Here is a 57,063-nt window from a genome sequence, read left to right as displayed (position 1 = left end):
CCGTCACCCGCCAGGAAGTACCCCTGGCCGTCGACGCCCCGCCCGGCGAAGCGGCGCCAGTACGCGTCGAGGTAACGCTGCTCGTCACCCCAGACCGTGCGCGCCATGCCGGGCCACGGGCGGTCGACGACCAAGTAGCCGCCCGAGCCGAACGGCACCGGCTCGCCCTGGTCGTCCACCACCTTCGCGGAGATGCCCGGCAGCGGGCGGGTCGCCGAGCCCGGCTTGAGGGTTGTCGAGCCGGGCAGCGGCGCGATCATCGCCGCGCCCGTCTCGGACTGCCACCAGGTGTCGACGATCGGCGCGCGGCCACCGCCGACCTGCTCGTGGAACCACACCCACGCCTCGGGGTTGATGGCCTCGCCGACGGTGCCGAGCAGGCGGATGCTCGACAGGTCGTACGTGCCCGGCAGGCCGTCCGGGAACCACGTCATGAGCGTGCGCAGCAGCGTGGGGGCCGTGTAGTACGTCGTGACGCCGTAGCGCTCGATGACCTCGAGGTGGCGCTCGCGGTGCGGGGTGTCGGGCGTGCCCTCGTAGATGACCTGCGTGAGCCCGTTGGCCAGTGGGCCGTAGATCTCGTAGGTGTGCGCGGTGACCCAGGCCAGGTCGGCGGTGCACCAGTGCACGTCGTCGGGCTTGGCGTCGAAGTGCGCCCAGTGCGCCCAGGCGGCGTGCGTGAGGTAGCCGCCGGTGGTGTGCACCAGGCCCTTCGGCTTCCCGGTGGTGCCCGAGGTGTAGATGATGAACAGCGGGGTCTCGGAGTCGAAGGACTCGGCCTCGTGCACGTCCGGCACGGCGGCGATGGCGTCGTGCCACCACACGTCCCGGCCCGGCGTCCACGCGACGTCCTGGCCGGTGCGGCGCACCACGAGCACGTGCTCCACGTGGTCGATGCCCTCGACCGCGGCGTCGGCGGCGGACTTCACCTCGATGGCCTGGCCGCGGCGGAACTGCCCGTCGCTGGTGACCAGCACCTTGGCGCCGGTGTCCTGCACACGGAACCGGACGGCCTCCGCGGAGAACCCGCCGAAGACCAGCGAGTGCACCGCGCCGATCCGGGCGATGGCCAGGGTCACGACCACCGTCTCGGCGATGACGGGCAGGTAGACGACCACCCGGTCGCCCTTGCCGACGCCGAGCGCGGTCAGCGCGTGCGCGGCCTGCGCGACCTCGCGCTGGAGCTGGGCGTAGGTGATGGAGCGGCGGTCGCCCCGCTCGCCCTCGACGTGCAATGCGACCTTGTCGCCGCGCCCAGCGTCGACGTGCCGGTCCACGCAGTTCACGGCCGCGTTGAGCCGCCCGCCCACGAACCACTGCGCCTGCGGCACTGTCAGCTCGTCGGGCTCGCCGTTGGGGACGGGAACCGCGGGGGACCAGGTGTGCGCGGTGTGCCAGGGGGTGTCCCACTGCAGCCGGCGCGCGGCGTCCTCCCAGAAGGCGATCGGGTCGGCGGCGGCCGCGGCCAGGAGCCGGGCGTGCTCGGCCGGGCCGATGTTGGCCTGCGCGGCGAACTCGGCGGGCGCCGGGAAGGCGCGGTCCTCGATCTGCAGCGCGGAGATCGTCGGGTTGCCCACGTCGGTGCTCACGCCCACCTCCGCAGCAGCGACTTCTCGGCCACGCCGATCAGCGAGTCGGTGAGCTTCCCGAGCACGGCGAGCAGCACGATCGCGAGGATCATCCGGTCGATGCGGCCGTTCTGGCCGGAGTCGAGCAGCAGGAAGCCCAGGCCCATCGAGGAGTTCAGCAACTCCGCGGCCACCAGGAACAGCCACGACTGCGCGAGGGCGAGCCGCAGCCCGGAGATGACTGTGGGCACCACGGCGGGGAGCTGGACGCGGGCGAGCAATCGCGCGCCGGTCAGCCCGTACGCGCGGCCGGCCTCGACCAGGTGCGGGTCCACATGCCGCAGCGCGCCAGCGACGGTCGTGTAGACCGGGAAGAACGAGCCGATCGCGATGAGGATGAGCTTGGAGTCCTCGTTGATGCCGACCCACAGCAGCAGCAGCGGCACCCAGGCGAGGGACGGGACGGCGCGCACCGCGCCGAGCGTCGGGGCCAGCAGCACGTCGCTGACCCGGGACAGCCCGACCAGCGCGCCCACGGCGAGCCCGAGCAGCGCGCCCACCGCGAAGCCGATGAGCACGCGCTGCGTCGAGATGGCCACGTACTGGCCGAGCAGCCCGCGCTCGGCCAGGTCGATCGCCGCCAGCCAGACCGACTCGGGCGTCGGGAGCTGGTACGTGGGCACCCGCCCGGTGGTGGTGACCCACTGCCACAGCGCCAGTAGGAGCGCGGGCAGCGCCAGGCCCGCCAGGGCTCGCACTGCCCGACGCTCGGTGAGGGCACGCGGTCGCCGGCCCGGGGGCGTGTCATCCGACCGGTGCGGGCCGGAGGGCTCACGGCCCGCGGTGTCGAACGGGTTGAACGCGCGCACGGCGGGCAGCGTCCGGCCGGCGTCGTCCGTGACCGGGCCGTAACCGGGGATCCCGACGGGGACGGACATGAGTGCTCCTGAGGTGTGCGTGGTGCGGTTCCGCCGCGGGGGAGGCGACGGTGGCGCCCCTGGCCCGGCCGCGCGGGCCGGGCCAGGGGCTGTGGTGCGTCAGCCCGTGACGTTCGCGGGGTCGGCCTTCTTCACGTACGTGTCGTCGAGCAGCTTCGCGAGGGCGTCGTCGATGAGCTGCTGGCTGGCGACATCGCCGGACTCGACGAAGATCGGGCCGACGATCTCGAGCACCTTGCGCTGCGCCTCGCCCGGGGCCGGGTCGACCGCGAGGTTGGTGCGCTCGGTGATCACCGTCTTCGCGACGGCCGGGTCGATGCCCGCGACCTCGGCGAGGATCGCGACGACCTCGTCGGGGTTCTCCTGGGCCCAGGCGCGCGCCTTCTCATAGGCGTCCACCACGAGCTGCGCCAGGTCGGGGCTCTTCTCCAGGAACGTCTCCGTGGCGTTGAGGAACCCGTAGGTGTTGAAGTCGATGTTCCGGTAGACGAGCTTCGAGCCCGCGGTGGCCTCGCTGGCCGCCATCAGCGGGTCCAGCCCGGACCACGCGGCGACGGCGCCCGACTCGAGCGCTGCCTTGCCGTCGGCGTGCTGCAGGTTCTGCACCTCGACCTCGTCGAGGCCGACGCCGGCCTCCTCGAGCGCCTGCAGCAGGAAGAAGTACGGGTCGGTGCCCTTGGTGGCGGCCACCGACTTGCCCTTGAGGTCGGCCACCGACGTGATGTCCGAGCCCTGCGGGACGACGATCGCGGCCCACTCCGGCTGCGAGTAGATGTCGATGGCGACGATCGGCGAGCCGTTCGAGCGGGCGAGCAGCGCGGCCGATCCGGCTGTGGAGCCCACGTCGATGGCGCCCGCGCGGAGCGCCTCGTTGGCCTTGTTCGAGCCTGCCGACTGCACCCAGTTGACCGTCACGTCGTCGCCGAGCGTGGCCTCGAGCCAGCCCTGGTCCTTGATGACCAGGCTCAGCGGGTTGTACGTCGCGAAGTCGAGCGTGAGCGTGTCGGCGCTCCAGCCCTCGGCGGCGACCTCGGTGGCGTCGGGCTCGGGGGCCTTGTCGGTGACGCCACCCTCTCCGCTCACGCACCCGCTGAGCAGCAGGGCGGCGGCGAGCGTCGTCGCTGTCAGCGACAGGGCGGTACGGATCTGCATGGTCTCTCCAGGGGAGGGGGTGGGGGCAGGTCAGATGGAGTGGTGCTGATCAGGGTCCGGCTGGGGCCGGTGGTGGGTGTCGACGCCGAGTCCCTCGAGCAGGCTCGCGCGCAGCGCGGCGAGGGCCGCGTCGGCGCGGTCGCGGGGGCGTGCGCCCGGCACGTCGATGACGGACTGGATCGAGCTGTCCGCGGCGTGCTCGGCGGCGAGGGTGGTCAGCAGGATCACGCGGTCGGCGAGGTAGAGCGCCTCCTCCACGTCATGCGTCACGAGCAGCACGGTGGTGGGCTCGGCGGCGTGCACGTCGAGCAGCAGGTCCTGCATCTTCAGGCGCGTGAGGGCGTCGAGGGCGCCGAAGGGCTCGTCGAGCAGCAGCACGCCGGGGTTGCGGGCCAGGGCCCGTGCCAGTGACGCGCGCTGCGCCATGCCGCCGGACACCTGGCGCGGTCGCAGCCCGGCCGACGCGGTCAGGCCGACCAGCTCGAGCAGCTCGGCCACGCGCTGGCGGCCCTCTGGCTTCGGCGTCCCGCGGGGGAGCCCGAGCGCGACGTTCTGGCTGAGGGTCTGCCAGGGGAGCAGCCGGGGCTCCTGGAACGCGACGGCGGTGCGCCGGTCGATGCCGGTGACCGGGCCGCCGTCGATGAGGATCTGGCCGGCGTCGGGCGTGTCCAGGCCGGACACCTGGCGCAGCAGCGTCGACTTGCCGCAGCCCGAGGGCCCGAGGATCGCGACGATCTCCCCGGCGCGCAGCCGCAGGTCGACGCCGGAGAGGACGGTGCGGGGACCGGTGGGCGTGGTGAAGGTGCGGCGCACCCCGCTCAGGGCGACGTCGAGCGCCGAGCGCGTGCTGGTGGTCGTGATGGCCATGGCCGTCCTGGGGGGGTCAGGCGGGCACTGTCGGCTCAGGCGGGTTCACCGGGGCCGGGTGCCGCGCACACTGCGGGCGAGGTCGTGCACCGGCCCATGCGAGCCCGGCGGGGGACCGGGGTCGTGGTGCGCGTCGAGGCGTCAGACGCGGGGGCGGTGCGGCTGCGGACAACAACAGCAGCGGCGGGGCCGACAGCGGCTCTGGCGGTGGCGGGAGACGGGCATCGGGTGCGACATCGGCCGGCCTGCCTCTCCGCTCGTGAGGTGCGTCCATACTCTGAGACGCGGTGTTCACCTGGTGGGAACGGGATGAGAGTAGCGGTCAGAGGGTGGTGAGGCAACGAGTCGTCTCGACAGTCGGGCGCCCGGGCATGGCTCCGCCGCGGGCCCACTGCACAGCAGGCGCCCGCGGCGGCCGAGGGACTCAGGCGAGCAGGTCGGCGATCGCCGGCAGCATCCTCGGGTCCGTCTGCACGAGCATCGTCGTGATCGCGGTGTCCTTCCATGCGGGAAGCTGCGCGCGGATCGCCTCCGGCGGCCCCACCAGCGCGATGTCCTGCACGAGCTCGAGCGGCACCGCCGCCGCGGCCTCCGCCCGCCGGCCCTCCAGGTAGTGCGCCTGGATCTCGTCGCAGGCCTCGCCGTACCCGAGGCGGTCCAGCACGTCGCGGTGGAAGTTGGCGCCCTTCGCCCCCATGCCGCCCGCGTACAGCGCGATGAACGGCCGCACGGTGTCGGCCGCCTTCTCCACGTCGTCGCCGAGCACCACGGGGACGGTGGCCGTCACCTCGAAGTCCTCGACGGCGCTGGCCCCGGCGGGCCGCTTGGCGAAGCCGTCCGCGAGCAGCTCGCGGTACGTGGCGTCCATCCGCGGGGAGTAGAACATCGGCAGCCAGCCGTCACAGATCTCCGCGGCGAGGGCGATGTTCTTGGGGCCCTCCGCGGCAAGCAGGATCGGCAGGTCGGCGCGCAGCGGGTGCACCGTGGAGCGCAGCGCCTTGCCCAGCCCGGCGCCGCCCACATAGGGGAGCTGGTAGAAGTCGCCGTCATGCGTGACGGGCGCCTCGCGGGCCAGGACGTCGCGCACGATGGCGATGTACTCGCGCGTGCGGGCCAGCGGGCGCGGGTACGGCTGGCCGTACCAGCCCTCCACCACCTGCGGGCCGGACGCTCCGAGGCCGAGGGCGAACCGCCCGCCGGAGAGGTGGTCGAGCGTAAGGGCGGCCATCGCGGCGGCGGTCGGGGTGCGGGCGGAGAGCTGCGCGATCGCCGTGCCCAGACGGATCTGCGACGTGCGCGAACCCCACCAGGCAAGCGGCGTGAACGCGTCCGAGCCGTAGGCCTCAGCCGTCCACACCGAGTCCAGCCCGAGCCGGTCGGCGGCGATCACCGCCTCCTGCGCGCCGGGCGGGGGGCCCGCGGACCAGTAGCCGGTGTGATAGCCGAGTCGCATCGCCAAGCCTCATCTCGTCGTCGAGAGACCCCATCCTGCACGGTGGGCGGCCGTCTGTCCGCTGAGACGGCCGGCCGATGTCAGCGGGTGCGCGCGGTGAGGGTGTTCAGCAGGGCGGCGCCGGTGGCGGCGTCGTCCACGGTGACCACGTAGACCCGCCCGCCGGTGCGCGTCACCTGCAGCGCCGCGCCCTGGCGCACCACGATGCCGACCCGGCCGCTCGCGCCGACCCTGTAGCCCCAACCGCCGAACTCCCGCAGCGGTGACACCGACACCTCCTCGGCGTGCAGCACCTCGTCCGCCGGGACGGTCAGCCGGGGGAAGCCCAGCAGTGAGCGCACCCGCAGCCCGCGGCTGTCCACCGTCACGGTGAACTGCACATGCGCCAGCAGGACGACCAGCACCACGGCGAGCGGCGCCAACGCCACGGGACTGTCCGCGACCCGCGCGGTGATGACCGCCACGACCACCAGCGTCCCCGCGACGGCGATCATCGAGCGGCCGGTGACCCGCTGGACCCACGTCGCGCGCTCCTGGGGCGCCAGTGGCACCCGTGTCGCCGTCGGGGGCACCGGGTCGGTGGTGGGCTGCGGCCGGTCGCCGGGGGTGAGCAGCGCCGCGAGGGCCCCGCCGATGCCGCCGATGACGAGGCAGAGCAGGACGACCCCGCTGATGTCGCCAGCCTCCGCGGCGTCAGTGAGCCCGCGCTGCGCGTCGAGGGTTCCCAGCACCGTGGTGGCGAGGAGCAGCGAGCCGCCGACGGCGGCGCCGACGCCTGTCCGGCGTGCCGTGCTCGCGCGCCCGACCACGGCGGCAATGCCCCACCCGAGGACGGCGAGCAGCGCGCCGATCCCGACGCTGGTCCACACGAACGCGCGCAGCGAGCTGAACCCGTCGGGGCCGTCGGCGCCGAAGTGGGAGGCGACCGGATCGGGCAGGTCCGGAGCCCAGGACAACGCGACCACGGCGGTGGCGGCCAACACGAGTGCGGGGACCAGCAGGGTCAGCACCGACGTGAGCGTCCGGTGCGGCACGCGCGGGCGCGCCGAGGCGCCGTCGGTGGCGGGCGCGAGGGTGGGGGAGGACGTCATCGCAAGGCCTCTCGGAGCAGTGCTGTGGTGGTCTCGGGGGAGAGGCTGAGCTCGCGGGAGATCCTCACGACGGTCTCGATGGCCTCGTGCAGGGGGCGGTAGTCCTGCGCCGGGTGGGCGCTGACGACGGCGCCGCGGCCGCGCCGCAGCTCGATCGCGCCCTCGTCGCGCAGGTCCTGGTAGGCGCGGAGCACCGTGTGCAGGTTGATGTCGAGCGAGGCGGCGAGGTCGCGTGCGGAGGGCAGGCGCATGCCGGGGGTGAGCTCGCCGCGCACGATGCCAGCCCGGACCTGGTCGCCGATCTGGGCGAAGAGAGGTTCCGGGGACGACGGGTCGACGCGGAAGAGCATGAGTGCACTCTAGTTGTTAGCGCACAACTAGAACAAGTGGGCGACCCTCAGATGTAGATCGCGGGATCGTCGACCTCATGCGCGGAGGGCGAGGCCACCGGCCGCGTGCGCACCTGCGCCGGGACGCCGACGGCGACCGCGCCCGGGGGCACGTCGTCGAGCACCACCGCGTTCGCGCCGATCTGCGCGCCGTCGCCGATCCACACCGGCCCCAAGATCTTGGCCCCCGCGCCGACCACCACGCCGTCGCCGAGGGTCGGATGCCGTTTGCCCTTGCGCATGGCCTTGCCGCCCAGCGTCGCGCCGTGGAACAGCACCACGTCGTCGCCCACCACGGAGGTCTCGCCGATGACCACGCCCATGCCGTGGTCGATGAACAGCCGGTGGCCGATCTGCGCCCCGGGGTGGATCTCGATGCCGGTGGCGGCCCGCGTCGCCTGCGACAGCAGACGCGCGGGCAGCCGCAGGCCAGGCTCGCGCCACATCCGGTGGAACACCCGGTATGCCCATACGGCATGGACGCCGGGGTAGCCGAGTGCGACCTCGAGGTTCGAGCGCGCCGCCGGGTCACGGCGGCGCGCTGCCTCGAGGTCGTCGCGCAGCACGCGCACGAACCGGCTCAGCATGGAGAAGGGCACGTCAGTCCAGCAGGTCCGCGTAGAGGATCGACGTCAGGTAGCGCTCGCCGAAGGACGGGATGATCACGACGATGAGCTTGCCCGCGTTCTCCGGGCGGCCCGCGAGCTGGATCGCGGCGTCGAGCGCGGCGCCGGACGAGATGCCGACGAGCAGCCCCTCCTCCTTCGCGGCGCGGCGCGCGACCTCGACGGCAGTCTCGGCGTTCACGTCGATGATCTCGTCGTAGACCTTCTGGTCCAGCACCTCGGGGATGAAGTTCGCCCCGATGCCCTGGATCTTGTGCGGGCCGGGGGCGCCGCCGTTGAGGATGGCCGACTCGGCCGGCTCCACGCCGACGATCTGCACGCTCGGCTTGCGCTCCTTGAGCACCTGGCCGACACCCGTGATGGTGCCGCCCGTGCCGATGCCGGCGACGACGATGTCGACCTCGCCGTCCGTGTCCGCCCAGATCTCCTCGGCCGTGGTGCGGCGGTGGATCTCCGGGTTGGCCTCGTTCGCGAACTGGCGCGCGAGCACCGAGCCCGGACGCTCCTTCGCGATCTCCTCGGCCTTGTTGACGGCGCCCTTCATGCCCTCCGAGCCGGGCGTCAGCACCAGCTCGGCGCCGAACGCGCGCAGCAGGGCGCGCCGCTCCTTCGACATCGTCTCGGGCATGGTCAGCACCACGTCGTAGCCGCGCGCCGCGCCGACCATCGCCAGCGCGATGCCCGTGTTGCCGCTCGTGGCCTCCACGATGGTGCCGCCCGGGGGCAGCTCGCCCGACGCCTCGGCGGCGTCGACGATCGCGACGCCCAGGCGGTCCTTCACGGAGTTGGCCGGGTTGTAGAACTCGAGCTTCGCGACGACCGTCGCGCCGAGCCCCTCGGTCAGCCGGTTGATGCGCACGAGCGGGGTGTTGCCGATGAGCTTCGTCGCGTCGTCGTAGATGCGGGCCATGTCGTCCTCGTCTGAACGGGACCGCCGGGGGCGGCCAGGGGAGCGCCGGACGCGATCGCGCGCGGCGATGGTGCGAGGTGGGGCGAGCGCTGGCGCGGGGACAGATGCCCGGCGTCGGGCCTCCACCGTCAGAGGTGGAGCGGCCAGCGCTCTATCGACAGCAGTGCGTGCGACAGCACCGCGTGTGTGAACACTGCGTCGCGTCGCCGACGGCCGAACAGGAGGAGGCGGCGTGCGTGCGCGTGCGCATCGTGCTCACCCTCTTCCAGGTTGGCGGTCGCAGATGCCTATGACGCTATCCCGTCGCGCTGACGTGCGCAAAGGTCGTCCACCCAGAGCGGAACGGCGCCGTGGTCAGCGCACGCCCACCGCGTCGAGCCACGCCTGCGCGAGCAGCCCGTGCCCGGCCGCCGTCGGGTGCACGCCGTCGAAGCACCACTGCTCGGGGGAGGTGCGCACCGCGGCCGCGGCGAACAGCCCGTCCGCCGGCACGAGCGTCGCCCGGTGCTCGGCCGCCAGGCGTCGCACCACAGCGATGCGCGGGTCCAGGTCGGAGCGCCAGGCGTGCTGCTCGGGCTTGACCGGCGCGAGGAACGGCTCGATGAGCACGATCCGCGCGCCCAGGGCGTCCCGCGTCGCGTCGAGGATCGACCGGAGCGCGTCCTCGTACTCGTCGGTCGACGTGGGCGCCCCTCCGCCCTCGAAGCGCCGCCAGGTGTCGTTGACGCCGATGAGGATCGACACGACGGTGGGCTGCAGGTCGAGCGCGTCGCGCTGCCACCTGTCGCGCAGCATCGTGGAGGTGTCGCCGCCGACGCCCCGGTTGAGGAACGTCAACCCGAGGTCCGGGCGTCGGGCCCCGGCGAGCGACGCCACGACCATCGCGTACCCCGTGCCCAGGCTCGTCGGGTCGGAGCGGTCACGGCCCCAGTCGGTGATCGAGTCGCCCGTCAGCAGCACGCGGTCCTGGGGTAGGAGGAGGCTCATGCCGGTACTCCAGCAGCGCCCACGCGGAGAATCAAGTGGTGGTGCGCGGAGGGGCGGTCGGCATCAACCACCCCTCCGCACCGCGTCGCTCAGGCCGCGGCGAGGTACCCGTTCGGGTTGAGCACGTATTTGCGTGCAGCCCCGGCGTCGAACTCCGCGTACCCCGTCGGCGCCTCGTCGAGCGAGATCGGGACGGCGTTGACGTTGTCCGCGATGTGCACGCGGTCGCCGAGGATCGCCATCATCAGGCCCCGGTTGTACTTCATGACGGGGCACTGGCCGGTGGTGAAGGACAGCGACTTGGCCCACCCGGTGCCGAGGCTCAGTGACAGCGAGCCCTTCTGCGCGGCCTCGTCAATGCCGCCCGGGTCGCCGGTGACGTAGAGCCCGGGGATGCCGAGCGCGCCGCCGGCGGCGGTGATGTCCATCAGCGAGTTGAGGACTGTCGCCGGGGCCTCGTGGCCGGAGTCGGACCCGTGCCCCTTCGCCTCGAAGCCGACGGCGTCGACGGCGCAGTCGACCTCGGGGACGCCGAGGATCTGCTCGATCTGGTCGGCGGGGTCCCCTTGGGTGAGGTCGACCGTCTCGCAGCCGAAGCTGCGGGCCTGGGCGAGCCGGTCGGCGTTCATGTCGCCGACGATCACCACCGACGCCCCCAGCAGCAAGGCGCTCGTCGCCGCGGCGAGCCCGACGGGCCCGGCGCCTGCGACGTAGACGGTGGACCCGACTCCGACGCCTGCCGTCACCGCCCCGTGGAAGCCGGTGGGGAAGATGTCCGACAGCATCGCCAGGTCGAGGATCTTCTCCATCGCCTGGTCCTTGTCCGGGAACCTCAGCAGGTTCCAGTCGGCGTAGGGCACCAGCACGTACTCGGCCTGCCCGCCGACCCAGCCGCCCATGTCCACGTACCCGTACGCGCTGCCCGGGCGGTCCGGGTTCACATTCAGGCAGACGCCGGTCTTGCGCTCCTTGCAGTTGCGACATCGCCCGCACGAGATGTTGAACGGCACCGACACCAGGTCGCCGACCTTGATGAACTCGACGTCCGAGCCCACCTCGACCACCTCGCCGGTGATCTCATGGCCCAGCACCAAGTCCGGCGGCGCCGTGGTGCGCCCGCGCACCATGTGCTGGTCGGATCCGCAGATGTTGGTCGCGACAGTCTTGAGGATCGCGCCGTGCTCGACCTTCCTCCCGATGTTGGCCGGGTTCACCCCTGGCCCGTCGTGCAGCTCGAAATCGGGGTAGTCGGTGTCGATGACCTCGACGACACCCGGCCCCTTGTAGGCAACGGCTCTGTTGCTCGGCACGGTGCTCCTCCTCGCTCGGCGAGTCGCCCCCCACGGGCGGCTCCGTGTCCGATTCAGACTAGATCTCAGAATGCGGACGGGCTCGCCGGGGGAGCGGCGGCGCTCACGCGGGCGGCAGCCAGGTCCGTGCGGCGATGACGAGCGCGCTCACGCCGATCGTCAGCGTCGGCTCGATGACGGGCGCGTAGTGCGGGGAGTGGTTGGAGGGCACGGTCCGCAGCGCCGGGTCGGTCATGTCCCCGGTGGTGAACAGCGAGGGGTCGGTGCCGCCCAGCAGCCAGTAGGACAGGGGCGCGCCGGCGGCGGTCGCGAAGATGCCGACGTCCTCGCTGCCGGCCCCGGCGCCGGGGTCCATGACCTTGTCCGCTCCGAGCCACGCCGCGAACGCGTCGAGGGTCTTCTGCAGCGCCACGGGGTCGTTCACCACCACGGGGAACCGCTCGATCTCGGTGATCGTCGGCTCCTGCGGCGCACCCGCCGTCGCGGCCTCGCCCCGCACGATGCGGTCGACGCCGTCGAGGATGTGCTGCCGGACATCGGTGTCGTAGCTCCGGATGTTCAGTTGCAGCTCGGCGTCGCCCGGGATGACGTTCGCCGCGTCGCCGGCGTGCACCGAGCCGACGGTGAGCACCGCTGTGGCCGTGCTCGGGATCTCCCGGGAGATGACCGTCTGCAGGCGCAGCACGGTCGCGGCGGCCATGACGATGGGGTCGATGGACGCCTGCGGCATCGAGCCGTGCGCCCCCTTGCCGACCAGGCGCACCCGCAGCGAGTCCGAGCCCGCGTACGCCGGGCCGGGGTGCGCGGCGATCTTGCCTGCGGGGAACGGCGCCACATGCTGGCCGAGCACCACGTCGGGCTTCGGGAACCGCGTGTACAGCCCGTCGTCGACCATGGCCTGGGCTCCGGCGCCCAGCTCCTCGGCGGGCTGGAACACGAGTAGCAGCGTGCCGGACCAGCTCGCGGTGTCGTGGGCCAGCACCTCGGCGGCGCCCAGCAGGCACGTGGTGTGCAGGTCGTGGCCGCACGCGTGGTCGACGGGAACGGTCTTGCCGTCCTGGTCGGTCGTCGTGACGGTGCTCGCGTAGTCGAGCCCGGTGTCCTCCTTGACCGGCAGGGCGTCCATGTCGGCCCGTAGCAGCGCGACCGGGCCCGGGCCGTTCCTCAGCAGTCCGACCACGCCCGTCTGGCCGACCCCGGTGGTGACGTCGAAGCCCAGGCTGCCGAGCCGGTCCGCGACGATCCCCGCGGTCCGGTGCACCTGGAATCCGAGCTCGGGATGCCGGTGCAGGTCTCGGTACAAGTCCGCGAGCGCCGGATCGATCGTGATGTCGTCGTGGGCAAGCATGGACGCCCCCCTGTCGCTGGTCCTGCCAGGCTAGGCAGGAGGTCATCGCGGGGCGAGTCGTGGGCGGGGCAGCCTGCGCTGTCAGCTGGTGGTCGCGGGAGTGGCGTGCCCGGGCTTGGCCGGCCACGTCTCGGGGTCGCCGAGCGCGGAGGGTTGGGGGGAGAGGACTGCGGCGACGATCGCCTCGATGGCGAACGCGCTGGCCTCGCCGAGCTGGACCTGCGTCGGGTCGAGCAGCCACTGGACCTGGAGGCCGTCCATGACCGCGAGGATCGCCGCCGAGGCGTGGGCGACGGTCTCGGGAACGTCCATCCCGCGCTCGCGGCAGAGCAGCTCGAAGGCCTCCGCCGTCTCGCCGCGCAGCGTCTGGTACCGGCCTTCGAAGTAGGTGCGCGCGGGGTGGTCGTCCGTGACGGACTCCGCGGACAGCACCGCGTACGCCTGCACGATCCCGATGCGCTGGGCGTTGAGGAACGCGGTGCGCACGAGGTGCCGGAACAGGTCCACCCCGCCGGGGATGTGCTGGTCGTCGAACTCGGCGACGTCGGTGCGGTCGCGGTGGCTGAGCACTTCGAGGAGGAGCTGATCCTTGGAGCCGAAGTGGTGCAGGATCCCGGCGTGGGTCATGTTGACCTGCTCCGCGATCTCGGTGAGCGGCCCGTTGTTGAAGCCCTTGCTGCCGAAGGTCGTCATCGCGGCGTCAAGGATCTCCTGACGTCGCCGCAGGGTCTCGGGCCGTGCCCGTGGCGGCCGCTTCGTGGTGCTCATCGGCGTGGGTCACATCCTGTCGTGCGCCGTCGCGTGGTCGGGGTCTGCGCCTTGATGCGAGGCAGCCCCTCTTGGGCGGCGAGTGTACGCGCGGGACACGCGTTTCCACACTGATCTGCTGGCACCCAGATCTCAATATGCCCTCTGACCTGCGAGAATGCGGGGGTTGGCAACTTACTGACTGGGCTGTAAGGTAACGCCCACGCACTCTCGACGACGAGGAGCCCGTGGTGACGACGCAGTCCCTCCAGGCAGGCCAGAGCTCTCCAGAGCTCGCGGCGCTGCGCGTGACGGCCCACGGCCTCCCGCTCGAGCAGAAGGTCCGCCTCCTCACCGGGGAGTCGGCCTGGCGGCTCCACGGCGACCCCGGCCTCGGCCTGCGGCCCGTCGCGGTCTCGGACGGGCCCGTCGGCGTCCGGGGACTGGGCGAGGTCGAAGGCGAGACCTCCGCGCTGTTCCCCGCCCCCTCCGCGATCAGCGCCACATGGGACCGCGACGTCGCCTACGAGACCGGCCAGGCGTTCGCCCGCGAGGCGCGCGACCACGGCGTGGACGTCGTGCTCGCCCCGCAGGTCAACATCCAGCGCACCCCCGTCGGCGGCAGGCACTTCGAGTGCTACTCCGAGGACCCGCTGCTCACCGCCGAGATCGGCGCCCAGGTCGTGCGCGGGCTGCAGGACCAGGGCGTGGCCGCATGCGTCAAGCACTACGTGGCCAACGACTCCGAGACAGACCGCACCACGTACATCTCCCACCTCGACCCGCAGACCCTGCGCGAGGTCTACCTCGCGCCGTTCGAGCGCGCGGTCGCGGCGGGGGCATGGTCGGTGATGGCCGCCTACAACCAGGTGGACGACACCGTCGAGGCGCGCCCGATGACCGACCACCGCCACCTCCTGACCGAGCTGCTCAAGGGCGAGCTCGGCTTCGACGGCGTCGTCGTGTCCGACTGGGTGGCCACCCGCACCACCGTTGCCCCGGCGCTCGGCGGCCTCGACCTGGTGATGCCCGGGCCGGGCGGCCCCTGGGAGGGCGCCCTCCTCGACGCGGTCCGCGACGGCCGGGTGCCGGAGGCGGTCATCGACGACAAGGTCGCCCGCCTCCTGCTCCTGGCCCGCCGCGTCGGCGCGCTCGACCAGGCGGCCAGGCCGGTGACCGCCACCGGCGACCTCGCCGCCCTGATCCGTCGCACCGCGGCGCAGTCCACAGTCGTCCTGCGGGCCGACGCCGAGAACCCGGTGTGGGACCGCCCTGAGCCCGCGTCCATCGCCCTCGTCGGGCCCAACGCGGTACGCCCCCATGTGCTCGGCGGAGGCAGCTCGACGGTGCGCCCCCGCCATGTCGTGACCCCCGCCGAGGGGCTCGCCGCCCGGTACCCCGGAGCCCAGGTCACTGTCGCCCGCGGCGGCGACCCGCGCGTCCTCGCTCCGCGCCTCGACGTCGAGGCCCGCGGCCTGGCTGGCGTCGCTGTGGAGGTCACCTACCTGGCAGCCGACGGCTCACCACTGCGCGCCTTCGCGCTCGCGGCCTGGGACGGCTGGCTGCGCGACCTGCCCGACGAGGTCGGTTCCGTCGCGTTGCGGTTCGACGTGCTGCTGGATGAGCCGGGGGAGCACCGGATCGAGGTGGGGACCGTTGGCGCCCACACCGCGACCGTCGACGGGCTGCTCGTCTCGCAGTCCGCCGACGAGGTCGGCGTCGAGGTGATCCTCGACTCGACCATCAACAACCCCGAGGGCGTCCCCGCCGAGGTGCACGTGGTCGAGCCCCGCCGGGTGGAGATCGCCACCACGCACCGGGTGATCCGCGCGCAGGGCTACGGCAACCTGGTCCGCGCCGAGCTGCGGCACCGCGCGCCCGGCCCCACCGCCGACGAGGAGATCGCCGCAGCCGTCGAGGCCGCCCGGGCCGCCGATCTGACGATCGTCGTCGTGGGCACCAACGAGGAGGTCGAGTCCGAGGGCTGGGACCGCACGGGCCTGCGGCTGCCCGGCCGCCAGGACGAGCTCGTCGAGCGGGTGCTCGACGTCGCCCCCGCCGCGGTCGTGGTCGTCAACGCGGGGGCGCCTGTCGTCCTGCCCTGGCTCGACCGGGCCCGGACCGTCCTGTGGGCATGGTTCCCCGGCCAAGAGGCGGGGCACTCTCTCGCGGACGTGATCTCGGGCGCCGTCGAGCCGGCGGGCCGGCTGCCGTGGACCCTGCCCGCGGACGAGGCCGACGTGCCCGTCCCGCATGCGCGGCCAGTCGACGGCGTCATCGAGTACACCGACGGCGTGCACGTCGGTTATCGCGGCTGGGAACGCGCCGGCCGCACCCCGGCCGCGCCCTTCGGGCACGGCCTCGGCTGGACGACCTGGTCCTACGACAGCATCGGCGAGGTCGCCACGACCGCGGAGGGGGACCTGGTCCTCACCGTGGTGATCACCAACACCGGGGCCCGTCCCGGGCGGGAGACCGTGCAGGTCTACGTCGAGGGCCCCACCCTGCCGACGGGCGCGCCCGTCGGCGGTCATGACCGTCCGGTGCGCTGGCTCGGCGGCTTCGCCTGCGTCGATGTCGCCGCAGGCGACGTTGCCCACGTCACCGTGACCGTCCTGCGCCGCCAGCTGGAGGTGTGGGACACCGCCACTGAGAGCTGGGTCCTGCCGCCGGGCGAGTACCGGCTCCGGGCAGGGCGTTCTGTCCGTGACCTTCGCCTGGACACCGCGGTCCAGGCGCGGGCCGACGAGACCGCAGAGGAGTAGCCGAAGACCGCGGTTCGCGGAACGTCGACGTCGACGTCCGCATTCGCGTTGCGTGCTCCTGTCGTCAGGCAGGGCGCCGCGACGGCAGCACCCCCGTCAACCACCACCCTGTAAGGAGACCCTGATGAGGTTGAAGACCTCGGCCGTCGCGCTCGGACTCGCGACCGCGCTGCTCGTCACCGCGTGCTCGGGCGGCGCCACGGAGGGCGCTGGCCCCTCCGGGAGCGGCGCCTCGGGCGGGGGAGCCGCCCTCACGATCGCCAAGCCCGACGGCGCCATCGCCACCGAGACGAACAACCCGTGGGTCGGGGACTCGTCCGGCCTCAAGCTCGGCTACATCAACGCGATCCTCGAGCCGCTCGGCTTCGTCAACACCGTCGACCCCACCGACCCGATCCGCCCGTGGCTCGCGTCGGAGATCACCTGGTCCGACGACTACACGTCCGTCAAGGTCGTGGCCCGCGAGGGCGTCAAGTGGAACGACGGCGAGGACTTCACCGCCGAGGACATCGCCTTCACGTTCAACTTGCTCAAGGACGTCGCCGCCCTCGACACCGCCGCGCTCGGCATGACCGGGGTGACGCTCGACGGCGACGCCGTCACGATCTCGTTCGCGAGCTCGATGTACGTCAAGCAGGACAAGGTCCTGCACAAGCACATCGTCCCGCAGCACGTCTGGGAGGCCGTCGACGACCCGGCGACGTTCGCGAACCCGGAGCCGGTCGGCACCGGGCCGTACGTGCTGAGCAGCTTCAACTCGCAGAGCGTCGAGCTCACCGCGCGCGACGACTACTGGGGCGGCGAGCTCGCCGTGCCGACGCTGTACTACGTCTCGTACAACGACAACACCGCGCTCACGACGGCCCTCGCGAACGGCGACGCGGACTGGGCCCAGGCGTTCATCCCGAACGTCAAGTCGGCCTACCTCGACAAGGATCCCGAGCACAACGTGTACTGGGCCCCGGCCGGGCTGGGGATCGACACGATGTTCGTGAACACCCAGGCCAAGCCGTTCGACGACGTGGCCTTCCGCCAGGCCATGAACCTGGTGATCGACCGGGACAAGCACCGCGAGATCGCCCGCGAGGGCGGTGTGCCGGCTCTCACCTCGGTCACCGGCCTGCCCACCCCGGTGGGCGACGCCTACATCTCGGACGCGTTCGCGAAGAAGTCCTTCAAGGTCGACGTCGCCGCCGCCAAGGCGGTCCTCACCTCCGCCGGGTACACCTGGGCGGGGGACAAGCTCGTGGACCCCGACGGCGAGGCCGTCGCCTTCGAGCTGAGCGTGCCGCAGGGCTGGAACGACTACGTGACGGGCATCAGCCTGATCGCGGACTCCGCCAAGTCGCTGGGCGTGGACGCGACGGTCAACACGCCTGACTCCGACACCTGGTGGGCGGCCAAGGGCTCCGGCGACTTCCAGGCGATCCTGCACTGGACCGACACGGGGGCCACCCCGTACGACCTGTACAGCGACATCATGGACGGCCGCTGGCTCGAGCCGCTGGGCGAGACCGCCGACTTCAACTTCGGCCGGTTCGACAACGCCGACGCCACCGCCGCCCTCGCCGAGTACGCGAGCGCGACCGAGGACGCGGCCCGTGCCGCCGCGCTCGCGGCAGTGCAGAAGATCTTCGTCGACGAGGTCCCGGCGATGCCGATCGGGACGCGGCCGTTCATCGGGCAGTACAACACCCGCGGCTACACGGGCTGGCCGAGCGACGACGACCCGTACGCCAACCCGGACCCGACGCAGCCGATCTCGGTGCTCATCCTGACCAGGCTCACCGCGGCGGGTTGATCCTCGGCCCGCTGGGAGCGGCACACCCACGCAGGCGGCGGGCGGGAGCGGTCCCCCGACTCGCGCCCGCCGCCCGCGTGCGCCGCCGCGCCACGTCACCTCGACAGAACTGGGAGCACGAGTGAGCACCGACAACCTCCTGACGGTCTCGGACTTCAGCGTCGTCTACGACGTCGACCCGCCGGTCGAGGCCGTCCGCGACGTCACGTTCACGTTGCGCCGCGGCGAGATCCTCGGGCTCGCCGGCGAGTCCGGCTGCGGCAAGACCACCCTCGCGTACGGGCTCCAGCGCCTGCTGAGGCCCCCCGCCGTGATCACTGCCGGCTCGGCGGTCTTCCACGACGAGGGCGGAGCCGACATCGACCTCAACGCCCTGACCGAGCGCGAGATGCGCCAGTTCCGGTGGGACAAGGCGTCGATGGTGTTCCAGGGCGCGATGAACGCGCTCAACCCGGTCATGGCCGTCGGCAGGCAGATCGACGACATCCTCTCGACGCACCGCCCGGGGATGGGCCGCGGGGAGCGCCGGGCGCAGGCCGCCGAGCTGCTCGACCTGGTCGGCGTGGGCCGCGACCGGCTGCGCTCCTACCCGCATGAGCTCTCGGGCGGGATGCGCCAGCGCGTGATGATCGCGATGGCGCTCGCGCTCACACCCCAGCTGATGATCATGGACGAGCCCACCACGGCACTCGACGTCCTGGTGCAGCGCGAGATCCTGCGTCAGATCTCGGACCTGCGCGAGCAGTTCGGGTTCTCGGTCATCTTCATCACGCACGACCTGCCACTGCTCCTGGAGATCTCCGACCGGATCGCGGTGATGCGCGAGGGCCGGATCGTCGAGCTGGACACGGCCGAGAACATCTACCACCACGCGCGCCACGAGTACACGCGCCGCCTGCTCGGCTCGTTCCCGAGCCTCACGGGCGAGCGGGGCGGCTTCGTGCGGGGCGCGCACGACGACGACGGCGCAGTCGCCGTGGCAGGAGGCACGATCTGATGGCCACCCTCGAGCTCGCGCATGTCGGCAAGCGGTACAGGGTCCGGGGCGCTGGCGACCTGCTCGCTCTCGACGACGTCAGCTTCACCCTGACGTCGGGGCAGACGATCGCGCTCGTCGGGCAGAGCGGCAGCGGCAAGTCGACGATCGCCAAGATCCTCACGCAGCTCGAGCGCGCGAGCTCCGGGCAGATCCTGCTCGACGGCGCCCCGGTCCCGCGCCGCGGCCGCGCGCTGCGCCGCTACCGCCAGCAGGTCCGCATGGTGTTCCAGGACCCGTTCGCGTCACTGAACCCGTACCACACCATCCGCCACCACATCGAGCGGCCGCTGCGGCTCGACCACGTGGCGCCCCAGGACGAGGTCGAGCAGGAGGTGCGCCGCCTGCTCGAACGCGTCCACCTCGTCCCCGACGCCACGATCGACCGGCGCCCGCATGAGCTCTCGGGCGGGCAGCGCCAGCGCGTCGCGATCGCTCGGGCCCTCGCGTCGCGGCCCTCGTTGCTGATCGCCGACGAGCCGGTCTCGATGCTCGACGTGTCCATCCGGCTCGGCGTGCTGAACCTGCTCGCCGAGCTGCAGCGCGAGGCCGACCTGGGCGTCCTGTACATCACCCACGACCTGGCGACGGCGCGCCACTTCAGCGACGAGATCATCGTGCTGCACCACGGGAAGGTCGTCGAGCACGGCCCCTCCGACGAGGTGATCCTGCGGCCCCGCCACGAGTACACCCGGGCGCTGCGCGACGCCTCGCCCGACCCGGACAAGCACTTCGCCGGGTCTGCGACGACGACGCCGTCTGCGAGGAGCTGACCGATGCGATTCTTCCTGCGCCGCGCCGCCTTCTACCTGTTCACGGCCTGGGCGGCGATCACCATCAACTTCTTCCTGCCGCGCATGATGAAGGGCGACCCGGTCTCCGCGTACCTGCAGAAGAACCAGGGGAAGGTCAGCCCCGAGGCGATCGACTCGCTCCGCACCCTGTTCGGCCTCGACTCGGGCAAGTCGCTCGCGCAGCAGTACGCCGATTACTGGGGGCTGATCTTCAGCGGCGACCTGGGGCGCTCCTTCTCCAAGGGCCTGGCGCCCGTGACCGACGTCATCGCGACGGCCGTCCCGTGGACCGTCGGGCTCGTCGGCATCGCGACGGTCCTCAGCTTCTTCCTCGGCACGACGGCTGGGGCGGTCATCGGGTGGCGTCGCGGCAGCCGGGCCGACCTCGCCGTCCCCGTCGCGACGTTCTTCTCGACCGTCCCGTACTTCTGGATGGGCCTGATCGCCATCGCGGTGTTCTCGACCACGCTCGGGTGGTTCCCCGCCTCGCACGCCTATGACAAGAGCTCGCGACCCGGCTGGACGCTGGACTTCGTGGGCGACGTGATCACGCACGGCACGCTGCCCGCGCTGACGATCGTGGTCGCCTCGCTCGGCGGCTGGATCCTCGGGATGCGCAACATGATGGTCACCGTCCTCGACGAGGACTACGTGACAGTCGCCGAGGCCAAGGGGCTGAGCCCCCGGCGGGTGCTCGTGCACTACGCGGCGCGCAACGCCGTGCTCCCGCAGCTGTCGAGCTTCGCGCTGTCCCTCGGGTTCATCGTGGGCGGCACGCTCGTCATGGAGCTCGTCTTCTCCTACCCGGGCGTCGGCAAGCTCTTGCTCGACGCCACCACCGCGAAGGACTACCCGCTGATGCAGGGCGTGTTCCTGGTCATCACCCTCGCCGTCCTGATCGCGAACATCCTGGCGGACGTCGCGTACGCCGCCCTCGACCCGCGCACCCGACAGATGGAGGCCTGAGCCATGACGTTCACCGACGCCGCCCTGGCGGGGGAGGACCTGGCGCCCGCCGACGCGGCGCCCGCCCCCGGGAGCCCCTCCGGCCGCTCGCTCGGAGCCCGGCTCGGCCGCTCCTTCGCGATGTTCCGCAACGGCAAGTCCATCACCGGCCTGTGCATCCTGGGGTTCTTCTGCCTGCTGGCCGTCTTCGGCGACCTGATCGCCCCCTACGGCCCGCTCGACAAGGACTTCGCCGCGCTCAAGCAGCCCCCGTCATGGGACCACCTGCTCGGCACCACCCACATGGGCGAGGACGTGTTCAGCCAGATCGTCTACGGCGCGCGCGGCGTGCTGGTGGTGGGCTTCGCCTCCGGCGTCATCGCGACGGTGATCGCCGTCGCGATCGGGGTCACCGCGGGCTACGTGATCGGCTGGCGCAGCGAGTCGCTCTCGGCGCTGACCAACGTGTTCCTCGTGCTGCCCGGCCTGCCGCTGATGATCATCGTCGCCTCGCAGTACGACAACCCCAGCCTGTTGCTCATCTCCGGGGTGCTGGCCATCACCGGCTGGGCGTGGGGCGGGCGGGTGCTGCGCGCCCAGACCATGTCGCTGCGCAACCGCGACTTCGTGCAGGCCGCCCGCGCCAACGGCGAGCCGCTGCACCGCATCATCGCCGTCGAGATGCTGCCCAACCTCACGGCGATCATCGCCTCGAGCTTCGTGGGCACCGTCACCGCCGCCGTCCTGGGCCTGACCACGCTCGCGTTCATCGGCGTCATCCCCATCACCAACCTCAACTGGGGGACGATCCTGTTCTGGGCGCAGCAGAACGGCGCCTTCCCGGACTTCTGGTGGTGGTACGTCCCCGCCGGCCTGTGCATCGCGCTGCTCGGCATGGCGCTGTCCCTCATCAACTTCGGCATCGACGAGTACGTCAACCCGCGCCTGCGCTCCGCGGGCGAGCGGGCGCGCGCACTGCGCAAGAAGGGCATGAGGATGAGCAGTGGCGTGACGGCGGTGCGGACGGGCGCCAGCGCGGCGCCTGGCCAGCAAGAGCGCCACGTGGGGCGCGAGGACGGCTGGAGCGGGTGACGAGAATCGAACTCGCGTAGCCAGTTTGGAAGACTGGGGCTCTACCATTGAGCTACACCCGCGCGGCCGGCACGGAGCCGGACTGCGGGTCTAGGTTAGCGGCTCCGACAGGGTGGTCGTGCAGGCGCGCTGCCCTGGACGCGTGGCGCAGCGCTGAGCAGGCACTGCGCACTAGACTCTGCGGCGCACGGGATGTGGCGCAGGTTGGTAGCGCGTCCGCTTTGGGAGCGGAAGGTCGTGGGTTCGAATCCCGCCATCCCGACCAGTGTGATGTCGCAGGACATCAGCAACAAGCCGGACCCTCAGGGTCCGGCTTGTTGCGTTGTTGGGGTTGGTAGTCCTTGGTGGGGTCGATGGTGAGCTCGCGGAGGAGCTCTCCGGTGATGGCGTGCACGATGCGGACGTTGAGGTCGGCGATGAGCATGATCACGGGGGTTCGGGCGTGGGTCCGGCCGATGCCGATGTGGTGCAGGCGTCCCGCGATGCGCAGGGTGAGTTTGCCGTTGGTGTCGATGCGGTCGTGGCGGACGCGTTCGTGGGCGCCGGCGCGGCCGGTGGGGTAGGCCTTGGCTTTCGCGGCGTAGGCCGCCGCGGGGGTGCGCCGGGCGAGGGAGCTGTGGGGTCGGGCGGTGTTGTAGTGCTCGCGCCACTGGTCGAGGAGCTCTTGCAGCTCGGGGATCGTCGTGGCGGTGGGCCTGCCGGTCAGCCACTTCTTGAGGGTCTGCTGGACGCGTTCGACTTTTCCGCAGGTGGTGGGGTGGTTCGGGCGGGAGTTGCGTTGCTCGACGCCCAGGCGGGCTAGTTCGGACTCGAACCCGTTGCGTCCCCCGCGTCCGCCGGCCAGGCGGGTGGTGAAGACCATGCCGTTGTCGGACAAGACCGCGGCGGGGACGCCGTGGTCGCTGATCGCGGCCCGGAAGGTGGCCACGACGTCGGGTCCGCGGACCCGGTCGTGGGCGGTGCAGGCCAGCACGAGCCGGGAGTGGTCGTCGATGAACGTCAGGACCTCGGTGTCGGTGGCATCGGCGAGTCGGACGTGGGTGAAGTCGGTCTGCCAGAGCTGGTTGGGCAGGTCGGCCTCGAAGCGGATGTAGGCCGTGCGGGGGCGCTTCTTGGGTGCTGGCTCGATGAGCCCGGCGGCTTTGAGATGGCGCCAGATCGTGGCGGGTGCGATCTGGTGGCCGTGGTGGTGGGCCAGGTGCCAGGCGATGGTGTGCGCGCCGGCGTCCAGGCCTTCGCTGGCCAGTTGATGGCGTAGGGCGACGATCAGGTCGACGACCTCGGCCGGCGTCGTCGTCGGCGATGACAGCGGTCGCCGTGAGCGGGGCTCGAACGCCGCCTCGCCGACCTCGCGGTATCGGGCGACCAGACGACTCACCCATGCCCGAGACAGCCCGTAGTCACGAGCCACCTCGGCCTGTGAACGGCCCTCGAGCACGACAGCGGTGATGACCAGGCGAGCACGCGTCATCCCCAGACATCGACACCACCAGCGGTGTTGCCTATGTCCTGAGACATGCGTTGCCTATGTCATGAAACAGCACACCGCCATCCCGACCAGTCATGGTCGAATCTCGCCTCGATGGGCGCCTGCGTGGCCTGCGTCGACGCAGCGCGTGGCACCGTGGCGGCGCGGTGCCGTACGATCGATGGGCCGGTGCGCGCGTCCAGATTCCTTGCCCGCACGCGCCGCCGCGTGCCCTGCGAGTCGCGTTGACCGCCTTGAGGCCCGCGCCCGCGACCAGGCCGGAGACTCCGGCGCACCACCCCGAGCAGTTGGAGACCACTGAAGTGAAGAGCGCCGTCGAGAGCCTGGACGCCACCAAGGTCAAGCTGACCGTCGAGGTGTCGTACGACGAGCTCAAGCCGAGCATCGACCACGCCTACAAGCACATCGCCGAGCAGGTGAACGTGCCGGGCTTCCGCAAGGGCAAGATCCCCCCGCGGATCATCGACCAGCGCGTGGGTCGTGGCGCCGTGCTTGAGCACGCCATCAACGAGGGGCTCTCGGGCTTCTACGCCGAGGCGGTCCGCGACAACAAGCTGCGCCCGATGGGCCAGCCCGAGGTCGAGGTGACGAAGGTCCCCGAGCTCACCGACGCCGAGGGCGAGCTGCACTTCACCGCCGAGGTCGAGGTCCGCCCCGAGATCACGGTCCCCGAGCTGGACGGCATCACGCTGTCGGTCGACGACGTCGAGGTCACCGACGAGGACGTCACGGGCCGCCTGGACGCGCTGCGCGAGCGCTTCGGCACGCTGGTGGGCGTCGACACCCCCGCCGCCGAGGGCGACTTCGTGGTGCTGGACCTCGAGGCGAAGATCGATGGCGAGCAGGTCGACTCGGTCAGCGGCATCAGCTACCAGATCGGCTCGGGCAACATGCTCGAGGGCCTCGACGAGGCGCTGACGGGCCTGTCCGCCGGCGAGACCACGACGTTCGAGACGGCGCTGGCCGGTGGCGAGCGCGCGGGCGAGACCGCCCAGGTCACCGTGACGGCCACGACCGTCAAGCAGCGTGAGCTGCCCGACGCGGACGACGACTTCGCGCAGCTCGCGAGCGAGTTCGACACGCTGGACGAGCTCAAGGACGACCTGCGCGAGCAGGCCGCCCGCATCAAGGCCTCGAACCAGGCCGTGCAGGCCCGCGACCTGCTGCTCGAGCAGCTGCTCGCGGCCGTCGAGGTCCCGGTCCCGGCTGGCGTCATCGAGGCCGAGGTGACCCGTCACCTGGAGTCCGAGGGCCGCATGGAGGACGACGAGCACCGCGCCGAGGTCGCCGAGCAGGCCGCCACCGCGCTGCGCAACCAGATCCTCCTGGACACCCTCGCCGAGAAGCTCGAGATCAAGGTCAGCCAGAGCGAGCTGCTCGACTACCTGGTGAGCGCCTCGCGCCAGTACGGCATGGACCCGAACACGTTCATCCAGACGGTCGACCAGCAGGGCCAGATCCCCGCGATGGTCGGCGAGGTCGCGCGCTCCAAGGCCCTCGCGGTCGCGCTGCGCCAGGTCACGGTCAAGGACGCCTCGGGCGCCGAGGTCGACCTGTCGGAGTTCATCGGCTCGGACGAGGAGGACGCCGCGGCTGACGCCGCCGACGCCGCTGCCGAGGCCGCCGCCGCGACGGTGTCGGACGACGACGAGGGCGTCGTCTTCGACGACGAGGCCGAGGCGACGGACGAGCCCAAGGCCTGATCCACAGCTGAATCGGCGAAGGCCCCGCACCCCCATGGTGCGGGGCCTTCGCCGCGCCCGGGCGGCGGTGTGCGCCGTCAGCGAAAAGACGCCTCGGCGGGACGTTCGGGGCAGGTGCGCCGCGTTAGGGTCGCAGCACGTGCAGGGGCCAGGACTCGGGTGATCCGGGGTCCGGCCGACACAGTCTGACGAGGGAGCCTTCGTGAACGACCACACGCCGGGGATCGCCCGGGCCGACTCTGCGGGGCTCGGCCTCAACGACAGCATCTACAACCGGCTGCTGCGTGAACGCATCATCTGGCTCGGCACGGAGGTCCGCGACGAGAACGCGAACGCCATCTGCGCCCAGATGATGCTGCTGGCAGCCGAGGACCCTGAGAAGGACATCTGGCTGTACATCAACTCGCCCGGCGGCTCCATCACCGCGGGCATGGCGATCTACGACACCATGCAGTACATCGGCCCGGACGTCGCGACGATCGCGATGGGCATGGCCGCCTCGATGGGGCAGTTCCTGCTCTCGTCGGGCGCCAAGGGCAAGCGTTACGCCACGCCGCACGCCCGCGTGATGATGCACCAGCCGTCGGGCGGCATCAGCGGCACGGCCACGGATGTGCGGATCAACGCGCAGCTGATCATGCACATGAAGAAGACGCTCGCGGAGCTCACCGCCGAGCAGACGGGCAAGACGCCCGAGCAGATCAACTCCGACTCCGATCGTGACCGGTGGTTCACCGCGACCGAGGCGCTCGAGTACGGCTTCATCGACCACGTCGTCACCACATCCGGCGCCGTCACGGGCGGTGGTGGCACGGAGAGCTCCTGACCGGGCTGCCGACCGACCACCGCGAGACACGAGGAGAACCCCAGTGAGCATCGAGTCCCAGTTCATCGCCCGCGCCGGGCGTTTGAGCGGCTTCGGAGGCGCGGCGCCCGCGTCCCCGAGCAGCCGCTACGTGCTGCCCCAGTTCGAGGAGCGCACGGCCTACGGCTTCAAGCGCCAGGACCCCTACACCAAGCTCTTCGAGGACCGCATCGTGTTCCTCGGCGTGCAGGTGGACGACGCGTCCGCCGACGACGTGATGGCCCAGCTCCTGGTGCTGGAGAGCAGCGACCCGGACCGCGACATCACGCTGTACATCAACTCGCCCGGCGGCTCGTTCACCGCGCTCACGGCGATCTACGACACGATGCAGTACGTCAAGCCGCACATCATGACGGTCTGCCTGGGGCAGGCCGCCTCGGCCGCCGCCGTGCTGCTCGCGGCGGGGACGCCCGGCAAGCGCCTCGCGCTGCCGAACGCCCGCGTGCTCATCCACCAGCCGGCGATGGAGAACGGTGGCTACGCGCAGGCGTCCGACATCGAGATCCACGCCAACGAGCTGATCCGGATGCGGGAGTGGCTCGAGGAGACCCTCGCGCACCACACGAGCCGTCCGGTGGAGCAGATCCGCCAGGACATCGAGCGCGACAAGATCCTCACGGCGGCGCAGGCCCTCGAGTACGGCCTGATCGACCAGGTGCTGGCGTCCCGCAAGGGCGCCGTCGCCACCACCGTCGAGCCGTCCTGACCTGATCCCGGCCGGGCCCCCGCGCGGGGCCCGGCCGGGACATGTCGGGGGCGCTGCGGCCCGGCGGGCTGACATGGCGGCGTCCGTGGTGTGCAATGGTGGGAGCACGGTCAAGCGTCCAACTCGGGCGCGGGGCCGCGGATGACCGCACCGCCCGCCGGGCGGAGGCGACACGAGAGAAGGGGACGGACGTGGCTCGCATCGGGGACGGGGCCGATCTCCTCAAGTGCTCGTTCTGCGGCAAGTCCCAGAAGCAGGTCAAGAAGCTGATCGCGGGCCCTGGGGTCTACATCTGCGACGAGTGCATCGACCTGTGCAACGAGATCATCGAGGAGGAGCTCGCCGAGTCCACCGAGGTGGGCATGGTGGACCTGCCGAAGCCGAAGGAGATCTTCGCCTTCCTCGAGGAGTACATCGTCGGGCAGGAGCCCGCCAAGCGGTCCCTCGCCGTCGCGGTGTACAACCACTACAAGCGGATCCAGGCGGGCGAGCAGAACCGCGCCCCGGGCTCCGCCGGCGAGGACGCGATCGAGCTCGCGAAGTCGAACATCCTGCTGATCGGCCCCACGGGCTGCGGCAAGACGTACCTCGCGCAGACTCTCGCGAAGATGCTGAACGTCCCGTTCGCCATCGCGGACGCCACGGCGCTGACCGAGGCGGGCTACGTCGGCGAGGACGTCGAGAACATCCTGCTCAAGCTCATCCAGGCCGCCGACTACGACGTCAAGCGGGCCGAGACGGGCATCATCTACATCGACGAGGTCGACAAGATCGCCCGCAAGAGCGAGAACCCGTCGATCACGCGTGACGTCTCCGGCGAGGGCGTGCAGCAGGCGCTGCTGAAGATCCTCGAGGGGACCACGGCGTCGGTGCCGCCGCAGGGCGGGCGCAAGCACCCGCACCAGGAGTTCATCCAGATCGACACGACGAACGTGCTGTTCATCGTGGCCGGGGCCTTCGCGGGCCTGGAGGAGATCATCACCTCCCGCGCGGGCCGTCGGGGGATCGGCTTCGGGGCGCCGCTGCACTCCGCCGACGACATCGACGTGTACGACGAGGTCATGCCCGAGGACCTGCTGAAGTTCGGGCTGATCCCCGAGTTCATCGGACGCGTGCCCGTCATCACCACCGTCTCCCCGCTGGACCGGGGCGCGCTGGTGCGGATCCTCACCGAGCCGCGCAACGCGCTGGTCAAGCAGTACCAGCGCATGTTCGAGATCGACGGCGTCGAGCTGGAGTTCACCGACGACGCGGTCACGGCCATCGCGGACCAGGCGCTGCTGCGCGGCACGGGGGCTCGTGGGCTGCGGGCCATCATGGAAGAGGTCCTGCAGCAGGTGATGTTCGAGGTGCCGAGCCGCGACGACGTGGAACGTGTCGTCATCACGCGCGAGGTGGTGCTCGAGAACGTCAACCCGACGCTCGTCCCGCGCGAGGCGCCGAGCACCAAGCGGACGCCGCGCGAGAAGTCGGCCTGACGGCAGGGTCCCAGGCGGGCCCATCGCCCACGCCTAGGATCGACATGTGAACGACTCGACCCCCCACGAGCTGCCCCCCGAGCTGCTCCGGCTCCGCGGCAGCATCGACAACATCGACGCCGCGCTGGTCTACCTGCTTGCCGAGCGCTTCAAAGCGACGCAGCAGGTCGGAGTCCTGAAGGCCGCCCGCGGGCTGCCGCCGTCGGACCCGGGCCGGGAGGCCCGTCAGGTGGCCCGGCTGCGGGACCTGGCACATGAGGCCGACCTCGACCCCGTGTTCGCGGAGAAGTTCCTCGCGTTCATCGTCGAGGAGGTCATCCGGCACCACGAGGAGATCGCGAACGGGCCGGCAGGAGAGGACTGAACCGCCCCGGCGGGTGGCGGGCGCGCCACTTCTGGCAGAAGGTGGAGAGGTCAGCACCCGGCCGTGGAGGCCGCGGCCGGGTACATCCTCGACCCCCGGAGGCGCTGCTTCTATGGATCTGCAATGGCTCAAGCCCCTGCTCGGACGCCCGGCGCCGTTCACCACGGTGTACCTCGACTCGACAGCCGCGAACACCGCCGGTGGCACGGACTCCCTGGACAGGTGGCGGGCCTTGCGTCGCGACCTGGAGCAGCAGGGGGCGCCGATCTCGGTGATGGAGGACATCGGCGAGCTCGTCGCCCAGCCGACGGGTGTGCTGGGCTCCCATGGACGGGTCATCATCGCCGACGCCGAAGGGGTGGTGGTCGACAGGGTCCTGGCCGCGTCACCCGCCCAGTCGCAGGCGACGCTGGGACCCGTCCCGGTGCTGCTGCCCGCGGCGCAGGCGGGGGACGAGGGGACGCGGTTCCTGCTCGTCGAGGTCGACCGGCAGGGCGCGGAGTTGAGCTGGTCTGACTGGTCCGGCTTGAAGGTGGCCGAGTCCGAGGTCGTCGAGGGCGACCACGACGTGCTGCACAAGGTCCGGGAGGGCGGCGCGTCCCAACGGCGCATGGAGACCCGCGCGGAGGACTCCTGGGAGCGCAACGCGCAGTCGATCGCCGCCGAGCTGGACCGCCAGGTCAGTGAGCGCTCGCCGGAGCTGGTGCTGCTCACCGGCGACATCCGGGCGGTGGGGCTGGTGCGGGATGCCGTCGGCCACCATGTGCGCGAGCGGCTCGTGGTGGTGCCCGGCGGCTCGCGCGCGGACGGCGTGAACCAGGAGGCGTTCCGGGCGAACGTCGAGGAGACGCTGCGCGAGCACCGGGCCCGGCGCAAGGAGCGCATCCTCGAGCAGTACCGCATCGGGCACGGACGGGGCGAGGGGGCGGTGACCGCGCTGGCCGATGTCGTCGACGTCCTGCGGCGCGGGCAGGTTCAGGAGCTGCTCTTCGCGGCAGACTCGCTGCAGCCGGGATCGGTCCTGCGCGAGGCGCGGCTGTGGATCGACAAGGACCCGTTGGAGATCGCCGTGTCACGCGAGGAGCTCGAGTCGATGGGGGCGGGCGGCGACGCCGGGCTGGTCCCCGCCGATGTCGCGCTGGTGCGCGCTGCGGTGGCCCAGGACGCCGGCCTGACCTTCGCCGACAACGGCTCGGTGGAGCTCATGGACGGCGTGGGCGCGGTGCTGCGGTGGTCGGACGACTCCACGCCCAGCACGTCGGTGCCGAGCCAGTCCGCCGACACCAACCGGCTGCGCAGCGTCAGCTGACCGTCAACGCCAGACGCCGCCGTGCCCCGCAGGTCAGCGGGGCACGGCGGCGTCGGGTGGGAGGCTCGGCGGGGGTTAGCGGGAGCCGGGCTTGAGGCCCAGCGGACGCTTGCCCTCCTGCTCGGCGGGGGTGCGGTCATCGACGTACAGGCCCTCGATGTCCGCCGCGAACTCGCGGAGCACCACGCCGCGCTTCACCTTGAGCGAGGGGGTGAGGTACCCGTTGGCCTCGGTGAAGTCGAGCGTGAGGATGCGGACCTTGCGGATCGACTCGGCGCGGGACACCGCCGCGTTGGCCCGCTCGGCCGCGCGGTTGATCGCGGCGACGACCTGCGGGTGCGCCGCGGCCGCTGCGACGTCCATGGCGGGCAGCCCGTGGGACGCGAGCCAGCCGGAGAGCATGTCGGCGTCGAGGGTCACGAGGGCGCCGATGAACGGCTTCCCGTCGCCGACGACGACGACCTGGCTGACGAGGGGGTGGCCCCGCAGGCGGTCCTCGAGCACGGCGGGCGCGACGTTCTTGCCGCCGGCGGTCACGATGATCTCCTTGGACCGGCCCGTGATGCGCAGGTAGCCGTCCGCGTCGAGCGTGCCGATGTCGCCGGTGCGGAACCAGCCGTCGACGAGCGCCTCGGCGGTCGCCTCGGGGTTGTTGTGGTAGCCGCGGAAGACGTGCGGGCCCTTGACGAGGATCTGCCCGTCGTCATCGGTGCGCACCCACGTGCCGGCGAACGGCGGGCCCACGGTGCCGACCTTGAGCAGCTCCGGCGGATTCACGGTGGTGGGGGCTGTGGTCTCGGTGAGGCCGTAGCCCTCGAGCACCAGGACGCCGATGCCACGGTAGAAGTGGCCGAGGCGCTCGCCGAGCGGGGCCCCGCCGGAGATGGCGTACTGCAGGTTGCCGCCGAGCACCGTGCGGAGCTTGCGGTGCACCAGGGCCCCCGCCAGTGCCTGCTGGGCGCGCAGGACGACGCTGGGGCCGGCCGGGTCGTCCGCGGCGCGCGAGGAGGTGATCGCGACCTTGGCCGCCCACCGGAAGAGCTTGAGCCGGGCGCCCGAGCCGGCCTTCTGCTCGGCGGAGTTGTACACCTTCTCGAAGACGCGCGGCACGGCCAGCACGAAGGACGGCCGGAAGGCCGCCAGGTCGGCGATGAGGTTGCGGGTGTCGGGGGTGTGCCCGATCACCGCGCCGCTGGCGACGCACAGCACGGAGATGAAGCGCGCGAAGACGTGCGCGAGCGGCATGAACAGCAGCGTGCGGGCGCCGGGGACCGAGCAGATCTGCCCGAGGGAGCCGATGGCGGCGAGCACCAGCGACACGAAGTTCCCGTGGGTCAGCTCGACGCCCTTGGGGCGGCCGGTGGTCCCGGAGGTGTAGATGATCGTGGCGAGGTCGTCGCCAGTGGCCAGGGCCGTGCGGCGCGCGACCTCCTCGTCGGGCACGTCCGCGCCCTCGCGGATCAGCGCGCCGATACCGCCCTCGTCGATGACCAGCACGCCGTCCAGGCCGCCGACGCCCTGCTGCGCGACCGCGGCGTGCGCGGACGTCTCGACGACAGCGAGGCGGACCGACGCGTCGGAGAAGATCCAGCCCACCTGCTCCGCCGAGGACGTCTCGTACACCGGGACGACGACCCCGCCGGCCGCCCACACCGCGAAGTCGACCAGGCTCCACTCGTACCGGGTGCGCGACATGATCGCGACCTTGTCGCCGACCTCGATGCCCCGGGCGACGAGGCCCTTGGCGACGGCGGTGACCTCGGCGGCGAACGCCGCGGCCGTGACCGGCGTCCACGTGCCGCCGAGCCCGGTGGAGCGCTCGATCAGGGTGCCGTGGGGATCTTGCGCGGCGCGTCGGGCGAGCAGCGAGCTGATGCTCCACGCGGGGTCGATGTCGACCGGTGACGGGGTGTGGAACTCGGGCATGGCTGCTCCAGTGCTGTGAAATCTGACCCGACGACCTTAGTGCCGTCGGCGGTCAGTCGGCGCCAGTGGCCGTGCGCTGGTGCGTGGGATCGAGCACACGCTGCAGGAACGCGCGCGTGCGCTCCTCCTGCGGCGCGCTGATGACCTGGTCCGCGGGCCCCGACTCGACGATCACGCCGTCGTCCATGAAGACGACCCGGTCGCCGACCTCGCGGGCGAACGCCATCTCATGCGTGACCACGAGCATGGTCATGCCGCCCTCGGCGAGGTCGCGCATGACGCCCAGCACATCGCCGACCAGCTCGGGGTCCAGTGCGGAGGTCGGCTCGTCGAACAGCATGAGCTGGGGGTCCATGGACAGCGCGCGGGCGATCGCCACGCGCTGCTGCTGGCCGCCGGAGAGCTGTGCGGGCATGGCGTGGGCGCGGTCGGCCAGGCCCACCCGCTCGAGGTTCGCCAGGGCGATGCGCTCGGCCTCGGCGCGGGAGCGCTTGAGCACCCCGCGCTGGGCGATGGTGCAGTTGTCCAGGACGGTGCGGTGGGTGAACAGGTTGAACTGCTGGAACACCATGCCGACATGCGTGCGGACCAGGTCCAGGTCGACGTCGGGGTCGGTGACCTCGGCGCCCAGCACCTCGATGCGGCCGTCGGTGGGCTGCTCCAGCAGGTTCACGCAGCGCAGCAGCGTCGACTTCCCGGAGCCGGACGGCCCCACGATGCAGACGACCTCGCCGGCGCGGACCTCCAGGTCGATGCCGCGCAGCACCTCGCGCTCGCCGAAGGACTTGCGCAGCCCGGAGACGGTCACGATGGGCGCAGGCGCGGGCGAGGAGCCCGCCGGGGGAGCGGTGGGGGTGGCAGAGGCGGAGGTCATGCGCGGCGGCCCTTTCCGGAGCGGTTCTCGAGCCAGCGGGCCAGCAGCCCGAGCGGGATGGTCAGGCACAGGTAGCACGCGCCGACCACGAACAGCCCGGTGAGCCCGCCGGTGGCGCTGGTGAGCGCCTCGCGGCCGATCTTCGTCAGGTCGTACTGCGCGGCCGTCATGCCGAGCAGGAAGACCAGTGAGGTGTCCTTGGTGAGCAGGATGACCTCGTTGGTCATCGGGGGGAGCACGATGCGGAAGGCCTGCGGGATGACGACGACCGCCATCGTGCGGGCCTGCGACATGCCGAGCGACCGCGCGGCCTCGATCTGGCCCTTCGGGACCGCCTGGATCCCGGCGCGCAGGGTCTCGGCGATGTATGCGGCCGAGACCATGCCGAGCCCGATCGCGACCTTCGCGGTCAGCGAGCTGATCCGCACGTCGAACGCGATCGGGACGGCGAAGCCCACCGTGAGCACCACGAGCAGCGCGGGGATGCCGCGGAAGAACTCGATGTACAGCGTGGCGATCCACCGGTACACCCGCACGCTCGACAGCTTCATGAGCGCGAGCACGGTGCCCAGGCTGAGGCCGACGGCGAACGCGGCGATCGTGTAGACGATCGTGTTGCCCATCGCCTGCCCGAGGCTGGGGAGCATCTCCCGGGCGACCGTCGGGTTGAACATCGTCTCGCCGACGCGGTCCCAGTCGGCGGCGACCACCACGGCCGCGAGGACGACGAGCAGCACGGTGTACTGGATCGCCCGCGAGAGGCGCGCTCGGCGGCGCGGGCTCATCGTGCGCTGGCGGGAGCCCGGTCGCGCGAGCTGCTGCGTCGTCGTCATGTCAGCCCTCCGAGGAGGCGGTGCTGGGGGCGGTGCCGATGCGCGCGGTGTACAGCGCGTCGTACGTGCCGTCCTCGCGGATCCGGTCGAGGGTGGCGTTGACGGCGTCGAGGAGCGCGGTGCTGCCCGTCTTGACGCCGATGCCGTACTGCTCGCCCGTGGGGAACGTGGCCGCGACCTCGAGGTCGCCGGAGGCGTACGGGCCGAGCACGGCGATGTCGTTGACGACGGCGTCGACCTGGCCGGTCTCGAGGGCCTTGATCTGCAGGCCGAGCTCCTCGAACTGCACGACGGTCAGGCCGTTCTCCTCGGCCCAGGTCTCGCCGGTGGTCGCCTGCTGGACGGCGACGGTCTTGCCCGCGAGGCCGTCGACGCCGGTGATGCCGGAGTCCGCGGCCACGAGGAGGCCCTGGTCGGCGTCGAAGTACGGCTCGGAGAAGTCGAGCTTGGCCTCGCGCTCGGGCGTGATCGTCATGCCGGAGGTCACCAGGTCGCAGCTGCCGGTGTCGAGGTCCGTGCCGGACTGCATCGTCTCGAACGCGGAGACCTTCGTGACGAGCTCGACGCCCAGGTCCTTCGCGACCTCGTTGACGATGTCCATGTCGAGGCCGACGACCTCGCCGGAGTCGTCGGTGTACGCGAAGGGCTCGAACGGGGGGTTCACGCAGACGGTGAGCTGGCCCTCGGAGACGAGGGGCACCCCGCTGTCGGAGGTCGCCTGCTCACCCGACCCGCAGGCGGTCAGCGCGAGCAGGGCGGCGAGGCCCAGGGGGGCCAGGCGGGCGGCGGTGTTCATGGGGGTCCTCTCACGGCGGTGCAGTTCCTGCATGAGTATGCAGCAGGAACCGTATATATCCAAAGTCGGCGACGCGCAGGACCTCGGTCCCGCGCGCCTGCGATCTCCAGCCAGCACGAACGCTCCGCGCGCCGGCTGTGGTGGCCGGCTCGCGGAGCGTTCAGGGAGCGTGCGTCAGCGGTTCTTCGGCGGGGCCGGCAGGAGCTCGGCGTCACGCGCGACGACGGTCTCGCCGTCCTCGGCCACGAGGTCGAGCTCGCCGACGACCCGCCCGGCAGCCCGGACGTCGTCCAGGGCGGCCTGCACCCCGGCGGTCAGGGCGGGCGGCACCACGAGCGTGACCTGGGCGATCTCCGTGCGCATCGAGGCCTTCGCCTCCGACTTGACCTTGCGCAGCGCGGCCAGCGCGGCGCCCGCGGCGCCCACGACTGCCGGGTCGGCGTCGCCCGCCACCGCGCGCAGCGGCTCCGCGGACGGCCAAGGCGCGCGGTGCACCGAGCCCTCGCGCCACCACGACCAGACCTCCTCGGTCGCGAACGGCAGCACCGGCGCGAACAGCCGCAGCAGCGTGTCCAGCGCGATGCCGAGCGCCGCCCGGGCCGAGGCCGTCTCCGCGGAGACCTCGTCGTCGGAGGCCCCGCCCGCGTAGGCGCGGTCCTTGACGAGCTCCAGGTAGTCGTCGCAGAACGTCCAGAAGTACGTCTCGGCGAGCTCCAGGGCGCGCGTGTGGTCATAGGCGTCGAGGGCCGCCGTGGCGCGGTCCACGACCTCGGCCAGGCCGGCGAGCGCCGCCCGGTCCAGCGGCACTGTCACCAGCGCCGGGTCCAGCAGGCGGTCGCGCTGCTCCGGGGAGCCGAAGGACAGCACGAACTTGCTCGCGTTCAGCACCTTGATGGCCAGGCGGCGGCCGATCTTCATCTGGCCGACCTCGAAGGCCGCGTCGGTGCCCAGGCGCGCCGAGGCCGCCCAGTACCGCACGGCGTCCGAGCCGTGCTCCTCGAGCAGCCCCATCGGCGTGACGACGTTGCCCTTGGACTTGCTCATCTTCTTGCGGTCCGGGTCGAGGATCCAGCCGCTGATCGCAGCGTCCGACCACGGCAGCGAGCCATGCTCCAGGTGCGAGCGGACCACCGTGGAGAACAGCCACGTGCGGATGATGTCCTGGCCCTGCGGGCGCAGGTTCATCGGGAACACCCGGGCGAACAGGTCGGGGTCGGTGCGCCAGCCGCCCGCGATCTGCGGGGTCAGCGAGCTCGTGGCCCAGGTGTCCATGACATCCGGGTCGCCGATGAAGCCGCCGGGCACGCCGCGCTGCTCCTCGGTGTACCCCGCGGGCACGTCGCTCGCCGGGTCGACGGGCAGGGCGTCCTCGCTCGGCAGGAGCGGGCGGTCGTAGACGGGGTGGCCGTCCGCGTCCAGCGGGTACCAGACCGGGAACGGCACCCCGAAGAAGCGCTGGCGCGAGATCAGCCAGTCGCCGTTCAGGCCGCCGACCCAGTTCTCGTACCGCACGCCCATGAACTCGGGGTGGAAGTCCAGCTCCTCGCCCCGCTTGAGCAGTTCCTCGCGCAGCGCGACGTCGCGGCCGCCGTTGCGCAGGTACCACTGGCGCGACGTGACGATCTCGAGGGGCTTGTCGCCCTTCTCGAAGAAGTTCGCCTTGCGCTGCGTGGCCACCGGCTCGCCGTCCAGGTCGCCGCTCTCGCGCAGCGCGTCCACGATCACGGCGCGCGCCGAGAACGTCGTCTTGCCCGCGAGCTCCGACCACAGCGCCGGGGCGGCCGCCGAGGCGCCGTCCACCAGCCAGGCCGGGACCTCGCGCAGCAGGCGGCCGTCGCGGCCGATCACCGAGCGGGTCGGCAAGCGCAGCTCACGCCACCAGGTCACGTCGGTCAGATCGCCGAACGTGCAGCACATCGCGATGCCCGCGCCCTTGTCGGGCTCGGCGCCGGGGTGGGCCAGCACCGGGATCTCCACGCCGAACAGCGGGGAGCGGACCGTCGTGCCGAACAGGTGCTGGAAGCGCTCGTCATCGGGGTGCGCGATGAGCGCGACGACGGCGGGCAGCAGCTCGGGGCGGGTGGTCTCGATGTAGACCGGCTCGCCGGTGGAGCCGTCCTCGTTCACGCGGTGGAACGCCACCTTGTGGAAGGCGCCCGGGTAGTCGCGGGCCTCGAGCTCGGCCTGGGCCACTGCCGTCTGGAACGTCACGTCCCACAGGCCCGGCGCCTCGGCCTGGTACGCCTCGCCTCGCGACAGGTTGCGCAGGAATGCCTGCTGGGCCACCGCGCGGGCCTCGGCCGAGATCGTCTGGTAGTGGTGCGACCAGTCGACCGACAGGCCCAGGTGGCGCCACAGCGCCTCGAACTGGCGCTCGTCCTCGACGGTGAGCCGCTCGCACAGCTCGACGAAGTTCCTGCGGGAGATGGGCAGCTGCTCGGCGGCGCGGCCGCTCGTGCCCTCGCCGCCCACCTGCGGCGGCGTGAAGTCGGGGTCGTAGGGCAGCGACGGGTCGCAGCGCACCCCGAAGTAGTTCTGCACGCGACGCTCAGTGGGCAGGCCGTTGTCGTCCCAGCCCATCGGGTAGAACACCTCGCGCCCGCGCATGCGCTGGAAGCGCGCCACCACGTCGGTGTGCGTGTACGAGAAGACGTGGCCCACGTGCAGCGAGCCGGAGACCGTGGGCGGGGGCGTGTCGATCGAGTACACGGCCTCGCGCGGCTTCGTGCGGTCGAAGGAGTACGTGCCCTGCTCGTTCCAGGCGGCGTCCCAGCGCTGCTCGAGCCCGTCGAGCGAGACCTTGTCCGGTACCTGGTGGGCCGTGGTTCGCGGGGCGGTGGTCGCGTCGGGGGACTGGTCGGCACTCAGGTCGCTCATGGTGGACTATCTTCCCAGATCCCGGCGCCCGTCGGTGCACAGGTCCAGCGCCGGGCCGGCCGTCACCCGGGCAGCGGGCCGCCACGCGCGTCGAGCAGGTCCTGCAGCACTGTCAGCTCTTTGGTCTGCGCCGCGACGATGCCGGCGGCCAGGCGTCGGACCTCCGCCTGGCCCGCGCGATCGACGGCCGCCTGGGCCATCTCCACGCCGCCGACGTGGTGCGGGATCATCAACTGGAGGAACAGCCGCTCCGCGTCCACCCCGTCCGCGGCCTCCAGCCGGGCCAGGTCTGCCGCGGTGACCCAGCCGGGCATCGCCGCGTGGCCGGTGGGCGCGTCGTCGCCGGGCGCCGCCGCGGAGCCGCCGTGCGCGTGGTCGGCCGCCATCCACGCCATCGGCGCGTCCGCGCCGGCCTGCGGCAGGCCCCACATCTGCAGCCAGGCGTACATCTGGCCGATCTGCTGCTGCTGGCTGGTGAGCATGTCGAGTGCCACGGCCCGCAGCTCGTCGTCGGTGCTCCGGTCGCGCACCAGCACCGAGAGCTGCACGGCCTGGGCGTGGTGCACGGACATGTCGCGTGCGAACCCGGCGTCCACTGACGAGTCGCCCGCGGCCGTCAGCGCGGGCTGGCGCACCAGCGCGGACCCGATCAGCGCGCCCGCCACGAGCGCGAGCGTGACCAGGACGGCGATGACGGCGAGCGTGGCCGGGCCGAGCGGGCGCAGCGCAGAGGCCAGCGCCGAGCGGTGCTGGGCGGCGGGCTCCTCCTGGAGCGGGTCCGGGGCCTGCTGGGCGGTGCTCATGCCGGCGTGCCGACTCCGCTCGAGCACAGCGCGCCGACCTCGGGCAGCTCGGGGTTGAGCAGGTACTTGCGCACGAAGACGGGCAGGCGCTCGTCGTCGGCGCCGTCGAGCTCGAGCTGGTAGCCCCAGGACGAGGCGACCACGGGCGCGGAGAGGCCCTCATACGGGCTGACGATGACGTACGCGTTCTCGGACGAGTACTTCTCCAGGAGGGCCACCTGGTCCGCGGGCAGCGACGGGTCGTAGGTGAGCCACACGGCGCCGTGCTCGAGGGAGTGCACCGCGTTCTCATTGGGCACCGGTTCGGTGTAGACGCCGCAGTTCAGCCAGGCCGCCGCGTGGTCGCCGCCGGCCGGCGGGTCCTGTGCGTAGTCCACCACCGTGGTGACGTGGTTCGACGTGAGGCCCTCGCGGACGTCCGCGACGCCGTCGACCGGCTCGGCGGCCTTGGCCTCGACTGCCGCGTTCTTGCGGTTCTCGTTCACCAGGACCACGGAGGTGACACCGACGAGGCCGACCACGAGCGCGCCGGCGATCGACGAGATCAGCACGGTGCGCCGCCGCTCCTGCTTCTTCTGGCTCGCCTTGACGGCGGCCAGTGCCGCCTGCCGCTCGGCTGCCGCGGCCTTGTTCGTGCTCTTGCCAGCGCTCATCGTGTCGTCCCTCGTCGGGCTCACGGGGCGCCGCGAGCGGTGTCGTCTGGGCGGCCGTGCGGGCGTCCAGGAGCCGCGGCGGTGCGCGGACAGTGGGTCAACGGACGAGAGTACGTGAAAGTTCTACTATCTTGCGAGCCTTTGCGGAGAACTGGTCCGAAGGGCTCCGCCGACCACACCTTCCCCGCGCGCGGCGGGGTTAGTCTGCCGAGGAGCCCGGCGGTCGCCGCGCGATGGGCACGGCGAGGCCCGGACAGGACGACGAGAGGTGCGGCACGTGAGCGGGTTGACGGTCGGGTATGCGGCGGCGCTGGAGCAGTTCCACCCGACCGAGGTGGTGGAGCTCTCGGCCTACGCGGAGTCGCGTGGGTTCTCCGGGGTGATGGCCGCCGACCACTACCAGCCGTGGCTGCCCGCACAGGGCGAGGCCGCCTTCGTGTGGAACGTGCTCACGGCGCTGGGCGAGCGCACAGTCGGCGACATCGGCCCCGGGGTCACGGCCCCGACATTCCGGTGGCACCCCACGATGGTCGCGCAGGCCTCGGCGACGCTCGCCGCGATGTACCCCGGGCGGCACTGGCTCGGGCTCGGCTCCGGCGAGGCGCTCAACGAGCACGTCACAGCCCAGTACTGGCCCGAGGCCCCCGAGCGCATCAACCGGATGTTCGAGGCCATCGACATCATCAAGAAGCTGTTCGCGGCGTCGCTCGCGGGCAAGGACACCAAGCACTCGGGCACGTTCTACAAGCACGAGTCCACGCGCCTGTGGACCATGCCCGACGTCGCGCCGGAGATCCTCGTCGCCACCGCGGGGCCCGTCACGGCCAAGCGCGCCGGGCGGCACGCCGACGGCCTCATCACCGTCGGGGCGCCGCTGGAGAAGATCTCCGGGCTCTTCGCCAAGTTCGCCGAGGGCGCGCGCGAGTCGGGGCGCGACCCCGAGTCGATGCCCAAGGTGCTGCAGGTCCACCTGTCGTGGGCCGAGACCGACGAGCAGGCGATGGCCAACGCGATGACCGAGTGGCCCAACGGCGGCATGAAGTTCCCCAAGGCCGACATCCGCTCGCCCTTCGACTTCGAGCAGATGGCCAAGCTGGTGCGCCCCGAGGACTTCGAGGGCCGGATGGTCATCTCCGCCGACCCGGACGTGCACCGTGCCGCGATCCAGAAGTACGTGGACCTCGGCTTCGACCGCGTCTACCTGCACAACGTCGGCCGCAACCAGCGCGAGTGGATCGACGTGTTCGGTCGCGACGTGCTGCCGGCCCTGGTCCGATGAGCGAGGGGATGCGCGTCTGGGCGCTGGCGGGCATTCCCGAGGTGTCGCCCGGGGACGACGTGGTGGCGCTGATCGGCGCTTCGCTCGACGCCGGGTCGCCCGAGCAGCGCTTGCAGGAGGGCGATGTGCTGGTGGTGACCAGCAAGATCGTCTCGAAGGCCGAGGGGCGCATCGTGGCCGCTGCCGACCGCGAGCAGGCGATCACCGACGAGACGGTCCGCGTGGTCGCCACCCGCGAGCACGCCGGCGGGGTGACTCGGATCGTCGAGAACCGGCTCGGCCTGGTGATGGCCGCCGCCGGCGTCGACTCCAGCAACACCGCCGAGGGCACCGTCTTGCTGCTTCCGCTCGACCCGGACGCCTCGGCCAGGGCCCTGCGCCACGGATTGCAGCGGCGCTACGGCGTGCGGATCGGCGTGATCCTCAGCGACACCGCCGGGCGGCCGTGGCGGCTCGGACAGACCGACCTGGCGATCGGGGCCGCCGGGGTGGCGGTGCTCGAGGACCTGCGCGGCACGCTCGACTCCCACGGGCGCGCGCTGCAGGTCAGCCAGGCCGCCGTGGCCGACGAGATCGCGGCGGCCGCCGAGCTGGTCAAGGGCAAGGCGGATGGGCGGCCGGTGGCGCTCGTGCGCGGGCTCGGCCGCCACGTCACCCAGGACGACGGCCCGGGGGCGCGCAGCCTGGTGCGCACCGGGCCCGACGACATGTTCGCGCGCGGCAGCGCCGAGGCGTACGCGGACGGCTGGAAGGACGCCACGGCCGGCGACGCGCCGTAGGCGGCGGCTACGCCGCTGCCCCACGCATCGGCTATGCCGCGGTGATCGACTCGCTAGCCGCGATGATCGCCGAGGCGAGCCCCGTGCCGAACGCGACGAGCAGGAACGTCGCGCCGACGATCGCCACGACGGCGCCCGCCGTCACGCGTCCTGTCTGCCGGGGAGTGACATCCGTGGGGTCGTTCCGGTTCGCCCAGACCGTGCCATCGAACTCGTAGGAGGCCCCGGGGGCGTAGACGAAGAACATCTTCATCCGCGCGACCAGGGGAGAGCCGTCAGGCGCCGGGTACTCCACGACGACGACGCTGGAGCCCCACCACGGGCGGTGCAGCAGCCGGGCGGGCAGACGCACCCGGTCGACGCGGCGGGCCGCGCCCACCTGGCGCAGCCCGACGGTGAGGAGCACCACAGCCACCGCGAGGCTGGCGACGGCGGCGAGGAGAAAGGACGTGGGGGCGGACATGCGGGGGCCTTCCGTCGCCGGCGCGGAGCCCCGACCCTAGAGGCAGGGCCGAGTCCCATGTGCGCAGTTCGCGCCTATTCGCCCGATCGGCGCGGGCGGGCTCAGGCGGGGTCGAAGGCCAGGATGGGCCGGCCGGTGCCCGGGTGCCGCAGCACCGTGGTGCTCACCCCGTACACCGGGTCCACCACCTCGGGCACGAGCACCTGCTCCGGCGGCCCGGCGGCGACCACCCGGCCCGCGGACAGCAGCACCACCTCGTCGCAGTACGCGGCGGCGAGGTTGAGGTCGTGCAGCGCGGCGAGCACCCCCGTGCCGGCGTCCGCGAGGGTGCGCACCAGGCCCAGGGTGACGAGCTGCGCGTTCACATCGAGATGGTTCGTGGGCTCGTCGAGCAGCAGTAGCCGCGGCTGCTGGGCGAGCGCCCGGGCCAGGTGCACGCGCTGGCGCTCCCCACCGGACAGCGTGTCCAGCCGGCGCCCGGCCAGGTCCGCGGCGCCCACGGACGCGAGCGCCTCCGCCGCCACCGCGAGGTCCTGCTCGGAGTCGCCCGCCCACCGGGAGCGGTGCGGGGTCCGGCCCAGCAGCACGGCGTCGTGCACGGTGAGCGGCAGGTCGGTGCTCGACTCCTGCTCCACCAGGGCGACACGCTGCGCGCGCTCGCGGCGGCCGATGCCGCGCAGGTCCGTGCCGTCGAGCAGCACGCGCCCGGCGTCGGGGGACGTGATGCCCGCCACGAGCCGCAGCAGTGTGGACTTGCCGGAGCCGTTGGGGCCCAGCAGCCCGGTGAGCGTGCCCGGCCCCACCCGCACCTCGATGTCGTCGATGATCAGGCGGCCGGCGACCGACCACCCCAGGCCCTGCGCGTCCAGGCTCATGCGACGGCCTCCGTGCGGCTGCGGTACAGCAGCCAGGCGAACACCGGGGCCCCGAGGAACGCCGTGAGGATCCCGACGGGCAGCTCGCGCGGCTCGAAGACCGTGCGCGCCGCCGTGTCCGCCCACACCAGGAAGCTGGCGCCCACCAGCGCGGCGACCGGCAACAGCAGCCGGTGCCGGGCGCCCACCACGAAGCGCACCGCATGCGGCAGCACGAGCCCGAGGAAGCCGATCGAGCCGCTCACGGACACCAGCGCGCCGGTGAGCAGCGCCACCAGGGTGAGCAGCACCCAGCGGGTGCGCGGCACGTGGACCCCCAGCGCGGCGGCGGCGGTGTCGCCGAACGCGAACGCGTCGAGGGTGCGCCCGGCGCCCACCAGCGCGGAGCCGAGCACAAGCACCGCAGTGCCGGCGATCGCCACCGACGCCCACGTGGACCCGGCCAGCGAGCCAAGCAGCCAGCCCAGGATCTCCCGATACGAGTCGCCCGTCGCCGACCAGAAGATGACGAAGCTGGTCGCCGCCGCGCACAGCTGGGACACGGCCAGCCCGGCCAGGACCGTTCGCGTGGGCGTCAGCGCGCCCAGCGAGCCGGCCAGCGCCATCGTCGCGGCGAGGGCCGCCAGGGCGCCCACGAAGGCCGCAGCGGGCAGCGCCACCGCGACGCCCAGCAGCAGCACCGCGACGGCGCCCAGGGACGCCCCCGACGAGAGGCCCAGCAGGTACGGGTCCGCCAGCGGGTTGCGGGTCAGGCTCTGCATCACAGCCCCCGCGACGGCCAGCCCGGCGCCCACCGCGGCGGCGGTCAGCACGCGCGGCAGCCGCAGCTCCCAGACGATCGCGTCCGTCAGCCGGGCGGGCGCCTCGGCGGCCAGCCCGAGGTGGTGGCCGATGCTGCGCAACACGTCCGCGACGGCGATGTCCGCCGGTCCGATCGTCACGCTGACCAGGATGGTGACGACGAGCACGGCCGCCAGCGCCAGGACGAGGCCTGCTAGCCGCAGGCCGCCGGTCCGAGCGCCGCCCGCCGCGCCCACCGTGCCGCTCGGCGTCGGCTCCGGCTCCACCGCCGTGCCGCCGAGCCGCGCGCTCGACCGTGCCGCCGCGCTGAGCGGTGGCTGCGCGGTCGGCGGCGGCACGTCGGTCGGGCGGGTCATGGGCGTCAGCCCACCGCCGGGAGCGCGGCGAGCTGGGCCACGAGGTCGGCCACGGCGTCGGCGTTGCGGACTCCGGCCTCGGAGGCGGGGAACGGCACCACCAGGTAGCGCTTCTCGCGCACCGCGGTGAGCTGGCTCGTGGCGGGGTTGGCCTCGAGCACGCCGATCTTCTTCTCCGTGGAGCCCCAGGCGGAGTCGACCAGCACGATGACGTCGGGGTCGGCGGCCACGACCTGCTCCCAGCCCACCGACGTCCAGGACTCGTGCACGTCGGCGAAGATGTTCGTCAGCCCGGCGGCCTCCATGATCATCTGCGGCGCGCCGATGCCCGCCCCGACGTAGGGGGTGTCCGAGCCGGAGCTGAACCACAGGGCGGTGGTCGGCGCCGCCGGCGCGTCGACCCCGTCGAGCGTGGCCTGCTGCTCGGCGACGAGCTCCTCCGCGCGCTCGGGCACGCCGAAGATCGCGGCGACCTCCCGGATGCCGTCGAAGACCCCGTCAAAGGTCAGCGGGTCGGGCTGGTAGCCGTCGCCCTGGCAGGCGGCGGGCGACACGTAGCTGGCGATGTCGAGCGTGGCGAGCGCCTCGCGCTCCCCGGCGCCCTCGGCGGAGAAGTTGGACTCCCAGCCGGCGTAGACCAGGTCGGGCTCGCTGGTGAGCAGCGCCTCCTGGCCGGGAACCTTCTCGGAGAGCACGGGGACGGACGCGTAGGCGGCCGCGAGGTCATAGGGCACGGGGCCGTCGCTGAACGCCGTGCCGACCAGGCGGTCCTCGAGCCCGAGGGCGAGCATCGTCTCGGTCGCCGTCGACTTGATCGTCACCACACGCTCGGGCGGCGCGTCGAAGGCGACCTCGACACCGCAGTTGTCGACGGTCAGCGGGGTGAAGCCCGCGGTGGTGGGCGCGGTGGGCGCCGGCGCGGCTGCCTCGGGCGCCTCGGCGACGGGTGCGGCGCAGGCGGCGAGGCCCAGGGCCAGCGCGGCGGCGACGGGCAGCGCGGCGACGTGGCGCAGGCGGTGGACGGTCGGAAGGCTCATCGACGGCTCCAGGTGCGACGTGGCTCCCGGCACGGTCGGCCGGGCGGGGGAGGGCGCACGTCGCGCCGCTGGACTCGCCGCCCACATCAGGGCGGCCACACCGGACGAATGCCCGTCCGGGGTCCGCGGATCAGTGTAGGTCGCCGCGGCGCTGTCCCTGGTCGCGCACCCTGTCTCACGCACCCCGGTCGCACGCCCCGATCTCACGCCCGGATCGATCCCCTGATCGCCCTCCGCGAGGCCCCCGGGTGCGGCACTCTTGCCCTGAGCGCCGAGGAGGCCCCATGAGCATCGACCAGCGGCCCGCCCATGCCGAGGACGACGACGCGACTGCGCTGAGCCTGGACCGCGCGCACGTCTTCCACTCCTGGTCCGCGCAGGCCCGCCTGAGCCCGTTCGTGGTGGCGGGCGGATCGGGCTCGCATGTGTGGGACCACGCGGGCCGCCGCTACCTGGACTTCTCCTCCCAGCTCGTCAACACGAACGTCGGGCACCAGCACCCCCGGGTCGTGGCCGCGATTCAGGAGCAGGCGGCCACGCTCGCCACCGTCGCGCCGTCCACGGCGAGCCTCGTGCGGGGCCGCGCCGCGCAGAAGGTGCTGGAGCACGCCCCGGCCGGGTTCTCCAGCGTCTTCTTCACCAACGGCGGCGCCGACGCGGTCGAGAACGCCATCCGCATGGCCCGCCTGCACACGGGCCGCGACAAGGTCGTCTCGACGTACCGCTCGTACCACGGCAACACCGGCGCGGCGGTGGCCGCCACGGGGGACTGGCGCCGGGTGCCCAACGAGTACGCGCGCGGCCACGTGCACGTGTTCGGGCCGTACCTGTACCGCACGGAGTTCTGGGCGACGAGCCCCGAGCAGGAGGGCGAGCGCGCGCTGCGCCACCTGGAGCGCGTGATCCAGGCTGAGGGGCCCGAGACCGTCGCAGCGATCCTGCTCGAGACGATCCCGGGCACCGCCGGGGTGCTGGTGCCGCCGCCCGGCTACCTCGCCGGGGCACGCGAGATCGCCGACCGCTATGGCGTGCTGCTGATCCTCGACGAGGTGATGGCCGGGTTCGGGCGCAGCGGCGCCTGGCTGGCCCTCGACCACTTCGACGTGCGCCCGGACCTGGTGGCCTTCGCGAAGGGCGTCAACTCCGGGTACGTGCCCGCTGGCGGGGTGATGATCTCCGCCCCGATCGCCGCGACCTTCGACGATCGCGTGTTCCCCGGCGGCCTCACCTACTCGGGCCACCCGCTGGCGATGGCCGCGATCGTGGCGACCATCGAGGCGATGGAGGACGAGCGGATCGTGGAGCACGCCGCCGCGATCGGCAGCGACGTGCTGGGCCCCGGGCTGGCCGAGCTCGCCGAGCGCAGCCCGTTGGTGGGCGAGGTTCGCGGGCTCGGCGTGTTCTGGGCCGTCGAGCTCGTGGCCGACCGCGCGACCCGCGAGCCCGTCGGCGCGGACGTGATGGCCCGGGTCAAGGCGGGCTGCCTGGCCCGCGGCCTGCTGCCGTTCCTCGCCGAGAACCGGGTGCACGTCGTCCCGCCGTGTGTCGTGACCGCCGACGAGGCCGCCGAGGGGCTGGCCCTGCTCGCGGAGGCGCTCGCCGAGGCCGGGCCTGGCGCCCACGTCGCGCGCGGCTGACATGTCTGGCTCCGTAGGCTCGAACCGACGGCCGCCCGCCGCCGTCCCGCACGACCCATCCGCTGAGGAGATCGCATGAGCACCGCCCTGTCCCGTCCGCGCCGCGTCGTCGTCACGGGGGCGTCCTCCGGCATCGGCGCCGCCACCGTGCGCCGCCTGCGCGCCGACGGCTGGGACGTGCTGGCCACCGCCCGCCGCGCCGAGCTGCTCGACGAGCTCGCCCAGGAGACCGGCGCCCAGGCGTTCGTCGCGGATGTCACCGTCGACGAGGACGTCGCCCGCCTGGCCGCGCACGTCGAGGCCACCGGGGGGCTCGACGCGCTGGTGAACAACGCGGGGGGCGCCTTCGGCCTGGACCCCGTGGAGCGCGCCGACATCGACCAGTGGCGCCGCATGTACGAGCTCAACGTGCTCGGCACGCTGCGCGTCACACAGGCGCTGCTGCCCGCGCTGCGCGCGAGCGGCGAGGGCGACGTGCTGGTGCTGACGTCCACCGCCGCGCACGGTCCCTATGAGGGTGGCGCGGGCTACACCGGCGCCAAGCACGCCGAGCGGATGCTCGCCACGACGCTGCGCTGGGAGCTCGCCGGGGAGCCGCTGCGGGTCATCGAGATCGCCCCCGGCGCTGTGGCCACCGACTTCTCGCTTGTCCGGTTCGACGGAGACGCGGAGCGGGCCGCCGCCGTGTACGAGGGCTACCAGCCGCTGGTCGCCGACGACGTCGCGGACACGATCGCGTGGGCGCTCAGCCGCCCGCCGCATGTGAACATCGACCTCCTGGTGGTGCGCCCGCGCGCGCAGGCGAGCAACACGAAGACCGCCCGGACCGGGGTGTGAGGGCGGCCCGGCGTCCGTAGGCTGCCCAGGGTGCCCATCGAACGGCTCTCCACGACGCGGGCGATGGCCCGCCTGCTCCGGTGGGCGCGGCCGGCGTTGCCACGGATCGCCGCGGGCGGCGTCGCGTCGCTCGGCGCGAGCCTGCTGGCGTTGGCCGTGCCGCAGGTGCTGCGCGAGGTCGTGAACGGCCCGCTGCTGACGGAGGGCTCCCCAGGCGCCGTCGTGCAGGCCGCGGGGCTGGTGCTCGCGCTCGGGGTGCTGGAGGCCCTGCTGGTGTGGTGCCGCCGCGCGTTCATCCTCACGCCGGGCACCACCGTCGAGCGGGAGATGCGCACCGACTTGTTCGGGCGGCTGCTCGAGCTTCCGGTGGCCTTCCACGACCGCTGGCCCGGCGGGCAGCTCCTCTCCCGCGCCATGTCCGACCTGGGCATGGTGCGGCGGTGGCTCGCGTTCGGGCTGGTCATGCTCGTGGTCAGCGCGACGACGGCGGTGGTGGGCGTCGGGCTGATGCTCGCGACCGCCTGGCAGCTCGGGCTGGTGTACCTGGTCGGCGCGGCGCCGGTCGCGTGGCTCGGGTTCCGCTTCCGCGAGGACTACAAGGCCGTCGCCCGGCAGGCCCGCGACCAGGCCGGGGACCTGGCCACCACCGTCGAGGAGTCGGTGCACGGCATCCGCGTGCTCAAGGCCTTCGGCCGGGGCGGCGACGCCCTGGAGGACTTCGCGCGGCAGGCCGAGGATCTGCGGTCCACCGAGATCCACAAGGCGCGCACCCTGTCCCGGGTGAGCTTCGCGCTGGGCGCGCTGCCGGAGGCCGTGCTGGCGGTGTCGCTCGGGCTCGGCGTGTGGCTGGCCGCCGAGGACGCGGTCAGCGTCGGCGCGCTCGTCGCGTTCTTCGCGACGGCGGCAGTGGTCAACGGACCCGTCGAGCGACTCGGCCAGCTCCTGGCGATGACGCTCGACGCGCGCGCCGCCCTGGACCGGTACATCGAGGTCGTCGACACCCCGAACGCCGTGGGCGACCCCGCCGCCCCGCGCGCCCTGCCGGAGCCCGCCGCCCGGGGCAGCCGCGTGGTGCTCGCCGACGTGCGGTTCCGGCACCCGGGGGCGCCACCGCAGTCCCGGGACGTGCTGGACGGCGTGGACCTCGAGGTCGAGCCGGGGGAGACGCTGGCGCTGGTGGGCCTCACCGGCAGCGGCAAGTCCACCCTCGCCCAGCTCGTGCCCCGGTTGTACGACGTCACCGGCGGCGCGGTGCTCGTCGACGGCGTGGACGTGCGCGACGTGGAGCGCGCCGAACTGCGCCGCGCGGTGGCCGTCGCCTTCGAGGACCCGATCCTCTTCTCCGCGTCAGTGCGCGAGAACGTGCTGCTCGGCGTGGACGCCGACGCGATCAGCCCGGAGGCCGCCGAGGCCCTCGTCCGCGAGTCGCTCGACGTGGCCTCCGCGGGCTTCGTGGACGCGCTGCCGCACGGGCTGGACACCGTGATCGGCGAGGAGGGGTTGAGCCTGTCCGGCGGGCAGCGGCAGCGGATCGCCCTGGCCCGCGCCATCGCCGCGCGCCCCCGGGTGCTGGTGCTCGACGACCCGCTCTCCGCGCTCGACGTGGCCACCGAGGCCGCCGTCACGGCCCGCCTGCGCGCGACCCTCACCGGCACCACCACGCTGGTCGTCGCCCACCGGCCGTCCACCGTGGCGCTCGCGGACCGGGTCGCGGTGCTCGAGGACGGCCGCGTCACCGGTGTCGGCAAGCACTCCGACCTGTTGGCGCGGCATGCGCACTACCGGTACGTGCTCACGGCGTTGGGGCCGGATCCCCGCGAGGTCCCGCCGCAGGACTCGCTGAGCGGGCTGCTCGACCTGGACGAGCCCGTCGGGGGCGCGGGGCGCTCGCGGCCGGGGGCCGAGCGATGAGCGCCGCGCTGCTGGAGGGCGCCGACGTCGACCACGCCCACGTCCGGCGCCTGTCGCTGCGGCTGCTCCGCTCGCTGCTGCGGCCCGTGGCGGGCCCGGCCTGGGGCACAGTCGCGCTGGTCGTCGCCGCGCAGGTCGCCCAGGTGGCGGGCCCCGCGCTCGTGGCCGTGGCCATCGACCGGGGGCTGCCCGCGATGCGCGACGGCGACCCCGTGCCGTTGCTGCTCGCCGCTGGCGGCTACCTCGCGGCGGCCGTGCTCGGCGGCGCCCTCACCGCCGCGGTGGTGCGCGCCGCGGCGCGCGTCAGCCAGGCGATCCTGCTGGACCTGCGCCGCCGCGTGTTCCGGCACACCCAGCTGCTGAGCCTGGAGTTCCACGAGCGCTACACGTCCGGGCGGATCATCTCCCGCCAGACCTCCGACCTGGACGCGGTGCGCGAGCTACTCGACGGCGGCATCACCACCCTCGCCTCCAGCGCGCTCGCGATGGTGCTGACCGCCGCCTCGCTGCTCCTGCTCGACTGGCCCAGCGGCGTGGTGCTGCTCATCGCCGTGGTGCCCGGCGTGCTGCTCACCCGCTGGTTCCAGGCCCGCTCGCAGGCGCAGTACCGCAAGCAGCGCACCGCCGCCGCCCGGCTCATCGTGCGCTTCGTGGAGACGATGACCGGGATCCGCGCGGTGCAGGCGTTCCGGCGCGAGCGCCCGGTGGCCGCCGAGTACGGGCGGCTGTCCGAGGAGTACCGCGTCGCCAGCGCCGAGGGCATCCGGCTCAACGGGCTCTTCGACTCGGGCCTCACGCTCATCGGCAACGTCACAGTCGCCGCAGTGCTGCTGGTCGGCGGCCTGCGGGTGCTCGACGGCGGCCTCGAGGTCGGGGTGCTCGCCGCCGCGGTGCTGTACGCCAAGCGGTTCTTCTCGCCGCTGACCCAGATCGGGATGTTCTACAACTCGTTCCAGTCGGCCACCGCCGCGCTGGAGAAGCTCGCCGAACTGCTCGCCGAGGAGCCGAGCGTCCCGGAGCCCGCCCGCCCGATCCGGCTGCCGAGCCCGCGCGGCGACGTGCGGCTCGCCGGCGTGGAGTTCGGCTACGGGGACGGGCCCAGCGTGCTGCCGCGCCTGGACCTGCACGTGCCAGCGGGCCAGAGCGTGGCACTCGTGGGGGAGACGGGCGCCGGCAAGTCGACAGTGGCCAAGCTGCTCGCGCGGTTCTACGACGTGCGCTCGGGCGCGGTGCTGATCGACGACGTGGACGTGCGCGACATCGCCCCCCAGGACCTGCGCCGCGCGCTGGTCATGGTGACCCAGGAGGCGTACCTGTTCTCCGGGTCGATCGCCGCGAACATCGCCCTGGGGCGGCCGGACGCGACCCGCGCCGAGATCGAGGCGGCGGCCCAGTCCGTGGGGCTGCACCCGCTCGTCGAGCAGATGCCGCAGGGCTACGACACCGAGGTCGACAAGCGGGGCGTGCGACTGTCGGCAGGGCAGCGCCAGCTCGTGTCCTTCGCCCGCGCGTTCCTCGCCGACCCGGCGCTGCTCGTGCTGGACGAGGCGACGAGCTCGCTGGACGTGCCCGGCGAGCAGCTCGTGCAGCGTGGGCTCGGCACCCTGCTGGCCGGGCGCACATCGGTGGTCATCGCGCACCGGCTGTCCACGGTGATGGGCGCGGACCGGGTGCTTCTCGTGGACGGCGGCCGCGTCGTGGAGGACGGCAGCCCGGCCGCCCTGATCGCCGCGGGCGGCCGGTTCGCGGAGCTGCATGCCGAGTGGCGGCGCTCGCTGCGCTGAGGTCAGACCGGGCGTGACTCCGGCGCGTGCACCCGCGCGAGCACCGCTTGCGCCAGCGAGGCGACGTCGTCCACCAGGTCCACGGCCCCCGCGCCCAGGAGCTCCCCGGGCTGCGCGTAGCCCCACGTCACGCCCAGGCAGTCGATGCCGTGCTCTGCGGCGCCCAGCACGTCATGCTCGCGGTCGCCCACCATCACCGTGCGCGCCGGGCCGGGCACGCGATCGGGCCCCAGCTCGGCGAGCGCATGGGCGATGACCGTCGCCTTGGTGGAGGGCACGTGGTCCAGCGGCGCCCCGTAGACGCCGTCGACGAGCGCGGTGATGCCGAACCGCTCGCAGATGGGCCGGGCATACACCTCGGGCTTCGAGGTGGCCACGGCAAGCGTGCAGCCGGCGGCCCGGAGCCGCGCGATGGCCTCGAGGATCCCGGGGTAGAGCGCGTTGTCGAACATGCCCTCGGCGGTGAACGCGGCGCGGTACGCGGCCACGGCCTCGGTGAGCCGCTCCGGCGCCACGCCGTGCGCGAGGAACGACACGGTGATGGGCGGGCCGACGAACGACCGCAGCGTCGCGGGGTCCGGGACCGGCAGCCCGAGGGCGCGGTAGGCGTGCGCGACGGAGGAGAGAATGCCGGGGGCGGAGTCGGTCAGCGTGCCGTCGAGGTCCAGCAGTACCAGGGGGGCGGGAACGTCAGTCACCTGGCGATTGTCTCCCGGGCGGCTCCCACCCCGGGCCACGGTCGAGCCCGCGCGTCGGGACCTTCGGCATGGCGGCGCGCCAAGGCAGCCCGTCTACCCTGCGGGAATGGCGATCACCGAAACGGCACCTGGTCAGGCTCTCCCCGAGGATCGTGAGGTGCTGACCTGGGACCTCTTCGGCGAGGCGAGCCGCGAGCTCGCGCAGCAGGTCGTCGACTCGGGTTTCGACGTCGACGTGGTGGTGGCGGTGGCCCGTGGCGGGCTGCTCCCGGCGGGGGCGATCTCGTACGCGCTGGGCACCAAGGTGTGCGGCGCGCTCAACGTCGAGTTCTACACCGGCGTCGACGAGCGCCTGCTCGAGCCGACGGTGCTTCCGCCGCTCCTGGACACCGCGGCGATGCACGGGCTGCGCGCCCTGGTGGTCGACGACGTGGCCGACACGGGGGAGACCCTCGCGCTGGTGCAGCGGCTCGTCGCGCAGCACTGCGACGAGGTCCGCACTGCGGTGCTGTACGCGAAGCCGCACTCGGTGGTCGACCCCGACTTCGTGTGGCGGCGCACGGACCGCTGGATCACCTTCCCGTGGTCGGCGCAGGAGCCCGTCACCCGGCGGGCCGGTTGATGGCCGCCCCGTCCCCGGGCGACACGGCGGGCGCGGCGTTGGCGGGCGCGGCGTTGGCGGGGGCGGACGGACGAGGACCCCGGATACGGGTCAACCAGCTCGGCTGCCTCCCGGGCGTCCCGGCGCACGCCACCCTCGTCACCGGCGACCAGGAGCCGCTGCCGTGGACCCTTGAGCGTGATGGCGCGGTGCTCACGCGGGGCATGACGTCCCCGCGCGGCCATGACGCGTCGGCGGGGCTGGACGTCCACACGATCGACGTCGGCCCGGTGGGCGTCGAGGGGGACGGCTTCATGATCCGCGCGGACGGCGCGACGAGCGACCCGTTCGCCATCCGCGGCGACCTGTACGAGGTCCTGGCCCGCGACGCCGTGCGGTTCTTCCACCTGCAGCGCAGCGGGGTGGAGATCGGGCCCGAGGTCGCCGGCGAGGAGTACGCGCGCCCGGCAGGGCACGTCGCCGGCTCGGCGCATGGTGGTGACACGCGCGTGCCGTGCCTCCCGGCGGGGCGCGCGGTGACGGCCGACGGCGTCGACCTGTACGACGGGTGGACCGACGACCACGTGCTCGATGTGAGCGGCGGGTGGTACGACGCGGGGGACCAGGGCAAGTACGTCGTGAACGGCGGCATCGCCGTAGCGCAGCTCCTGGGTGTTTGCGAGTGGGTGGGGGCGGCGGTCGAGCTGCCGGCCGGCCTGGAGCGCGCACTGCGGGACGAGGCGCGCTGGGAGCTCGAGTGGCTGCTGCGCATGCAGGTCCCCGCCGGGCAGCGGTACGCGGGCCTGGCCCATCACAAGGTCGCGGACGAGCGGTGGACGCCGATCCCCACCCTCCCGCATGAGGACCCGCAGCCCCGCCATCTGCACCGCCCCTCGACGGCCGCTGCCCTCAACCTCGCGGCCGCGGCCGCCCAGGGCGCGCGCGTCTTCGCCGCCGAGGACCCGGAGTTCGCCACGCGGCTGCTCGCGGTGGCCCGCTCAGCGCACGCCGCGGCGCTACGCCACCCGGACCTGCTGGCGCCGAACACGAACGTGCTGGCCAACGGCGGCAGCGGCCCGTATGACGACACCGACCTCGAGGACGAGTGGTACTGGGCGGCTGTCGAGCTGTACGTGGCGACCGGCGAGCAGCAGCACCTCGACGCGCTGCGCGCCAACGGCTGCCACGTCGGCGGGCCCGTCGACGTGTTCGCCGACATCGACTGGCAGCGAGTCGGCGGCCTCGCCCGGCTGCACCTGGCCCTCGTGCCGAGCGGGCTGCCGCAGGCCGATGCGGACGCCGCGCGGGCGTCAGTGGTGGACGCCGCCGACGCGATCCTCGCCGTGCAGGCCGCGCAGCCCTTCGGGCACCCCTACGCGCCGCCGGACGGCCGGTACGACTGGGGCTCGAACGGGCTGCTGCTCAACCAGCTCACGGTGCTCGGCGCCGCCTGGGCGCTGACCGGCGAGGCCCGGCTCCGGGACGGGCTGGCCCAGGGCATGGACTACGTGCTGGGCCGCAACGCCCTCGGCATCTCCTACGTGACGGGCCACGGGGCGCGCTCGGCCCACAACCAGCACAGCCGCTGGTACGCGCATCAGGCCGACCCGTCGCTGCCGTGCCCGCCGCCCGGCTCGCTGAGCGGCGGCCCGAACTCCGCGACCCCCGACCCGGTGTCCGCGGCCCTGGTGGCTGGGCTCCCGGCCCAGCAGTGCTTCGTGGACGACATCGGCGCCTACGGCGTCAACGAGCTGACCATCAACTGGAACGCGCCGCTGGCCCAGGTCTCCGCGCTGTTGGCGGGGGTGCTCACACCTCGGCGGCAGCCGGCTCCAGCAGCCGCTGCCACCCGCCGTCCGACCCCCGCGTGAACCCCGCGCGCCCCAGGTACGGCTGCAGCCCCGCGAGCTCGGGCCCGGCCATCACCCGGCGGGCGCCCGCGGCCGCGAACGGCCCCTCGGCGGAGTAGAGGAACTCGCCGGCGGTGTAGTCGCGGTACTCCGGGGTCACGTAGTCGACGCTCAGATGCCACCCGTCCGGCCCAGCGGGCACAGCCACGACCAGCCCCGCGGTGACGTCGTCGTGCAGCACGAGGGCGTGCAGAGCGCTCGCGGGCCCGGGCAGCGCGGCCGGGCAGAACCGGGCGATGTCGGCCCCGTGCCGCGCCAGGAAGTGCGCGAGCACCGGGTCGTCCGGACGCACAGACGCCCACGCGAACGCGCGGCCCGTGCGCCGAGATCGCAGCAGCGTCACGATGAACCAGGCGTTGATCAGGCACAACGCGACGTTCATGGCCACCATCGGCCACACCCCGATCAGGGCGTTGAACACCACCAGGGCCAACGACGCGGCGAGGTTCAGCACCCGCAGGCGCAACATGCGGGACTGGAGGACCGAGTACACGAGGAGTGCGGACCCGGCCCAGCCGAGGAGGTCGACGATGGCCACCAGGTGAGATTAGCGATGCCGGAGGCCCCGCAGGCGGGATCCCCCGAAGGGGTGGCGCCCGGGCGGGGAGCCACAGTGTCTAGACTGGGCGCCAACGGCTACGACCCGGCGATCACCGGTGAGCCTCCGGAAGAACGGCTGGCGCCCTCGCAGGCGCCGCTCAGTAGACCCGGACGGGTGGGCCCGTCATCGCCTGGACATCGAGTGGTCGGCCACGTGCGCGCACGTCGGCTGGCAAGCGGGGTGGTACCGCGGTGGGCCGCAGCTCTCAGGGGCGGCCTGTCGTCCTCGCGGCGAACCACGACGACGACCAGGAGCCCGCACCGACATGGCGTACCCCCTGCACCGACCGACTGACGGCAATGGCCCGGGGATCCCCGCGTCCCCTGATCTGCCCGCGCTCGAGAAGGATGTGCTGGCCTACTGGGCCGCCGACGGCACCTTCCGCGCCTCGATCGAGCAGCGCCCGGCCGGTGAGCACGGGTCGAACGAGTTCGTCTTCTACGACGGCCCCCCGTTCGCCAACGGCCTGCCGCACTACGGCCACCTGCTGACGGGCTACGCCAAGGACGTCGTCGGGCGGTACCAGACGCAGCGTGGGCGCCGTGTCGAGCGCCGCTTCGGCTGGGACACCCATGGCCTGCCGGCCGAGCTCGAGGCCGAGCGCATCCTCGGCATCACCGACAAGTCCCAGATCGAGGAGATGGGCATCGCGCAGTTCAACGACGCGTGCCGCACCTCGGTGCTGAAGTACACCCGCGAGTGGCAGGAGTACGTCACCCGCCAGGCGCGCTGGGTGGACTTCGACAACGACTACAAGACCCTCGACCTGCCCTACATGGAGTCGGTCATCTGGGCGTTCAAGCAGCTCTACGACAAGGGCCTGGCGTACGAGGGCTACCGCGTCCTGCCGTACTGCTGGCGTGACGAGACGCCGCTGTCCAACCACGAGCTGCGCATGGACGACGACGTGTACCAGTCGCGCCAGGACCCGGCGCTCACCGTCGGCGTGCGCCTGGAGACGGGCGAGCTCGCGCTGATCTGGACGACGACCCCGTGGACGCTGCCCAGCAACCTGGCCATCGCCGTCGGGCCCGAGATCGAGTACGTCGTGGTCGAGCCCGCCGAGGGCCCGCTGGCGGGGGAGCGCGTGGTGCTGGCCGCCTCGCGCCTCGCCGCTTACGCCCGTGAGCTCGGCGAGGAGCCGAATGTCGTGGCGCGCATGCTTGGCGCCGAGCTGGCCGGACGCACCTACGCGCCGCCGTTCCCGTACTTCGCCGGGGAGCTGAACGCGCACCGCGTGCTGCTCGCCGACTTCGTCACCACCGAGGACGGCACCGGCCTGGTGCACCTGGCGCCCGCGTTCGGCGAGGACGACATGGCGGTGTGCGACGCCGCGGGCATCGTCCCCGTCGTGCCGGTGGACGCCAAGGGCCGCTTCACGTCGGCGGTGCCCGACTACGCCGGGCAGCAGGTCTTCGACGCGAACCCGCACGTCATCGCCGACCTCAAGTCCGGCGAGGGCGCCCTGGCCGCCGTCCCGGCCGAGCTGCGGCCGGTGGTGGTGCGCCACGAGACGTACCAGCACTCGTACCCGCACTGCTGGCGCTGCCGTAACCCGTTGATCTACAAGGCCGTCTCGAGCTGGTTCGTGCGGGTCACGGAGTTCCGGGACCGCATGGTCGAGCTCAACGAGAAGATCACCTGGGTGCCGGACCACATCAAGGACGGGCAGTTCGGCAAGTGGCTCGCGGGCGCCCGCGACTGGTCGATCTCCCGCAACCGCTATTGGGGCACGCCCATCCCCGTGTGGATGAGCGACGACCCGGCCCACCCCCGCATCGACGTCTACGGCTCCCTCGCCGAGCTCGAGGCGGACTTCGGCGTCGAGGTCACCGACCTGCACCGCCCGTTCATCGACGAGCTGACCCGCCCCAACCCGGACGACCCCACGGGCCAGTCGACGATGCGCCGCATCCCCGACGTGCTCGACGTGTGGTTCGACTCGGGCTCGATGCCGTTCGCGCAGGTGCACTACCCGTTCGAGAACGCGGACTGGTTCGAGCACCACTACCCGGGCGACTTCATCACCGAGTACATCGGCCAGACCCGCGGCTGGTTCTACACGCTGCACGTGCTCGCGACGGCGCTGTTCGACAGGCCCGCGTTCCACACGTCCGTCTCGCACGGCATCGTGCTGGGCTCGGACGGCCGCAAGATGAGCAAGTCGCTGCGCAACTACCCGGACGTCGCCGAGGTCTTCGACCGCGACGGCTCGGACGCGATGCGCTGGTTCCTCATGGCCAGCCCCATCCTGCGCGGGGGCAACCTCGTCGTCACCGAGGAGGGCATCCGGGAGAACGTCCGCCAGGTGATGCTGCCGCTGTGGAGCACCTGGTACTTCTTCACGCTCTACGCCGGCGCCGCGAACGAGGGCGCCGGGCTCACCGCGCGCCGCGTCACCGAGGCGGACTACGCCGACGGCTCGTTGGCGACGATGGACCGGTACCTGCTGGCCCGCACGCGCACGCTCGTGGAGCGGGTGGGCGCCCAGCTCGACGCGTTCGACGTCCCGGGCGCCTGCGAGACCGTGCGCGAGCACCTCGACGTGCTGACCAACTGGTACGTGCGGACCTCGCGTGACAGGTTCTGGCAGGAGGACCCCGCGGCGTTCGACACGCTGTGGACCGCCCTGGAGACGCTGACCCGCGTCATGGCGCCCCTCGCGCCGCTGCTCAGCGAGGAGGTGTGGCGCGGGCTCACCGGTGGGCGCAGCGTGCACCTCACCGACTGGCCGCGCCTGGGCACAGGATCCGCGGACGACCTCGCCCTCGCCGCCGATGACGCGCTCGTGGCGGCCGTCGACCGGGTCCGCGAGATCGTCTCCGCGACGCTGGGGCTGCGCAAGGCGCACAACCTGCGCGTCCGCCAGCCGCTGCGCGCGCTGCGCGTCGTGCTGCCCGAGCCGGCCCAGGTGGAGGGCTTCGCCGACCTGATCGCGGCGGAGCTCAACGTGAAGGGCGTCGAGCTGCAGTCCCTCGAGGACGCCGCCGCCGGCGCCG

The 57,063-nt window shown here is 72.6% G+C and carries 48 protein-coding genes and 2 tRNA genes (2 of these 50 running past the window's edge); 22 read left to right on the top strand and 28 right to left on the bottom strand.

What is annotated here, in order from left to right:
* The 13 genes from acs to QUV83_RS02400 all read right to left on the bottom strand — a co-directional run.
* A protein-coding gene (gene acs / locus QUV83_RS02460) for an acetate--CoA ligase (RefSeq protein WP_436231866.1) crosses the window boundary here: on the bottom strand, nucleotides 1-1,589 show its 5' portion. 496 nt of this gene lie to the left of the window's left edge; 1,589 of the gene's 2,085 nt are visible here — the first part of the coding sequence; it begins with the start codon at nucleotides 1,587-1,589; the stop codon falls past the left edge of the window.
* A complete protein-coding gene (locus tag QUV83_RS02455; protein WP_289562318.1) occupies nucleotides 1,586-2,506 on the bottom strand; it encodes an ABC transporter permease in 921 nt (306 codons plus the stop codon). The genes acs and QUV83_RS02455 overlap by 4 nt, the downstream gene beginning before the upstream one ends.
* A 99-nt stretch (nucleotides 2,507-2,605) precedes the next feature.
* Complete coding sequence (locus QUV83_RS02450; protein WP_066581857.1) at nucleotides 2,606-3,658, bottom strand: aliphatic sulfonate ABC transporter substrate-binding protein; 1,053 nt, start codon at nucleotides 3,656-3,658, stop codon at nucleotides 2,606-2,608.
* Nucleotides 3,659-3,688: 30 nt separating this feature from the next.
* On the bottom strand, nucleotides 3,689-4,525 hold the full coding sequence (locus tag QUV83_RS02445; protein WP_289562314.1) for an ABC transporter ATP-binding protein: 837 nt from the start codon (nucleotides 4,523-4,525) through the stop codon (nucleotides 3,689-3,691).
* A gap of 424 nt (nucleotides 4,526-4,949) precedes the next feature.
* Nucleotides 4,950-5,978, bottom strand: a complete 1,029-nt coding sequence (locus tag QUV83_RS02440) for an LLM class F420-dependent oxidoreductase (protein WP_289562312.1) — start codon at nucleotides 5,976-5,978, stop codon at nucleotides 4,950-4,952.
* 80 nt (nucleotides 5,979-6,058) lie between these two features.
* Nucleotides 6,059-7,069 (bottom strand): DUF1648 domain-containing protein, encoded by a 1,011-nt coding sequence (locus QUV83_RS02435; protein ID WP_289562309.1) that lies wholly within the window; start codon nucleotides 7,067-7,069, stop codon nucleotides 6,059-6,061.
* Complete coding sequence (locus QUV83_RS02430) at nucleotides 7,066-7,419, bottom strand: GntR family transcriptional regulator (protein ID WP_066581867.1); 354 nt, start codon at nucleotides 7,417-7,419, stop codon at nucleotides 7,066-7,068. Before QUV83_RS02430 ends, QUV83_RS02435 begins: the two co-directional genes overlap by 4 nt.
* A 47-nt stretch (nucleotides 7,420-7,466) precedes the next feature.
* A complete protein-coding gene (epsC, locus tag QUV83_RS02425; protein WP_289562758.1) occupies nucleotides 7,467-8,045 on the bottom strand; it encodes a serine O-acetyltransferase EpsC in 579 nt (192 codons plus the stop codon).
* A 13-nt stretch (nucleotides 8,046-8,058) separates the two neighbouring features.
* Entirely contained in the window at nucleotides 8,059-8,994 is a 936-nt protein-coding gene (gene cysK, locus QUV83_RS02420) for a cysteine synthase A (RefSeq protein WP_289562306.1), read from the bottom strand.
* A gap of 354 nt (nucleotides 8,995-9,348) precedes the next feature.
* Complete coding sequence (locus QUV83_RS02415) at nucleotides 9,349-9,981, bottom strand: SGNH/GDSL hydrolase family protein (protein WP_289562304.1); 633 nt, start codon at nucleotides 9,979-9,981, stop codon at nucleotides 9,349-9,351.
* 89 nt (nucleotides 9,982-10,070) lie between these two features.
* Entirely contained in the window at nucleotides 10,071-11,291 is a 1,221-nt protein-coding gene (gene fdhA, locus QUV83_RS02410; RefSeq protein WP_289562302.1) for a formaldehyde dehydrogenase, glutathione-independent, read from the bottom strand.
* A 103-nt stretch (nucleotides 11,292-11,394) separates the two neighbouring features.
* On the bottom strand, nucleotides 11,395-12,639 hold the full coding sequence (locus QUV83_RS02405; RefSeq protein WP_289562300.1) for an amidohydrolase: 1,245 nt from the start codon (nucleotides 12,637-12,639) through the stop codon (nucleotides 11,395-11,397).
* A gap of 81 nt (nucleotides 12,640-12,720) precedes the next feature.
* Nucleotides 12,721-13,407, bottom strand: coding sequence for a TetR/AcrR family transcriptional regulator (locus QUV83_RS02400; protein WP_289562298.1), 687 nt, complete (start codon nucleotides 13,405-13,407; stop codon nucleotides 12,721-12,723).
* A 230-nt stretch (nucleotides 13,408-13,637) separates the two neighbouring features.
* On the opposite strand from QUV83_RS02400, the gene QUV83_RS02395 reads away from it, so the two are divergent.
* The 6 genes from QUV83_RS02395 (at nucleotide 13,638) to QUV83_RS02370 (ending at nucleotide 21,819) form a co-directional block, all read left to right on the top strand.
* Entirely contained in the window at nucleotides 13,638-16,151 is a 2,514-nt protein-coding gene (locus QUV83_RS02395; protein WP_289562296.1) for a beta-glucosidase, read from the top strand.
* A gap of 124 nt (nucleotides 16,152-16,275) precedes the next feature.
* The gene (locus tag QUV83_RS02390) at nucleotides 16,276-17,952 is read left to right on the top strand and encodes an ABC transporter substrate-binding protein (RefSeq protein ID WP_289562294.1); all 1,677 of its coding nucleotides are present in this window, start codon (nucleotides 16,276-16,278) and stop codon (nucleotides 17,950-17,952) included.
* Between the two features lie 121 nt (nucleotides 17,953-18,073).
* A complete protein-coding gene (locus QUV83_RS02385) occupies nucleotides 18,074-18,949 on the top strand; it encodes an ABC transporter ATP-binding protein (RefSeq protein WP_289562292.1) in 876 nt (291 codons plus the stop codon).
* Nucleotides 18,949-19,761: an ABC transporter ATP-binding protein gene (locus tag QUV83_RS02380; RefSeq protein WP_289562290.1), complete on the top strand. Its 813-nt coding sequence runs from the start codon at nucleotides 18,949-18,951 to the stop codon at nucleotides 19,759-19,761. Before QUV83_RS02385 ends, QUV83_RS02380 begins: the two co-directional genes overlap by 1 nt.
* A 3-nt stretch (nucleotides 19,762-19,764) precedes the next feature.
* Complete coding sequence (locus tag QUV83_RS02375; RefSeq protein WP_289562288.1) at nucleotides 19,765-20,748, top strand: ABC transporter permease; 984 nt, start codon at nucleotides 19,765-19,767, stop codon at nucleotides 20,746-20,748.
* 3 nt (nucleotides 20,749-20,751) lie between these two features.
* On the top strand, nucleotides 20,752-21,819 hold the full coding sequence (locus tag QUV83_RS02370) for an ABC transporter permease (protein ID WP_436231865.1): 1,068 nt from the start codon (nucleotides 20,752-20,754) through the stop codon (nucleotides 21,817-21,819).
* Here the strand turns inward: QUV83_RS02370 and QUV83_RS02365 are convergent.
* Nucleotides 21,808-21,881, bottom strand: a tRNA-Gly gene (locus QUV83_RS02365). The genes QUV83_RS02370 and QUV83_RS02365 overlap by 12 nt on opposite strands.
* A 126-nt stretch (nucleotides 21,882-22,007) precedes the next feature.
* Between QUV83_RS02365 and QUV83_RS02360 the strand changes: the two genes are divergently transcribed.
* Nucleotides 22,008-22,084: transfer RNA gene (locus QUV83_RS02360), tRNA-Pro, on the top strand.
* Between the two features lie 18 nt (nucleotides 22,085-22,102).
* Here the strand turns inward: QUV83_RS02360 and QUV83_RS02355 are convergent.
* The gene (locus tag QUV83_RS02355) at nucleotides 22,103-23,290 is read right to left on the bottom strand and encodes an IS481 family transposase (RefSeq protein WP_289562286.1); all 1,188 of its coding nucleotides are present in this window, start codon (nucleotides 23,288-23,290) and stop codon (nucleotides 22,103-22,105) included.
* A 320-nt stretch (nucleotides 23,291-23,610) separates the two neighbouring features.
* Here QUV83_RS02355 and tig point away from each other — a divergent pair, with 320 nt between their 5' ends.
* The 6 genes from tig to QUV83_RS02325 all read left to right on the top strand — a co-directional run bounded on the left by tig (nucleotide 23,611) and on the right by QUV83_RS02325 (nucleotide 29,733).
* Complete coding sequence (tig, locus tag QUV83_RS02350) at nucleotides 23,611-25,011, top strand: trigger factor (protein ID WP_289562754.1); 1,401 nt, start codon at nucleotides 23,611-23,613, stop codon at nucleotides 25,009-25,011.
* Nucleotides 25,012-25,213: 202 nt separating this feature from the next.
* Nucleotides 25,214-25,837, top strand: a complete 624-nt coding sequence (locus QUV83_RS02345) for an ATP-dependent Clp protease proteolytic subunit (RefSeq protein WP_289562284.1) — start codon at nucleotides 25,214-25,216, stop codon at nucleotides 25,835-25,837.
* A gap of 43 nt (nucleotides 25,838-25,880) precedes the next feature.
* Complete coding sequence (locus tag QUV83_RS02340; RefSeq protein ID WP_289562282.1) at nucleotides 25,881-26,582, top strand: ATP-dependent Clp protease proteolytic subunit; 702 nt, start codon at nucleotides 25,881-25,883, stop codon at nucleotides 26,580-26,582.
* A 191-nt stretch (nucleotides 26,583-26,773) separates the two neighbouring features.
* Complete coding sequence (clpX, locus tag QUV83_RS02335; protein WP_289562281.1) at nucleotides 26,774-28,060, top strand: ATP-dependent Clp protease ATP-binding subunit ClpX; 1,287 nt, start codon at nucleotides 26,774-26,776, stop codon at nucleotides 28,058-28,060.
* Nucleotides 28,061-28,106: 46 nt separating this feature from the next.
* Nucleotides 28,107-28,424, top strand: a complete 318-nt coding sequence (locus QUV83_RS02330; RefSeq protein ID WP_289562280.1) for a chorismate mutase — start codon at nucleotides 28,107-28,109, stop codon at nucleotides 28,422-28,424.
* A 112-nt stretch (nucleotides 28,425-28,536) separates the two neighbouring features.
* Nucleotides 28,537-29,733, top strand: coding sequence for a baeRF2 domain-containing protein (locus tag QUV83_RS02325; protein WP_289562279.1), 1,197 nt, complete (start codon nucleotides 28,537-28,539; stop codon nucleotides 29,731-29,733).
* Between the two features lie 75 nt (nucleotides 29,734-29,808).
* Here the strand turns inward: QUV83_RS02325 and QUV83_RS02320 are convergent, their stop codons facing one another.
* From QUV83_RS02320 to QUV83_RS02290, 7 genes are all read right to left on the bottom strand, one after another.
* On the bottom strand, nucleotides 29,809-31,659 hold the full coding sequence (locus tag QUV83_RS02320) for an AMP-dependent synthetase/ligase (RefSeq protein WP_289562278.1): 1,851 nt from the start codon (nucleotides 31,657-31,659) through the stop codon (nucleotides 29,809-29,811).
* Nucleotides 31,660-31,711: 52 nt separating this feature from the next.
* The gene (locus tag QUV83_RS02315) at nucleotides 31,712-32,533 is read right to left on the bottom strand and encodes an amino acid ABC transporter ATP-binding protein (RefSeq protein WP_289562277.1); all 822 of its coding nucleotides are present in this window, start codon (nucleotides 32,531-32,533) and stop codon (nucleotides 31,712-31,714) included.
* Nucleotides 32,530-33,366 (bottom strand): amino acid ABC transporter permease, encoded by an 837-nt coding sequence (locus tag QUV83_RS02310; RefSeq protein WP_289562276.1) that lies wholly within the window; start codon nucleotides 33,364-33,366, stop codon nucleotides 32,530-32,532. Before QUV83_RS02310 ends, QUV83_RS02315 begins: the two co-directional genes overlap by 4 nt.
* A 1-nt stretch (nucleotide 33,367) precedes the next feature.
* Nucleotides 33,368-34,162, bottom strand: a complete 795-nt coding sequence (locus QUV83_RS02305; RefSeq protein WP_289562275.1) for an ABC transporter substrate-binding protein — start codon at nucleotides 34,160-34,162, stop codon at nucleotides 33,368-33,370.
* Between the two features lie 174 nt (nucleotides 34,163-34,336).
* The gene (gene valS / locus QUV83_RS02300; RefSeq protein WP_289562274.1) at nucleotides 34,337-37,039 is read right to left on the bottom strand and encodes a valine--tRNA ligase; all 2,703 of its coding nucleotides are present in this window, start codon (nucleotides 37,037-37,039) and stop codon (nucleotides 34,337-34,339) included.
* 62 nt (nucleotides 37,040-37,101) lie between these two features.
* Nucleotides 37,102-37,842: a DUF305 domain-containing protein gene (locus QUV83_RS02295; RefSeq protein ID WP_289562273.1), complete on the bottom strand. Its 741-nt coding sequence runs from the start codon at nucleotides 37,840-37,842 to the stop codon at nucleotides 37,102-37,104.
* Nucleotides 37,839-38,495, bottom strand: coding sequence for a DUF3105 domain-containing protein (locus QUV83_RS02290; RefSeq protein WP_289562272.1), 657 nt, complete (start codon nucleotides 38,493-38,495; stop codon nucleotides 37,839-37,841). The genes QUV83_RS02295 and QUV83_RS02290 overlap by 4 nt, the downstream gene beginning before the upstream one ends.
* Nucleotides 38,496-38,772: 277 nt before the next feature.
* On the opposite strand from QUV83_RS02290, the gene QUV83_RS02285 reads away from it, so the two are divergent.
* Nucleotides 38,773-39,774 carry a TIGR03557 family F420-dependent LLM class oxidoreductase gene (locus QUV83_RS02285; protein WP_289562271.1) on the top strand — a complete coding sequence of 334 codons (1,002 nt, stop codon included), beginning with the start codon at nucleotides 38,773-38,775 and terminating at the stop codon, nucleotides 39,772-39,774.
* The gene (locus tag QUV83_RS02280; protein ID WP_289562270.1) at nucleotides 39,771-40,553 is read left to right on the top strand and encodes a coenzyme F420-0:L-glutamate ligase; all 783 of its coding nucleotides are present in this window, start codon (nucleotides 39,771-39,773) and stop codon (nucleotides 40,551-40,553) included. Before QUV83_RS02285 ends, QUV83_RS02280 begins: the two co-directional genes overlap by 4 nt.
* Nucleotides 40,554-40,584: 31 nt before the next feature.
* On the opposite strand, the gene QUV83_RS02275 is transcribed toward QUV83_RS02280, so the two are convergent.
* From QUV83_RS02275 to QUV83_RS02260, 4 genes are all read right to left on the bottom strand, one after another.
* The gene (locus tag QUV83_RS02275) at nucleotides 40,585-41,016 is read right to left on the bottom strand and encodes a hypothetical protein (RefSeq protein ID WP_289562269.1); all 432 of its coding nucleotides are present in this window, start codon (nucleotides 41,014-41,016) and stop codon (nucleotides 40,585-40,587) included.
* A 101-nt stretch (nucleotides 41,017-41,117) separates the two neighbouring features.
* Entirely contained in the window at nucleotides 41,118-41,891 is a 774-nt protein-coding gene (locus tag QUV83_RS02270) for a putative F420-0 ABC transporter ATP-binding protein (RefSeq protein ID WP_289562268.1), read from the bottom strand.
* Nucleotides 41,888-43,048: a putative F420-0 ABC transporter permease subunit gene (locus QUV83_RS02265; protein WP_289562267.1), complete on the bottom strand. Its 1,161-nt coding sequence runs from the start codon at nucleotides 43,046-43,048 to the stop codon at nucleotides 41,888-41,890. The genes QUV83_RS02270 and QUV83_RS02265 overlap by 4 nt, the downstream gene beginning before the upstream one ends.
* 5 nt (nucleotides 43,049-43,053) lie before the next feature.
* Nucleotides 43,054-44,085, bottom strand: a complete 1,032-nt coding sequence (locus tag QUV83_RS02260; RefSeq protein ID WP_289562266.1) for a putative F420-0 ABC transporter substrate-binding protein — start codon at nucleotides 44,083-44,085, stop codon at nucleotides 43,054-43,056.
* A gap of 284 nt (nucleotides 44,086-44,369) precedes the next feature.
* Between QUV83_RS02260 and QUV83_RS02255 the strand changes: the two genes are divergently transcribed.
* The 4 genes from QUV83_RS02255 to QUV83_RS02240 all read left to right on the top strand — a co-directional run bounded on the left by QUV83_RS02255 (nucleotide 44,370) and on the right by QUV83_RS02240 (nucleotide 50,254).
* Complete coding sequence (locus QUV83_RS02255; protein WP_289562265.1) at nucleotides 44,370-45,722, top strand: aspartate aminotransferase family protein; 1,353 nt, start codon at nucleotides 44,370-44,372, stop codon at nucleotides 45,720-45,722.
* 75 nt (nucleotides 45,723-45,797) lie between these two features.
* Nucleotides 45,798-46,559: an SDR family oxidoreductase gene (locus QUV83_RS02250; RefSeq protein ID WP_289562264.1), complete on the top strand. Its 762-nt coding sequence runs from the start codon at nucleotides 45,798-45,800 to the stop codon at nucleotides 46,557-46,559.
* Nucleotides 46,560-46,622: 63 nt separating this feature from the next.
* Entirely contained in the window at nucleotides 46,623-48,470 is a 1,848-nt protein-coding gene (locus QUV83_RS02245) for an ABC transporter ATP-binding protein (protein WP_289562752.1), read from the top strand.
* On the top strand, nucleotides 48,467-50,254 hold the full coding sequence (locus QUV83_RS02240) for an ABC transporter ATP-binding protein (protein ID WP_289562263.1): 1,788 nt from the start codon (nucleotides 48,467-48,469) through the stop codon (nucleotides 50,252-50,254). The genes QUV83_RS02245 and QUV83_RS02240 overlap by 4 nt, the downstream gene beginning before the upstream one ends.
* A gap of 2 nt (nucleotides 50,255-50,256) precedes the next feature.
* Here the strand turns inward: QUV83_RS02240 and QUV83_RS02235 are convergent, their stop codons facing one another.
* Nucleotides 50,257-50,952: an HAD hydrolase-like protein gene (locus QUV83_RS02235; RefSeq protein WP_289562261.1), complete on the bottom strand. Its 696-nt coding sequence runs from the start codon at nucleotides 50,950-50,952 to the stop codon at nucleotides 50,257-50,259.
* 106 nt (nucleotides 50,953-51,058) lie between these two features.
* On the opposite strand from QUV83_RS02235, the gene QUV83_RS02230 reads away from it, so the two are divergent.
* Nucleotides 51,059-51,574, top strand: a complete 516-nt coding sequence (locus tag QUV83_RS02230; protein ID WP_289562259.1) for a phosphoribosyltransferase — start codon at nucleotides 51,059-51,061, stop codon at nucleotides 51,572-51,574.
* Nucleotides 51,574-53,424, top strand: a complete 1,851-nt coding sequence (locus QUV83_RS02225; RefSeq protein WP_289562257.1) for a glycoside hydrolase family 9 protein — start codon at nucleotides 51,574-51,576, stop codon at nucleotides 53,422-53,424. Before QUV83_RS02230 ends, QUV83_RS02225 begins: the two co-directional genes overlap by 1 nt.
* Here QUV83_RS02225 and QUV83_RS02220 read toward each other — a convergent pair.
* Nucleotides 53,363-54,001, bottom strand: a complete 639-nt coding sequence (locus QUV83_RS02220) for a hypothetical protein (RefSeq protein ID WP_289562255.1) — start codon at nucleotides 53,999-54,001, stop codon at nucleotides 53,363-53,365. The genes QUV83_RS02225 and QUV83_RS02220 overlap by 62 nt on opposite strands.
* 328 nt (nucleotides 54,002-54,329) lie before the next feature.
* Here QUV83_RS02220 and ileS point away from each other — a divergent pair, with 328 nt between their 5' ends.
* Nucleotides 54,330-57,063: the 5' portion of an isoleucine--tRNA ligase gene (gene ileS, locus QUV83_RS02215; RefSeq protein ID WP_289562253.1), read on the top strand. The gene runs 503 nt beyond the window's last position; only the first 2,734 of its 3,237 coding nucleotides appear in the window; its start codon is at nucleotides 54,330-54,332; its stop codon lies off the right edge, out of view.

Origin of the sequence: Cellulomonas cellasea, from assembly GCF_030372105.1 — a bacterium.
Lineage (GTDB): Bacteria > Actinomycetota > Actinomycetes > Actinomycetales > Cellulomonadaceae > Cellulomonas_A > Cellulomonas_A cellasea_A.
This window is presented reverse-complemented; position numbering and strand designations above follow the sequence as displayed.

Excerpts from the sequence above, each read along its gene's own strand:
- QUV83_RS02455 (WP_289562318.1), bottom strand. The coding sequence starts at position 2,506 with ATGTCCGTCCCCGTCGGGATCCCCGGTTACGGCCCGGTCACGGACGAC.
- QUV83_RS02450 (WP_066581857.1), bottom strand. The coding sequence starts at position 3,658 with ATGCAGATCCGTACCGCCCTGTCGCTGACAGCGACGACGCTCGCCGCC.
- QUV83_RS02445 (WP_289562314.1), bottom strand. The coding sequence starts at position 4,525 with ATGGCCATCACGACCACCAGCACGCGCTCGGCGCTCGACGTCGCCCTG.
- QUV83_RS02440 (WP_289562312.1), bottom strand. The coding sequence starts at position 5,978 with ATGCGACTCGGCTATCACACCGGCTACTGGTCCGCGGGCCCCCCGCCC.
- QUV83_RS02435 (WP_289562309.1), bottom strand. The coding sequence starts at position 7,069 with ATGACGTCCTCCCCCACCCTCGCGCCCGCCACCGACGGCGCCTCGGCG.
- QUV83_RS02430 (WP_066581867.1), bottom strand. The coding sequence starts at position 7,419 with ATGCTCTTCCGCGTCGACCCGTCGTCCCCGGAACCTCTCTTCGCCCAG.
- epsC (WP_289562758.1), bottom strand. The coding sequence starts at position 8,045 with ATGCTGAGCCGGTTCGTGCGCGTGCTGCGCGACGACCTCGAGGCAGCG.
- cysK (WP_289562306.1), bottom strand. The coding sequence starts at position 8,994 with ATGGCCCGCATCTACGACGACGCGACGAAGCTCATCGGCAACACCCCG.
- QUV83_RS02415 (WP_289562304.1), bottom strand. The coding sequence starts at position 9,981 with ATGAGCCTCCTCCTACCCCAGGACCGCGTGCTGCTGACGGGCGACTCG.
- QUV83_RS02405 (WP_289562300.1), bottom strand. The coding sequence starts at position 12,639 with ATGCTTGCCCACGACGACATCACGATCGATCCGGCGCTCGCGGACTTG.
- QUV83_RS02400 (WP_289562298.1), bottom strand. The coding sequence starts at position 13,407 with ATGAGCACCACGAAGCGGCCGCCACGGGCACGGCCCGAGACCCTGCGG.
- QUV83_RS02390 (WP_289562294.1), top strand. The coding sequence starts at position 16,276 with ATGAGGTTGAAGACCTCGGCCGTCGCGCTCGGACTCGCGACCGCGCTG.
- QUV83_RS02380 (WP_289562290.1), top strand. The coding sequence starts at position 18,949 with ATGGCCACCCTCGAGCTCGCGCATGTCGGCAAGCGGTACAGGGTCCGG.
- QUV83_RS02375 (WP_289562288.1), top strand. The coding sequence starts at position 19,765 with ATGCGATTCTTCCTGCGCCGCGCCGCCTTCTACCTGTTCACGGCCTGG.
- QUV83_RS02370 (WP_436231865.1), top strand. The coding sequence starts at position 20,752 with ATGACGTTCACCGACGCCGCCCTGGCGGGGGAGGACCTGGCGCCCGCC.
- QUV83_RS02355 (WP_289562286.1), bottom strand. The coding sequence starts at position 23,290 with ATGACGCGTGCTCGCCTGGTCATCACCGCTGTCGTGCTCGAGGGCCGT.
- QUV83_RS02325 (WP_289562279.1), top strand. The coding sequence starts at position 28,537 with ATGGATCTGCAATGGCTCAAGCCCCTGCTCGGACGCCCGGCGCCGTTC.
- QUV83_RS02320 (WP_289562278.1), bottom strand. The coding sequence starts at position 31,659 with ATGCCCGAGTTCCACACCCCGTCACCGGTCGACATCGACCCCGCGTGG.
- QUV83_RS02315 (WP_289562277.1), bottom strand. The coding sequence starts at position 32,533 with ATGACCTCCGCCTCTGCCACCCCCACCGCTCCCCCGGCGGGCTCCTCG.
- QUV83_RS02310 (WP_289562276.1), bottom strand. The coding sequence starts at position 33,366 with ATGACGACGACGCAGCAGCTCGCGCGACCGGGCTCCCGCCAGCGCACG.
- QUV83_RS02305 (WP_289562275.1), bottom strand. The coding sequence starts at position 34,162 with ATGAACACCGCCGCCCGCCTGGCCCCCCTGGGCCTCGCCGCCCTGCTC.
- valS (WP_289562274.1), bottom strand. The coding sequence starts at position 37,039 with ATGAGCGACCTGAGTGCCGACCAGTCCCCCGACGCGACCACCGCCCCG.
- QUV83_RS02295 (WP_289562273.1), bottom strand. The coding sequence starts at position 37,842 with ATGAGCACCGCCCAGCAGGCCCCGGACCCGCTCCAGGAGGAGCCCGCC.
- QUV83_RS02290 (WP_289562272.1), bottom strand. The coding sequence starts at position 38,495 with ATGAGCGCTGGCAAGAGCACGAACAAGGCCGCGGCAGCCGAGCGGCAG.
- QUV83_RS02280 (WP_289562270.1), top strand. The coding sequence starts at position 39,771 with ATGAGCGAGGGGATGCGCGTCTGGGCGCTGGCGGGCATTCCCGAGGTG.
- QUV83_RS02275 (WP_289562269.1), bottom strand. The coding sequence starts at position 41,016 with ATGTCCGCCCCCACGTCCTTTCTCCTCGCCGCCGTCGCCAGCCTCGCG.
- QUV83_RS02270 (WP_289562268.1), bottom strand. The coding sequence starts at position 41,891 with ATGAGCCTGGACGCGCAGGGCCTGGGGTGGTCGGTCGCCGGCCGCCTG.
- QUV83_RS02265 (WP_289562267.1), bottom strand. The coding sequence starts at position 43,048 with ATGACCCGCCCGACCGACGTGCCGCCGCCGACCGCGCAGCCACCGCTC.
- QUV83_RS02260 (WP_289562266.1), bottom strand. The coding sequence starts at position 44,085 with ATGAGCCTTCCGACCGTCCACCGCCTGCGCCACGTCGCCGCGCTGCCC.
- QUV83_RS02255 (WP_289562265.1), top strand. The coding sequence starts at position 44,370 with ATGAGCATCGACCAGCGGCCCGCCCATGCCGAGGACGACGACGCGACT.
- QUV83_RS02250 (WP_289562264.1), top strand. The coding sequence starts at position 45,798 with ATGAGCACCGCCCTGTCCCGTCCGCGCCGCGTCGTCGTCACGGGGGCG.
- QUV83_RS02245 (WP_289562752.1), top strand. The coding sequence starts at position 46,623 with ATGGCCCGCCTGCTCCGGTGGGCGCGGCCGGCGTTGCCACGGATCGCC.
- QUV83_RS02240 (WP_289562263.1), top strand. The coding sequence starts at position 48,467 with ATGAGCGCCGCGCTGCTGGAGGGCGCCGACGTCGACCACGCCCACGTC.
- QUV83_RS02230 (WP_289562259.1), top strand. The coding sequence starts at position 51,059 with ATGGCGATCACCGAAACGGCACCTGGTCAGGCTCTCCCCGAGGATCGT.
- QUV83_RS02225 (WP_289562257.1), top strand. The coding sequence starts at position 51,574 with ATGGCCGCCCCGTCCCCGGGCGACACGGCGGGCGCGGCGTTGGCGGGC.